The organism is Metabacillus niabensis, from assembly GCF_902829255.1.
In the GTDB taxonomy this organism is placed as follows: domain Bacteria; phylum Bacillota; class Bacilli; order Bacillales; family Bacillaceae; genus Metabacillus; species Metabacillus niabensis.
On record NZ_CADEPK010000300.1, the window covers coordinates 1 to 45,458 of the forward strand.

Annotated in this window: 37 protein-coding genes and 1 riboswitch; of the genes, 2 read left to right on the top strand and 35 right to left on the bottom strand. The window is 36.4% G+C overall.

Annotated features, from left to right (window positions below):
* Together HU235_RS17375 and HU235_RS17380 are read right to left on the bottom strand one after the other, a co-directional pair.
* Positions 1-235 (bottom strand): hypothetical protein (locus tag HU235_RS17375; RefSeq protein WP_217451455.1); only part of this gene is annotated, 235 nt, incomplete at its 3' end.
* A gap of 753 nt (positions 236-988) precedes the next feature.
* Positions 989-4,018: an efflux RND transporter permease subunit gene (locus HU235_RS17380; RefSeq protein WP_174881031.1), complete on the bottom strand. Its 3,030-nt coding sequence runs from the start codon at positions 4,016-4,018 to the stop codon at positions 989-991.
* Positions 4,019-4,260: 242 nt separating this feature from the next.
* Between HU235_RS17380 and HU235_RS17385 the strand changes: the two genes are divergently transcribed.
* The gene (locus tag HU235_RS17385) at positions 4,261-4,557 is read left to right on the top strand and encodes a hypothetical protein (protein ID WP_095297329.1); all 297 of its coding nucleotides are present in this window, start codon (positions 4,261-4,263) and stop codon (positions 4,555-4,557) included.
* A 17-nt stretch (positions 4,558-4,574) separates the two neighbouring features.
* Positions 4,575-4,904, top strand: coding sequence for a DUF2085 domain-containing protein (locus HU235_RS17390; RefSeq protein WP_174881032.1), 330 nt, complete (start codon positions 4,575-4,577; stop codon positions 4,902-4,904).
* A 150-nt stretch (positions 4,905-5,054) separates the two neighbouring features.
* Here the strand turns inward: HU235_RS17390 and HU235_RS17395 are convergent, their stop codons facing one another.
* The 33 genes from HU235_RS17395 to HU235_RS17555 all read right to left on the bottom strand — a co-directional run bounded on the left by HU235_RS17395 (position 5,055) and on the right by HU235_RS17555 (position 44,804).
* Complete coding sequence (locus tag HU235_RS17395) at positions 5,055-5,582, bottom strand: type 1 glutamine amidotransferase domain-containing protein (RefSeq protein ID WP_095297325.1); 528 nt, start codon at positions 5,580-5,582, stop codon at positions 5,055-5,057.
* 167 nt (positions 5,583-5,749) lie between these two features.
* Positions 5,750-6,694, bottom strand: a complete 945-nt coding sequence (locus HU235_RS17400) for a sugar-binding transcriptional regulator (RefSeq protein ID WP_095297323.1) — start codon at positions 6,692-6,694, stop codon at positions 5,750-5,752.
* A 333-nt stretch (positions 6,695-7,027) separates the two neighbouring features.
* The gene (tkt, locus tag HU235_RS17405; protein WP_174881033.1) at positions 7,028-9,040 is read right to left on the bottom strand and encodes a transketolase; all 2,013 of its coding nucleotides are present in this window, start codon (positions 9,038-9,040) and stop codon (positions 7,028-7,030) included.
* A gap of 43 nt (positions 9,041-9,083) precedes the next feature.
* Positions 9,084-9,959: a 6-phosphofructokinase gene (locus HU235_RS17410; RefSeq protein ID WP_174881034.1), complete on the bottom strand. Its 876-nt coding sequence runs from the start codon at positions 9,957-9,959 to the stop codon at positions 9,084-9,086.
* Positions 9,960-10,096: 137 nt separating this feature from the next.
* Complete coding sequence (locus tag HU235_RS17415; protein WP_095297317.1) at positions 10,097-11,221, bottom strand: histidine kinase N-terminal domain-containing protein; 1,125 nt, start codon at positions 11,219-11,221, stop codon at positions 10,097-10,099.
* Between the two features lie 200 nt (positions 11,222-11,421).
* Positions 11,422-12,105, bottom strand: a complete 684-nt coding sequence (locus tag HU235_RS17420) for an ECF transporter S component (RefSeq protein WP_145581362.1) — start codon at positions 12,103-12,105, stop codon at positions 11,422-11,424.
* Complete coding sequence (locus HU235_RS17425; protein WP_174881035.1) at positions 12,087-13,736, bottom strand: ABC transporter ATP-binding protein; 1,650 nt, start codon at positions 13,734-13,736, stop codon at positions 12,087-12,089. Before HU235_RS17425 ends, HU235_RS17420 begins: the two co-directional genes overlap by 19 nt.
* Complete coding sequence (locus tag HU235_RS17430; protein ID WP_174881036.1) at positions 13,709-14,596, bottom strand: energy-coupling factor transporter transmembrane component T; 888 nt, start codon at positions 14,594-14,596, stop codon at positions 13,709-13,711. The genes HU235_RS17425 and HU235_RS17430 overlap by 28 nt, the downstream gene beginning before the upstream one ends.
* Positions 14,596-15,486 (bottom strand): DUF4430 domain-containing protein, encoded by an 891-nt coding sequence (locus HU235_RS17435; protein ID WP_095297309.1) that lies wholly within the window; start codon positions 15,484-15,486, stop codon positions 14,596-14,598. The genes HU235_RS17430 and HU235_RS17435 overlap by 1 nt, the downstream gene beginning before the upstream one ends.
* A gap of 115 nt (positions 15,487-15,601) precedes the next feature.
* Complete coding sequence (locus HU235_RS17440; RefSeq protein ID WP_174881037.1) at positions 15,602-17,641, bottom strand: DUF4430 domain-containing protein; 2,040 nt, start codon at positions 17,639-17,641, stop codon at positions 15,602-15,604.
* A gap of 157 nt (positions 17,642-17,798) precedes the next feature.
* Positions 17,799-17,989, bottom strand: a riboswitch (cobalamin riboswitch).
* Between the two features lie 296 nt (positions 17,990-18,285).
* A complete protein-coding gene (locus HU235_RS17445; protein ID WP_174881038.1) occupies positions 18,286-19,629 on the bottom strand; it encodes a C40 family peptidase in 1,344 nt (447 codons plus the stop codon).
* Positions 19,630-20,245: 616 nt separating this feature from the next.
* Positions 20,246-21,595 (bottom strand): GH1 family beta-glucosidase, encoded by a 1,350-nt coding sequence (locus tag HU235_RS17450; RefSeq protein ID WP_174881039.1) that lies wholly within the window; start codon positions 21,593-21,595, stop codon positions 20,246-20,248.
* A gap of 24 nt (positions 21,596-21,619) precedes the next feature.
* Positions 21,620-22,234 carry an SGNH/GDSL hydrolase family protein gene (locus tag HU235_RS17455; RefSeq protein WP_174881040.1) on the bottom strand — a complete coding sequence of 205 codons (615 nt, stop codon included), beginning with the start codon at positions 22,232-22,234 and terminating at the stop codon, positions 21,620-21,622.
* Between the two features lie 19 nt (positions 22,235-22,253).
* Complete coding sequence (locus tag HU235_RS17460; protein ID WP_174881041.1) at positions 22,254-23,219, bottom strand: glycoside hydrolase family 113; 966 nt, start codon at positions 23,217-23,219, stop codon at positions 22,254-22,256.
* 245 nt (positions 23,220-23,464) lie between these two features.
* Positions 23,465-24,463, bottom strand: a complete 999-nt coding sequence (locus HU235_RS17465) for an aldo/keto reductase (RefSeq protein ID WP_307190628.1) — start codon at positions 24,461-24,463, stop codon at positions 23,465-23,467.
* Positions 24,464-24,493: 30 nt separating this feature from the next.
* Entirely contained in the window at positions 24,494-25,555 is a 1,062-nt protein-coding gene (locus tag HU235_RS17470) for a substrate-binding domain-containing protein (RefSeq protein WP_174881043.1), read from the bottom strand.
* A gap of 47 nt (positions 25,556-25,602) precedes the next feature.
* Positions 25,603-28,068 carry a beta-mannosidase gene (locus HU235_RS17475; protein ID WP_095297298.1) on the bottom strand — a complete coding sequence of 822 codons (2,466 nt, stop codon included), beginning with the start codon at positions 28,066-28,068 and terminating at the stop codon, positions 25,603-25,605.
* Between the two features lie 338 nt (positions 28,069-28,406).
* On the bottom strand, positions 28,407-29,336 hold the full coding sequence (locus HU235_RS17480) for a glycoside hydrolase family 113 (protein WP_095297296.1): 930 nt from the start codon (positions 29,334-29,336) through the stop codon (positions 28,407-28,409).
* 236 nt (positions 29,337-29,572) lie between these two features.
* A complete protein-coding gene (locus HU235_RS17485; protein WP_174881044.1) occupies positions 29,573-30,403 on the bottom strand; it encodes a carbohydrate ABC transporter permease in 831 nt (276 codons plus the stop codon).
* 1 nt (position 30,404) lies between these two features.
* Complete coding sequence (locus tag HU235_RS17490) at positions 30,405-31,283, bottom strand: carbohydrate ABC transporter permease (RefSeq protein WP_174881045.1); 879 nt, start codon at positions 31,281-31,283, stop codon at positions 30,405-30,407.
* 206 nt (positions 31,284-31,489) lie between these two features.
* Entirely contained in the window at positions 31,490-32,839 is a 1,350-nt protein-coding gene (locus HU235_RS17495; RefSeq protein WP_095297290.1) for an ABC transporter substrate-binding protein, read from the bottom strand.
* 555 nt (positions 32,840-33,394) lie between these two features.
* Positions 33,395-33,988, bottom strand: coding sequence for a DUF624 domain-containing protein (locus HU235_RS17500; protein ID WP_170944191.1), 594 nt, complete (start codon positions 33,986-33,988; stop codon positions 33,395-33,397).
* Positions 33,989-34,255: 267 nt separating this feature from the next.
* A complete protein-coding gene (locus HU235_RS17505) occupies positions 34,256-35,266 on the bottom strand; it encodes a substrate-binding domain-containing protein (RefSeq protein ID WP_174881046.1) in 1,011 nt (336 codons plus the stop codon).
* Positions 35,267-35,334: 68 nt separating this feature from the next.
* A complete protein-coding gene (locus tag HU235_RS17510; protein ID WP_145581345.1) occupies positions 35,335-36,519 on the bottom strand; it encodes a glycoside hydrolase family 130 protein in 1,185 nt (394 codons plus the stop codon).
* 1 nt (position 36,520) lies between these two features.
* Positions 36,521-37,693 (bottom strand): AGE family epimerase/isomerase, encoded by a 1,173-nt coding sequence (locus HU235_RS17515; protein WP_233452257.1) that lies wholly within the window; start codon positions 37,691-37,693, stop codon positions 36,521-36,523.
* A 344-nt stretch (positions 37,694-38,037) separates the two neighbouring features.
* Positions 38,038-38,991 carry an alpha/beta hydrolase gene (locus tag HU235_RS17520; protein ID WP_233452258.1) on the bottom strand — a complete coding sequence of 318 codons (954 nt, stop codon included), beginning with the start codon at positions 38,989-38,991 and terminating at the stop codon, positions 38,038-38,040.
* A gap of 43 nt (positions 38,992-39,034) precedes the next feature.
* Positions 39,035-39,571 carry a glycerol-3-phosphate responsive antiterminator gene (locus HU235_RS17525; RefSeq protein ID WP_174881048.1) on the bottom strand — a complete coding sequence of 179 codons (537 nt, stop codon included), beginning with the start codon at positions 39,569-39,571 and terminating at the stop codon, positions 39,035-39,037.
* 161 nt (positions 39,572-39,732) lie between these two features.
* Complete coding sequence (locus tag HU235_RS17530) at positions 39,733-40,032, bottom strand: iron-sulfur cluster assembly accessory protein (protein ID WP_095297269.1); 300 nt, start codon at positions 40,030-40,032, stop codon at positions 39,733-39,735.
* Positions 40,033-40,057: 25 nt separating this feature from the next.
* On the bottom strand, positions 40,058-41,053 hold the full coding sequence (locus HU235_RS17535; RefSeq protein ID WP_174881049.1) for an LLM class flavin-dependent oxidoreductase: 996 nt from the start codon (positions 41,051-41,053) through the stop codon (positions 40,058-40,060).
* A gap of 21 nt (positions 41,054-41,074) precedes the next feature.
* On the bottom strand, positions 41,075-42,067 hold the full coding sequence (locus tag HU235_RS17540; protein ID WP_174881050.1) for an LLM class flavin-dependent oxidoreductase: 993 nt from the start codon (positions 42,065-42,067) through the stop codon (positions 41,075-41,077).
* Between the two features lie 22 nt (positions 42,068-42,089).
* On the bottom strand, positions 42,090-43,493 hold the full coding sequence (locus HU235_RS17545) for an aldehyde dehydrogenase (protein ID WP_174881051.1): 1,404 nt from the start codon (positions 43,491-43,493) through the stop codon (positions 42,090-42,092).
* Positions 43,494-43,589: 96 nt separating this feature from the next.
* The gene (locus HU235_RS17550) at positions 43,590-44,069 is read right to left on the bottom strand and encodes an SRPBCC family protein (protein ID WP_145581339.1); all 480 of its coding nucleotides are present in this window, start codon (positions 44,067-44,069) and stop codon (positions 43,590-43,592) included.
* 120 nt (positions 44,070-44,189) lie between these two features.
* Complete coding sequence (locus tag HU235_RS17555) at positions 44,190-44,804, bottom strand: hypothetical protein (RefSeq protein WP_174881052.1); 615 nt, start codon at positions 44,802-44,804, stop codon at positions 44,190-44,192.
* Between the last annotated feature and the right edge of the window lie 654 nt (positions 44,805-45,458).

Consider the following 45,458-nt stretch of genomic DNA (forward strand, 5'->3'; position numbering starts at 1 on the left):
CTATTTCATCGTTCATATTTGATACTTTATTTTCAATCGTAGCTGATGAAACAAAATAAACAACATTACCAATAATCAAACTAGGAATAAGTGTAAATAATAGCAAAAACAAAATTATTCTTGATTTTAATGTCATCCCAACAAATAGTTGAGGAAGCTTAAATTGATTCTTTCGATCTTTTTGTCGTTTCTTACTTATTGCTGGTTTCTGTTTTGGTTGTTTTCTTGTACGCAAACCTATTTCCCCCTACCTGAATAAATTTCAATATCCCCATATTAAAATGAAACGATGTTTCTTAAACTTTGCTGCTTTATATATATTTCTTTGATTTACCTTTGCAAGTAAAACATAAGAGTCATACTCTCTTAATATTTTGAACTAGTTTTACGTCCTCCTTCATTGCAACTCTTCGAAGGAGTCTCTTAAATCCTCTACTAACAATCTATTCTTGAAAAAATCCAACACTAGTACAGGAGTTACATATGTATTCGCTTCCAATTATACTATAATTCTCCTATATTTTCTTTAAAATCCCGAAAAAAATAGTGATATTTTACTATTTTTTATAGTTAGTAATTGGAATGTATGTAGTCTATAACGAAGTAGGATATATAGATTATAAATTAATGTACTACATCTATCTTAATGGAGATGTTTTAATAAAGTAGTTTTTTTCTTAAACATTAATTTTAAGACATAAGTAAATTGCGGGGAAGTATTTTTATATGTTTCGGCTAAAATATAACTTACTTCCTATATATCATAATCACGTTCTCGTTCTTCAATGTCTAATAAAAACAAATATCAATACTAAAAAGGTGCAAGCTCCAACAAAACTTTTGCTCCAATTCCAGTTATAAAGGAAACGATTGCAAAAACGATAATAAAAGATGGATACGTAACGTAAGAACAAATTTACGGAAAGTAACTTTTTAATAGGAAAGGACCAGTATCCTTGATAATAGGCTACTGGTCCTTTTCCTATTGTTAACTTGCTATTGTTTCATTTACATTCTCTTTCGCTAATCTTTGCTTCTTCGCCTTTTTGAAATGTAACAGCTCATAAATGACCGGAATGACGACTAAGGTCAACACAGTTGCGACACTTAATCCTCCAATAACAACTACTGCTAAGCTTGAAGATACAAGGTTACCCGCTTCAGCTTCCTTGAAAAGTAACGGGAGCATTGCACTTATTGTCGCAACTGCTGTCATAATAATTGGACGCATTCTTACAGATGCTGCTTCTACAAGGGCATCACGGATAATCATTGTTTCTTCATTTTGTTTGACTCGATCAAGTAATACAATCGCATTTGTGACAACGATTCCGATTAACATTAATGCGCCTAATAATGTCGTAACGTCAACGGTAATGCCACTGATGATAATACCTAAAATTGCACCGATTGCCGCGAGTGGTAATGAGAAAAGAATCGCAATTGGGGCACGCATCGTTTTGAATGTAATAAGCATAATTAAGAACACAATCCCAATTGAAGCTAGCATCGTCATAAATAAATCATTAAAATCGCTTGCTTGGTCAACACTTGCTCCTCCGATTAAAACCTCAGTATTATCCGGGATTTCTATGCCATCCTTTTCCCCATCACCAAATATCTTTTGATTGACTTCACTTGAGATGGCTGAAAGTTTTTCTGGCTCAATGGTTGCTGTGACTCGAATATATTGTTCACCATCTTTATGGAATGAGCTTGTCGGCTCTTCATTCCTTTCAAGCTTCGCAACTTTCGAAATCGGTGTCATCCCTGTTTCGGTCATAATTGGTACATTTGACAAGTCCTTTTCAGTTTCAGGATTATATAATGGTTCAAGCATAACTGCTGTTTGGATGTTATTCATCTCAATCATTCCAAGTGGTGTTTGGTTCAGCATGACAGCTGCTTGACTAGAAATTTGGTCAGCCTTCGCAACACTCGGATTGACTGCAAATGAGTAAACAACCTTCGTTTCTTCTTGATTTGTGCTTACTTTTTCAATGCCATCAATATCCTTAATCTCAGCCCGAACCTTTTCAGAAACAGTAATTAGTTCGTCAAGATTATCACCGACAACATCGATTGTAATGGAGGTTGCTCCACCACCCATGAGAGAAGCCTCTGTAGCTTCTAGTGTTGCATTTTTATATTCATCCTTTTGGGAATTTATCTTTTTAACAACTTCTTTACTATCTACATCTTTTTCGAGGGTAGTCAAAATTTGTGCCTCTGTTGGATTACCTACACCACCATATTTAGCTGCATCTTGATCATTTCCTACTTGAAGGTAAACATTTTTTACCCCATCTTGCGCTAATACAAATTCCTCTAGTTTTTCAGCACCTGTTTTTACCGTTTCAATAGGTGTCTCATTTGGATAAGTTAAGCCAACATAAACATAATCTGGTTTCGTTTTATTTACAGATCCCTTAGGTAAGACTAAATAAGCACCGACTGAGCCAGCAAATACAATAAATGCAGTAAGCAATACAACCCATTTATGATTTAATGACCATGTTAACATTTTTGCAAATTTAACTGATGGCTGATGCTCTTTAATTTTTGCATGTTTAAGTAATCCAGCACTCATGACAGGCACGACTGTAATCGCAACAATTAACGAAGCTAATAATGAGTAGGTAATTGTTAACGCAAATGGTAATAGGAAATCTTGTAGACTACCATTTAACAGACCCATCGGTAAGAATACAGCAACTGTTGTTAAGGTAGAAGCAGTAATCGCTTTTCCAACCTCTTTTGTTGCATCAATTACCATTGCAACTGAAAATTTTTCTGTTTGGGAACGACGGAAAATATTTTCAATGACGACGATACTATCATCGACTAAACGGCCAACTGCGACGGCTACTCCACCGAGTGTTAAAATATTTAAGGTTACACCTGATTGTGACAATAAAAACAGAGTAAACCCTAAAGATAACGGAATTGATACGATTGTAATTAATGTTGAGCGTAGGTTACGTAGGAATATCATAATAACAATTGTTGCAAATAGAGCACCTAACAATACTTCCTTAATCATACTGTGGACAGAGGACTCAACAGAATCAGACGTTGCTAAAATCACATTTGCCTCAAGATTGTCATATTTTTCATTTATTTCATCAGATACTTTTTCAATTTCCTTACTAATGGATACAGCGTTTGAATGGCTATCTTTTGTTGCAATTAAAACAAATCCGTCCTTACCATTTAACTTTGTTAATGTCTTATCCTGCTTTTCGACAGACACGCCTGCTATATCCTTAAGTGGTACAGCTGGTATGACCTCAGTGTTTTGTAGCTTCTCTAATGTATTCACATCACCAATTACTTTTATATTTGCTGTTTTACCATCAATCTCTTTTTCTCCAACAGCTGTTGCAAGATTTTGTCCTTGAAGGAGAGTCATGACACTTTCCATTGTGACCTGCTTCTCAGCCATTTTCTTTTCATCTAACTTCACTGAAATGTACGATGGAATTTTTCCATTCATTTGAATGTCTGCTACACCAGCGATATCCTTATAATATGGAACGATTTCTTCCTCTGCATATTCTATTGTTTTTGGCGTCACTCCTTCATCAAAGGTTAAAGCAATATATGAGATCGGGATCATTGATGTATTAAGTTGAACAACATTTGGCTTTGAAACATTTGCTGGAAGGGTCACATTCGCAAGTGCTTCCTCAATTTCTCGCTTTGCTTCCTTCTTATCAATCGTTGATTCAAAATTAATATCAATTGAGGAATAGCCATCACCTGTTGTTGAAAAGACATTCGTTTTTCCATTTACACTATTTACTGCCTTCTCAATTGGCGTTGTTACTTGCTCCTCCATCATCTTTGTATCTAAGCCTTCACCAACTGTAACAACTGAGATGAATGGTTGATCTGCTGATGGCAAAAACTCCATCGGCAATCTGAAATAGCTTAATACCCCCATAACTAAAATAAGCATGGACAGTAAAGTTACAGCTGCTTTGTTCTTAAAAGACCATTTTGTAAACCAAGACATGTTCTTAAGCTCCTTCCAATTTTTCCATTTAATGTTTTCTTGCTAACCTGTCATTATTTTAATTGGAAAAACTGGAGGCTATAATTGCCTTAAGCTGTAAAAGCATCTACGACTTCAGACGTATTTCACTTTAGTCCTTTAAATTACTCAATATTTTTTCGTTAACAGTACTTAACTTTTGACTATTTATGTTTAAAATAGAACATAGCAGCATGAGATACTAGTGAGAGGAGAGAAGTCTGATGTTTTTTATGATGTTAACAACTTTAATGAGCTTGCTTTTAACTGGTATTGTCTTAATCTTTCATTCTTCCTATTTAATTGGCGGTGGAATGTTATTAGCTGGAGGAAATTTTTATTATTTCTTTAGCAACTATTATAAAAAAAGAAAAGCGAAACAAAAAAAGAAATCTAACGAAGGATATACGGATTGGACCTGTGATTGCGTCAGTATGGACTGTTCAAATGTTAAGACTTTCAAAAAAATGGATTGTGATCGCGGCCCTGATTGTGATTGTACTCCAGACTGCTCAAATTAATATAGAGGTGGATAGTAGTGAGAGAGCTTATTGAGATGATTCCATGTCATCGAATCCCTGAAAGATGTTTACATATAAACGGCAAACCGATGTCCTTGTGCACAAGGTGCTTCGCCATCTTACTCGGCTATATATTTACTCCAATTGCAGTTTTTGCTGCTCTATCAATCCCCATTTGGGTTTCTATCCTGATGGCTGTCCCAATGTTAATCGACGGTTTCACTCAACGTTGGAATTGGCGAAAAAGCTCAAATTCAATCCGTTTTCTTACAGGCTTCACATTTGGCATTGGGCAGGCACTCTTTATTTCAACTGTAGTATGGAAAACAGTTGAATGGCTGAATTGACGATGAGGTAATCCTTTTAAATTTCAGGGCTAATCTAGAAAACTAAGAATATAGAAGAGGCATCGCTACCGAGCTCACTGCACAATAGCCTTCATACAAAACGCTTGGAATTGAATCTAAATATTCACTCCAAGCGTCCGCTTTAATTGTTTATTTTCTATCTTCTAATACACGGATGAATTCCCTCATATAATCTGGCAAATCTGGTGGACGTCTGCTTGAAACAAGATGACCATCAACTACAACTGCTTCATCATGCCAAATCGCCCCGGCATTTTCCATATCATCTTTAATACCTGGTGTACTTGTGACGTTCCGACCTGATAACATTTTTGCCGAAATTAGTACCCATCCAGCATGGCAAATTTGACCAATCGGCTTTTTCTGTTCATCCATCTGTTGCACAAATTCAAGCACCTCTTCGAAGCGACGAATCTTATCTGGTGCCCAACCCCCAGGCACAAGCAAAGCGTCATAATCATTTGCAGAAACATCTGAAAAGGCATAGTCTGATGTAGCTGGAACACCATATTTACCGATATACTTTACATTTGCATCTTCACCGGCTAAATGCACAATTGCACCTTCCTCACGTAAACGATGAATCGGATACCATAACTCTAAATCCTCAAACTCATCATGAACAAAGCTTAACACCTTTTTACCTGTTAATCTCATAATGTTTGTCCTCCTTTTTTTCCGAATAGTGGATCGGTTTTCTTAGTTCAATTAAAAGTTTCCTAACTTCTAGGCGCATTTAAAATGCACAAATACTAAGTATAACTGTTTATACTTTTATTAACAAAAAAAGTCATATAGGTGTATATATACCCTTTATGACTTTTTTAATAATCCATTTCAATTAGTAAGCTAGCTGTTTGTTCATCTGTTATTAATACATTCGCATACTTTCCCTTTAACGCTCCGTAAATCGCCTTTACCTTTTTAGAACCGCCTGCGACAAGAATTGATTTTTCCTTTTTAGAAAGCTCATCAAGTTCAATTCCAATTGTGCGGTTATTTAAATTCTCTACACAAATTTCCCCATTTTTATCAAAAAACCTTGAACAAATTTCTCCAACCGCCTTTGATTGAATTAAATGCTGCTCTTCCTTTGAAAAATATTCTGCCTGTAATAGAACCGAATCAACAACAGGTGTCCCTACGCTGAAAACCGCTATATTTGCCTGTTTACCCAATTTTAGTATTTTATGAATATGGCGGTCAGCCTCTATAGCCTGCTTGACAACAATATGATCAACAATTGCTGGTAACGGTAACAAAAACGTTTGGGTATTAAATGCTTCTCCAAATAAATGAATGATTTCTGAAGCATATGTTTTTGTTTCAGAATGACTTACTCCACCATTTAATTGGACAACCTTAGTATTTTTAACTGGCTTCGGCTTAAGTTTTGTAGCTAATTCATACACTGTTGTTCCCCATGAAGTAGCGATTAAATCGTCATCTTTTACAACTTTATTTAAATAGCTAGCAGCAACCTCACCTAGATGTCGTTTAATTAATGTATGGTCATATTCTGAAACTGAGGCAATAATGACTTCCTTAAGTCCGAACTTTTCTTTAAGCCGTTCAGTCAGAACCTCACCTGCTTCAACAGGATTATGAATTTTCACTTCAACGATGCCTGTATCTTTAGCTTGTTTTAATAACCTGGAAACAGTTGGTCTAGATACATCTAGTTTTTTAGCTATCTCCTGCTGACTGTAATCTAATTGGTAATAGAGTCTAGCAACTTCAATGATTTTTGTAAGCTTTTCTTTTTCCATTTATACAGCACCTATTTTATTTGTTTTTGCTGTTTTCGCATCCCTTGTTGCTTGCAAGTTTATTTACAGTAACCTAGGTTGATTTCTCGTTGCAGGCATTCTCTTTCCACGGACGAACATGGGGAGCATCCTTGTCATTATAGCTCCTATTGGTTCCCCTTGTACCGCTTCTCCCACAGGAGACTCATGCCTTTCACTCTAACCAACAATTATTTAAACTAAGCACTTGCTATAAACAATAATCTTTACGAAAAAAGCCTTGCTTCATGATGCATTATCATGTGAAAAGAAGAGGCTGACTACATTTAAATAAAGTCAGCCTCGATATTTTGCTTATCCTTGAATAAGTTTTTTCACACGAGCAACAACGTTCTCAACTGTGAAGCCATATTCAGCTAAAATACGTTTTTCTGGAGCAGATGCACCAAATGTATTGATTGCTAAAATGTCTCCTTCATCACCAGTATAGCGATCCCATCCTAGTGGAGAAGCCATTTCAATTGCTAAACGTTTCTTCACTTCTTTTGGTAATACAGAACGTTTGTATTCTTCTGATTGTGCCTCGAAGCGATCCCATGCAGGCATACTTACTACTGCTGCATCGATTCCTTCACCAGCTAAAACTTCTTGCGCTTCAATCGCTAAGCCAACTTCTGAACCAGAAGCAAGAAGGAGAACATCTGCTGTTTCCTTTTTAGCAGGTGATACAACGTAAGCACCCTTTTGAACGCCTTCATACGCAGTTTCTTTTGTACCTTTAATTGTTTTTAAGTTTTGACGAGTTAATACTAATGCAGTTGGAGTTGATGTTGATTCAATTGCTGATTTCCAAGCTGCAGCAGTTTCATTACCATCTGCCGGACGAACAACAGAAAGATTTGGCATTGCACGTAATGAAGCAAGCTGTTCGATTGGCTCATGTGTAGGACCATCCTCACCAACCGCAATACTATCATGTGTAAATACATATGTTACTGGTAGATTCATTAATGCTGCCAGGCGAATAGCTGGACGTAAGTAATCAGAGAAAACAAAGAAGGTTCCACCGAATACATGTAAGCCACCGTGTAAAGCCATACCATTTAATGCTGCACCCATCGCAAATTCACGTACGCCGAACCAGATATTACGTCCGCCATAGTTGTCTCTTGCATAATCTCCAGCACCGTTAATTGTCGTTTTATTTGATCCTGCTAAGTCAGCTGAACCACCAAAGAATGATGGAAGATTTTTTGCAATTCCGTTTAATACTTCACCTGAAGAAGCACGTGATGCAAGACTTGAACCTTCCTCATAAACTGGAATGTCCTTATCCCAGCCTTCTGGAAGCTCACCGCTAATTGCTGTTTGGAATTGTTTTCCTAGTTCAGGATATTCTTTGCTATATGCAGCAACTAATTCATTCCATTCATTTTCTTTTGCTTGTCCTGCTTCTTTAACTGTTTTCTTGAAGTGCTCATATACTTCTTCTGGTACATAGAAATCCTCTTCAAAGGTCCAGTTGTAAGCTTCTTTAGTTAATTTAATTTCCTCTGCACCAAGTGGAGAACCGTGAGAAGCAGATTTACCAGCTTTGTTTGGAGAACCATAACCGATAGTTGTTCTTACTTCAATTAAAGTTGGTTTGTCTAATTCTTGTTGAGCTTGTTCAATTGCTTTTGAAATTTCGTTCAAGTCGTTTCCATCTTCAACGCGAATTACTTGCCATCCTTGTGCTGTGAAACGTTGTTCAACATTTTCAGAGAAGGATTTATGTAAATCTCCATCTAGAGAAATATCATTTGAATCGTAAAGAACAACGAGACGACCAAGCTTTAAATGCCCTGCTAAAGATGCTGCTTCAGATGAAATACCTTCCATCAAATCACCATCTCCGCAAATTGCATATGTAAAGTGGTCAACAACATTATAAGAAGGCTTGTTGTAAGTTTCAGCTAAATGACGTTCTGCCATTGCCATACCGACTGCCATTGCAATCCCTTGTCCAAGTGGACCAGTTGTTGCATCAACACCAGCAGTGTGACCGAATTCTGGGTGTCCAGGAGTTTTACTTCCCCATTGTCTAAATGATTTTAAATCATCCATAGATACGTCATAACCAGTTAAATGCAATAGGCTATATAGAAGCATAGAACCATGGCCTGCAGAAAGGACAAAGCGATCACGGTTAAACCAGCTTGGATTTGATGGATTAACGTTCATAAATTTTGTCCATAAAGTATACGCCATTGGTGCTGCACCCATCGGCATACCTGGGTGACCAGAGTTTGCTTTTTCAATTGCATCAATTGACAATGTACGAATTGTTTCAATTGATAATTTTTCTGTTTGTGTTAATTCACTCATTTTCATTTCCCTCCGTTAATTACATTTTTTTGACTAGCAGTAATTAGTTTACCTTAACTGCCTCATCAAATAAGACGCGACCTTCCTGAATTAGCAATTGTCCTGATGGCTGATTTGATAAAGTCCATTCTAAGACTGCCTTTTTTAATTGATTTGCTAAAAGACGATCAATAGCAGTTGGATATGGTCCACCACATTGTGACTCTTCAATTTCAACCACCTTCCAGTCTAGGTCAAAATCCTGAAAATGTACAGCCAATGCATTCGGATCGACTGATTCATTCATTAGGAAAAACGTATATGTCTCATCATTTGCTTCTTTGTTGCGAATATGCTCTTTTAATTGTGCAATTTTTTCCTCACTAACGTTGTCAACAACCTCTGCCTCAACAGCTAGCGCTGAATTCGTTAATAATGCTGATATACCTTGACCTGGGATTTGGATATTAAATAATCGAACCTTCCCGTATAATAAAGAGCTCGCTGTATCTCTAACACTTTCAATACATTCGACAATTGAATTTAACGCTGTATCATATCCAAGCGTAAATTGGTTGCCCTTAATATTATTAAAAATACTGACCGGAACATACAAGTGATTTGCTGTAAAGGAAATATTTTTCGCTTCATTTCCACCTAATACGATAATTTTATCTAAGGCAGATAGCTCCTCGGAAATTTCCTTCGTATGTTCATTCCAAGCCTCGATTGGGAAGCTAGTCAATACATTTCGATGCGAACTTAACTGACTAGTCGAATTCTTTACCGTCAAATCATTAAGTTCAATTCTTTTTGAAAATTTATTATATTCAAGCCCAAAAACCGTTTCCCCTTGTTTAGCCAATCCGTCAATAAGAGGACGAACGATTAGACTTGTACCTGCTGAAGCCAAACCTAAATGAACTAAACCTATTTTCATTCGACGTAACCTCCCTTACACAGAAATTCCGTTCAACACAAAGTGAACAATTGTTACCATAGTTAGTATACATGAAAGGAGGAAAAAGATAAATAATAAAAAACGGTAATTTTCAAAAAATATCGACTTTATCTGTTCTAGCTTTTTCTATCAGCTATTGGGAGGCGAATGATAAAGGATGTAAACTTATCATTTGATTCACATAAAATCGTTCCATTATGTTTTTCGATTATCGTCTTACAAACGTAGAGCCCGATCCCTGTTCCAATCCTTTTCGTCGTGTAAAAAGGTTCAAAGATCGCCTCTCTCCTCTCATCTGGAATTTTTGGTCCATTGTTTGTAATCGAAAAGATGATTACATCATCCTTTTTGTCACTTTTTATCGATATAACCCCTTTTGCTGATCGTTCCTTTATTGCATCTATTGAATTTAGAATGATATTTACTAGCACTTGTTTAATTTCGTCTTTAACAGCAAAAATCATACAGGCTGGATCAATTTCCGTATTTATCTCAACATCAGCATCTACAATGCTTGGGTATAAAAAGGATAAAATTTCGTTAAGAAGCTCCTCTATTCGAATTTCTTCTGGATGGTTCACAACATTTTCTAACCTTGAAACATGAAGAAATTGTGTGATCCGAAAATTTAATTGATCTAATTCATGTTCGATGGTTTCCATATATTTCAACGAGGGGTTTTCTAGCTTCAACAGCTTCATAAAGCCCATGACCGCAGTAAGTGGATTTCGAAACTCGTGTACAAAGCTTGAGGACATTTGACCAAGAAGTGTTAACCGATCCTGATGAGATTGATTGACAAAGACCATTTTCTTTTTTAGTTCACGATCTTTTATTTCGGCGTATCTCGTTACAGCATGGTAACAAAATTGATCAAAGTGAAGATTTACTTTTTCAATTACTCTATGTAACTCATTATGAGATAGTCCAGACTTCATAAAAGCTGATAATACTAGACGTCTCCCCACGTTTACATTATAGACAAGTTCTCCAATGTTCCTGCTGATTAACACGCGATCCTCCGCTACCCTATACGCAAGCTCCTTCATTGCTTCTTCGGAAACAGATTCAAGTAATACCTTTTTTAGCAAGCTATACATAGCCAGTCCATTTCGTTTGACGATTTCATTCTTGTTTATATCTTCATCCTCTAATATAATCGTTTCCTGCCAAATTTTAATAAATTCGTGTTCATACTGCTCTAGATATCGAACTAACTTTTCCTCTGTTGTTAAATTCATGCTCCCCCACCGCTTTCGTTGTTTGAAATACCTATATAAAATTTTGACAAAATCCGATAAAAACCTTTTTTTGCTTAAGATTTTTTTCTTCAATGCTTACTTTACGTTTCCGTTCCTATTAACATGGCTTAAAAAATAACACTGTTCATACACATCACCAAAATGAAAAAAGTGTTCGTCACACATAAAGTGACAAACACTTATTCAAGCAAACCGTATTTTTTTCTAAACCGCTGCAATATTTTTATCCAGCTATTTGCAAAAACAATGATAAAAAACGCATTAGAGACAGCATGAGCTAAATCAAAATAAATGCTTGCCGCATAATACTTAATGACTTCCTCTAAACGAAAATTATCGCCGAGACTTACGACATACCATAAATTCATAATCCAACCATATACTATTCCAGAGGTAAATCCATAAATAACTCTTCCATATGTCCTTTGCATAAACGATGTATTCCGTAAAAATCCCGCAACCAAACCGAGCATTCCCCATGAATACATTTGCCAAGGTGTCCAAGGACCTTGCCCTAAAAACAAATTAGATACTAATGCAGCAAGCGCCCCAACAACAAAGCCACTTTCTGCTCCAAAGACAAGTCCCGTCATGATGATGACAAATGATGTAGGCTGCACACTGGGGATCGCGGCAAATGGTACACGGCTTACTGCAGCAATTGCAGCTAATACCGCTAGCATGACAAGCTCTCTCCCAGTGACACGCCTTTTCTCAAAGCGAATAACAAAAGGGAGAAACGTTAATAAAGTGATGATTCCACTTACTAGCAAAAAATGCCTGTTAACAAGAAGTGGTGTCAAAATAAGAAGGCAGCCAATAATGACAATGCTCGAAATAAGGATTACTCGTGTACGCGCCAATATTCCTTTGCCTCCTCTACCGTTAATACACTCGGTACATCGCTTCCTCTCGTCATCCGATTGAGTACAGTTGTATAAAATGCATTTCCCTGAAAAAAGTCCTTTGCTGCCGCTGCAGTTGTAATGGACCCTTGGAACATCATTGCACATCTTGTTGCATATTTTGCGGCGAATTCAATATCATGTGTTACCATGACAATTGTTAAGCCCTCATTCTGTAATGACTTTAATAAATCGCCAAATCTTAACTTTGCCTCTGGATCAAGACCTTTTGTCGGCTCATCAACAAGGAGAAGCTTTGGTTTTGCTAAAAGCACCCCTGCAAGTGCGGCTTTCTGCATTTCTCCTCCACTTACATCGTATGGATGGTGATGCTTAATATGGTGAAGCTGAAAAACATCAGCTAACCGTTCAATTTCCGCTTTTCCCTTTTCAAGTTGCTGAAGCTTTATAATCTCTAGCCATTCGGACTCAATTGTATCCTGTACAAAAAACAGCTTTGGGTTTTGTGGGAGATAGCCAATTTCAGTTGGTAACTGTCTTTTTCTCTTTTTCCCTTGATAATAGACTGAGCCACACTGCGCCTTTTCAAGACCTGCCATAATTTTTAATAATGTTGATTTTCCAGTCCCATTTGCCCCAACAATTGAAAGCCATTCTCCTTGATAGACTGTTAACGATAACCGATCAAGAATTTTCGCAGTATCCTTATCATATTGAAAATCAATATCCTTTAATTTCAACAGTTCCTCTGAAAACCTTTTTGCTATGTTAGGCACTGTTACTGCTTCAACCTTGTGCTTCTTAAGCCAGCTCTTACCTTCCTTTACCGACAATGGAATCAGTTCATTCTGGATCACCTTTGAATGCTCAATATATAATCTTGCTGGACTTGGTAAATAAGGATATAACGGATGATTTCTGTTTTGAGCAAGGCTGCTGATTACCTCTCTCGGGTGATCAAATGCAGCAATTTCACCCTCAACTAAGACTATCGTTCGATCGGCAATCCCGAAAAGCTCCTCCAACCGATGCTCTGCAATTATGACAGTTATCCCAAACTCTTCATTCATCGTTTGCAGCATGCCGATAAATTCTCTTGCTGCTACCGGATCTAATTGTGATGTCGGCTCATCAAGCAATAACAATTTAGGCTCTAGCAATAAGACAGAGGCTAAGTTAACCAATTGCTTCTGTCCACCTGATAACTCATGTGTTTTGCGATTTAGCAAGCCTTCTAGCCCGAAGAAATGAACAATTTCTGCAACACGCTTTCTCATTTCCTCCGTCGATGCTCCCATATTCTCCAGGCCAAAAATCAGCTCCTGTAACACATTATCCATGACAATTTGATTTTCCGGATCTTGAAAAACCATTCCAATATTTTGTGCCATCTGCTCTGCCGATGCCGTCGATAAAGCTTGTCCTTCAAGGAAAAACTCTCCTTCTATCGTACCGTGTGGAGCAATTTCTCGTTTGATTAGCCTTAGTAAGGTAGATTTTCCGCTTCCAGATGGCCCACATAATACAATAAACTCACCTTGTTGAATCGTAAACGAAAGATCATTTACAACACGCTTCTTTTCATCAGGATATGTAAAGCTTACATGCTTCGCTTCCAAAAATGCCATCGTATCCCCTCCCTTCCTTCAATTAAAAGCGGTGAACTTAAATATATGAAATAAAGAAACAGATAAAACCATTCTCTTCCTTGAATCGACATCGTTTCTAGTATTGGATAAATACTTAACACTCCATCACCTAGCCACCAACCAAATAACGCTATCGTAAACAGTGCAAGGATGTAAATGATCGCTAGCAAATCCTTCCCCTTCAGCTTATAAGGCGTATACTTACTTCGTTTTTTCACTCCATACCCTCTGGCCGCCATTGAATCTGCTGTTTGAATCGCATCCTCCAATGACCATGTAAGCAATATTTGCACGAGCAAGATGCCGTTTTTCGCTCGTTCCTTTAGCTTTCCTTCAATTACTGAAAGGCCTTTCCCTTTTTGGACAACCTCAATTTCCTTCAATCGTCTTCGTAATAGAGGGACAAACCTCATCGAAAGCATTGTCAGCAATGCCCATTGTGGTAACCATTTTGCAAATAAAAATAAAAATTTATCTGCGGTTATCACATGATTATACGAGGCAAACAAAACGATAAGAGTAAAAATGGACAATGCCAAAATAAGACCCTGGATTACCGCCTCAAGCATAATCGGGTTATGATGGAAATAAAACAAAATATGTGTTCCGCGATGATTAATAAGTGGATTTATAAGTAAAAAAAAGCCGGTCAGGATGATTAGCATCTTAAACCAATTTTTTAACGCTTTCCCTTTATCTAATTGATAATTAAATAAAATAAAAATAATTGCGCCAACAAGCAAAAACACCGGATGCTTATAAAGCATAACCAGTGCTGCTGCCCCAACATAATATAAAAAAAGTACAAAAGGGTGGAAAGCATGAACCCCTCTAGACATTACTTTTCATCCTCTACATAATTCGTCGTATAAATCCATTGTACTGTATCCCCATTTTTCACTTGGACTGCACCTGAACTTCTCGTTAATTTCACACCATTCTTTTTAACCATCCAGCCACTTAAAGGTCCTTTATCAAATTCATATAGGTTATTTATCCCTTCCACATAAGCTGAAGAACCACTCCCAGTAACACTAACTTGAATTCCTCTTTGCTTAAGAATGGCTAGCGTTACATCTATTACTGTTTGCCCTTCTTTTATTTCAACCTTTGTAGGTGACAAAATTGTCCCAGTATCACTAACTACTGATACAGTTACCGTCTGTTTTGGTTCTGCCTTCTGAGTTGGTGTTGTTTGCTGCTTATTAGGTGTAGCTGCAGGCTTAGTCGGTTGTTTAGTCGGTTGTTTCTCTTCAGTTGGTTTAGTCGTTGGCGTCTTCTTTGTTGATTGATCCGCGCTATTTGTCGTTGTATTATTTGAAGCTGTGTTATTTGTTGTTGATTTATTTGGTGTCGCTGTATTTTCCTTACCTGTTGTCTCGTTCGTGTTTGTTGAAGTTTTTGGTGCTGTATTTATCGTTTCGTTCTTTTTCGTATTTGATGATGGTTCTGTATTTTCCACAGACTTTTGAGTGCCGGCTGAATCATCTTTTGCTTCCCCATCAGTCTCCTGCTTTTCTTCTATATTATTCGCCGCATCCGTTTGCTTTGATTCAGCTTTTTTATCGGCCTGCTCCTCTTTATCCTGAGTATCGGCTACATTTTCCTCTGAAGCCTTTTCTCCAGCTGCGGATTGGTCTGTCATTGGAACAACTTCATCCTTTGCACAACCGGACATAAAAACAAAAAAAGATAGAAGAGCAATCAACATTATTTTCCCCATCTTCATTTCAAAAACCTCCTATCTCCATTACAGTACAAATTGTCTTTTCTAAGAATTTCATAAACAAGCTGTGGCATAAAAAATAGGAAAACGCCCTCTAAGGATTAAGAGGGCATTTCTATTAAGCGTTTTGCGAGCGACGTCTAGTATAAATAAGTACAGCAGTTCCTATAACCGCAATAACAACACCGATGACAATTAAGTTATAAAGTGGTGTTGCTGTATTTGGAAGCTGATGTCCTTCCGCTTTTTGTGACAGTTCTACATTGCTATTTCCTTCATTCTGATTTACTTTCGAATTATCGGTGTTTGAAGCTTCATTATCAGTTGCTGGAACAGGCTTGTTATTCTCAACTGGAGCCTCTGGTGCTGGTGTCTCAACTTTATTATCGCTATCCTCTTCAGGTACTACTACTTCTGTATCTGGTTGAGAAAATTGATAGATTGAGCTTTTTCCTTCATTTAGATAATCCTGATATGCTAATAACGCTAAAAGCGCTTGTGTGCTTGCCATATAATCGGATTCATTATCAGCAAGTAAATGAGCAAACCCTCCATCTTCTTGCTTAAATGTTAAAAGGTGCTGAATTAGGTTTATATGATTAGAAGCTGATTCTACAGTCGATTGCTTCGTAAACTGTTCCCCTGTTGGATCAACACCAACAGCTGTTAATCCAATAATGACTTGTGCAGTTGTTTCACTGGCGTCTCCACCGTTATATTCGTCACTAAATCCTCCATCATTATCCTGCTCATTAGCAATCCACTCAACTGCCTTATTAATTGCAGACTTAACATTTTCTTGGTCTTGATATGGAGCTAATGCTGTAAGGATCATAGCTGTAATATCGATACTTTCCTTACTGTTAGGTGCTAATGACCAGCCACCAGATTCAAGTTGTTCATTTAATAAATACTTAACAAGAGCTTCTCTTGTCCATTTTGCATTACTTGGAATTTCATAATTCCCACTGTCAAGAGCAATTAATGCATAAGCAACTCCGTTATTTCCTTGAATAGTCATCCGCTCATTATTATAAATTTTTTCTACTAAATCATAGCCAACAAAACTTTTGGCATCTACATTAGCAGAAGTTAAGCTTAAAACAATTTTCTCATAATCTGTAACATTTCTATAGACACCATCTCGATCAATTATTTCTTTTTTAAGCTCTTCTATATATGATTTTGGTAATTCATCGCCAACAATATTTAAAGCAACTGCTGTCATATGGTCTTGAATACCATTTGTTGTAAAATATTTGTCAGCTAAATGATTGATAGTAGCATTTACTGTTTCTTTTGTGACAGGGTCAGCTTCAGGTTGTGGTTCTGGATTTGGTTCTGGGGTTGGGGTTGGATTTGGACTTTCCTCTTCAGGTAGCCCATTACCTGTATCTGGCTCCTCTTCCTCTCCTGAACCTTCATCATCTACCTTTGGTAATCTTAATTCAATATGATCACCACTTTTAGGAATATATGAAGAAAGGCCTTCCATCATTGAAATACCATTTAAATTAACACTCCAATAATCTGTCTCACCTAGCTCTGTGTTCCCTATATTATTTATAAAGGCAAACCAAGTTGAATCGATTGATGCATCTACTTCGACATTAGCTAATTTCCCTGCTAGCTTTACTGCATCATAGCCACTTGAACCTTTAAAAACGGATACCGTTTCATCAAGTATTTTATTTCCCTTTTGATCGATTGCTGATACTGTCACATCAACCTGTTCATATGGATAGCCTGACACTTTAAAGAGAAGGCTATCACCATTTTTTACAGAATAGCCATCAGCTCCTACTGTAGCAGGTTCACCATTAATACTGAGCGTCCAATATTGCCCTGCAGGTAATGTAACATTCCCTATATTATTTATAAATGGTCCGTATGTCGGATCTATTGGTGCATCTAATGGAATATCTTTCGCTTCTGTTATTTCCTTAAGTACATCATATGCAGTTTGTCCTTCCTTTATATTTACAGCTGTTAAAGGTAAAACTGCCTCTCCATTGTGGTCAACAGCTGAAATTGTTGCTCCGTTTTCTAACGATGCTGCTTCAACGTTTTGTGGAGTAAACGAAACAACTTGAAAGATTGCAAGTAACATAATCATAAAAATAGCAATAAACCGTTGTGACAAGTATTGTTTGTTCAAAGAATAACTCCTCCTTTATATGTTTTCCCTTTCTTAACTTAAAGAAAGCAATGCAACAAAAAAACACCCCTATGCAGAGATGTGTTTGTTACAACGATATATAGATAAGAGCTATCTACTTCTTTGTTCTCAAACATCATCCCTATCCGCGTAGGTTATTGATGACAAAAAATAGGCAGGTCTCCTGGCTTATGATCAACACTCACTTTACAACCTTCCCATTAAACAACAGTGGTATATCTGTAAAAGAGCTCCCATTTACAGTGGCGGGACCGCGCCGGATTCACACCGGTCTTCCCTTTTCATGATAGACAGCTAAATCTATCAACCTATTTTTATTCTATTAATTTTTAAAATCATTATATGACTTTTTTATCATAGTCTAGGATAAATCACCTGTCAACGTTTGTCATAGAGTTGTTTCATTTTGTTAAAGAATAAAAAATAAATTTTTTATTTAAAACTTGCAACCTTTTTATATGTTTATTCGTATTATAAGTAGGGAATAAAAATTACAACTATAAATGAGGCTGGCAAATAGTCATAAAATGGTCATCTTTGAGGATTTATTAAGATGGTAAACAGTTAGTCTGGAATCATATAAAAAGGACTAGGTTTACACCTAGCCCTTAATAGACTTCATATTATAAATTCACACGCATAACGCGACCGTTGAATTTTTGTGCCCAGTATCCACTTTTCATATTTGCAATAGCTACACCAGTTGAGCTTTGTGATCCGATAAACTTACCGCCACCAACATAGATACCAACATGTCCATCTTTTTTATACGTATCGAAGAAGACCATATCTCCTGGTTGCATTTGGCTTGCTGGAACGCGAGTACCTGTGTTTTTAAGAGAATCTGTGCTTGCACCAACATTAACACCTACAGTTGAGAATGCCCAAGCTACGAATCCTGAACAGTCAAAACGTCCATTTGCAATATCAGATGCAGATCTTCCGCCACCGAATACATAAACAGAATTGCCGATATATTTATAGCCTGCAGAAATTAAGTCCTGAACAGTTCCATTTGGATTGACAGGTGTTGATGCTACAGTCGTTTCTTTCTTACTAGACTTTGAATCTGATTCTGTAGAATTAGATTCTGTGCTAGATTTTGAAGAGCTAGCATCGGAATTATCACTAGAATTACTGCTTGAATTTGAATTAGTAGCCTGTGAATCTTGTGAAGCCTGTGCAGCTTTTGCTGCTTCTTCTGCAGCTTTTAAAGTAGATTCTTGTAATGCTAATGATTGATCCTTTTGCTCTAAGCTTTGTTTTGCAAGTACCTTAGCAGACTCTTCATCTTTAAGTTTAGCTTTTAATTCGTCATTTTGCTTCTTTTGGTCTTTAACTGTTTCTTGAATACCTTCAATTTCAGCTTTCATGTCTGTTAGCTCTTCTAACTTTTTCACTTTAGCTGCTTGTTTTTCTTTTACAGATTTTTGGTCAGCTTCATGCTGTTGTAATAATTCGTTATCAGCTTCAACAATTTTGCCAACTGCAATTGCACGATTAACGAAATCACCGAAACTAGAAGAACCAACTAATACTTCTAAGTAATCGACATTTCCTCCACTATGTTGGTAGGAGATAGCACGTTGCTTTAAGATCTCAGTGCGATTTTTAATTGTCTCTTCTAAATCTGCGATTTCTGTTTCAAGCTTACTAATTTCAGCATTTGCAGCTGTAATTTGTGCTTCAATTTCTTTCATCTTTTTATTGTTCTCGCTAATTGCTTGGTCAACAGATTTTGCTTGCTCATTTAGTCTAGCAAGTTCCTCTTGAACCTTTTTTAGTTCCTGTTCAGCGTTTTGTATATTTGCTTGAACTTGTGAACGCTCTTGCTGGATTTCAGACGCCGTTTCAGCTTTTGCTGAAGGAATAGCAAATGAACTACCTAATCCAATCATGACAGCCAAATTCATGACAACTAGTTTCTTATTCGACATTCTCTTCCCTACTTTCCAATTCTTATCCATAATCTGCTCCTATGTATCTATAAAATGATTTTTTATTAAAATATCCAATACTATTTTCTTATTTATGTCACAATTAGAAGTATATCATCAAAAAGTGACAAAAATATGTTTTTAATATTACAATTATATTTCAAATATAACAGAAGCCCCTAAAATTTTACTTATTTAGCCACTATAAAACTCTAACATATATTTATAGTGATTACTAGTGTAAAAAAATAGCAGGTATTTGTTACTATAAACTTTTCATGATAACGGTATCATACTACATAATGTCATCATTAGTATAGTTTTTTTGTTAAAATCTATCGAAATTCCCGATTGCTAATGAAATAGATTCTGTTTTTAGTATGACCAATTTAATGAAGGTTTAAACATTGACTAGTTATAAGGAAAATTATCTTTTTAGGTTTTTATTTTTCATCGTTACTATCAAATACAGCTATTTTTCTAAGTCACTCTCTTTTTTGTTTATATGTCGGTTACTACAAAAAAAGAGGGTGTCCTGAAACCCAAAGGTTCAGACCCCTCGAACATAATATTTAGACTGATGATTAAGTTAGTTTACTATATACCTGAGGCTGCCCCTATTAAGTCACCCTCCTCCTAAACTATATTAATATTCGTTTTCGAAAAATCCATTCGCAATTGTGTGCTTAAACCAGTAAAAGCTGTCTTTTTTTGTCCGCTCTAAAGTTCTATAGTTGACGTGAACGATACCAAAGCGCTTGCTATAGCCCTCTGCCCATTCGAAATTGTCCATAAGTGACCATGTTAAGTAGCCTTTAATATTAACGCCGGATTCGATGCTGCGGCTTAAAGCTGTTAAGTGTTGTTTTAAATATTTAATGCGACGCTCATCTTTTACGCGTCCGTTTTCAGGCTCGTCATTGTAGCATGAGCCATTTTCCGTGATGTAGATCGGCACTTGACCATAGCGTTCTGTAATATATGTTAACACCTTATAGAAGCCTTCAGGGAATACAGGCCAGCCGATATCTGTACGTTCGTAGCCCATGTCGATTCCTTCTGAATCAAATAAGCCGCTGTTTTCTTTGTAGCGTGCCACCTGGCCGTTGTAATAGTTGATACCTAGGAAATCGATCGGTTGGTGAATTGTTTCTAAGTCACCCTCTTCAATATGAAGTTCAGCACCTTTTGCCTTAAACCAGTCAACCATGAATTGCGGATATTCTCCTTTGAATACAGGGTCCATAAACCACTCCACAAAGTATGCAATTTCACGGCGACAAGCATCGATATCTTCCTGTTTATTGCTATATGGCTCCATCCAAGTTGTGTTTGGTGCAAAGCCGATTTCACCTTCAATATTTAACGCTCTAAATGCTTTAACTGTTTTACCATGCGCTACAAGGAGGTTATGTGAAATATCAACCGCTAATTGAAGATCTCTGTTTCCAGGCGCATGCTCTCCTAAGTAGTTTGATAGAAATGAAATACACCATGGTTCATTTAGCGTAATCCAATGTTTGATTTTTCCCGCGAATTCTTTGAACATTGTTTCAGAATATGCAACAAATGCGTCAATCGTTTCGCGATTAGCCCAACCACCTTTGTCCTGTAATGCTTGTGGAAGATCCCAATGGTATAGAGTACACATTGGTTCAATTCCTGCTTCTAGTAATTTATCAACAAACTTATGATAGAATTCTAAGCCCTTTTGATTGATTTCACCTGTTCCATGTGGGAAAATACGTGGCCATGCAACGGAGAATCGGTAAACATCTACACCTAAGTCCTTTAAAATTTCAATATCTTCTTCATAACGGTGATAGCTATCACATGCAACATCACCGTTATCCCCATTTTTTACTTTTCCAGGTGTATGTGAAAACGTATCCCAAATAGACAAGCCTCTTCCATCTTCAAAAGCTGCACCTTCAATTTGATAGGATGCAGTTGCTGCTCCCCATTTCATATCTTTAGAAAATTGTACAATTGCCATTTTTCTAGCCTCCTATGTTGATGATTATTTTAATCGTTCGCCTGCTGCTTGAATCCATGTTGTTGCCATTAGCATATTGCCAGTAGAATTCATATGAACTCCGTCTGTTGTTAATTTGTATCCATTGTTTGCTTTTAAATAATCAATAAAAGCTCTATGTGTAGGAACTAAAGTTGCGTCAAATTGTTGAGCAACCTTACGAATGACCGCAACATAGTTAGGTAGTAATTGATTACCACGGGATTCTACATCCTCATCAATAACGGTCGGCTCCATAAGAATGATCTTCGCATTTGTTTTTTCTTTTACTTGTGTTAACAGGTCAACATATAGATGTTCAAATTGCTTCACACTTACTTGTTCCATTTCTGGGTGATCGATTTGTCGCCAAACATCGTTAATGCCAATTGAAATCGAAATAACATCTGGATTAGGAGCAATTGCATCCTGCTGCCATCTTTCCGCTAAATCTGTTATGCGATTTCCCCCAACACCTCGATTTAGAAATGTAAATTGCTTATTTGGATATAAAGTAACGAAGTAATCATGAATAAGACGAACATAGCCAGTACCGATATCCTCAGGGTCTCCATGTCTTCCCCATTCCGTAATACTATCACCGATAAATAACACTTTCATTTTATCTATCACCCCTTGATTATCTTTGTTTTGCATACCACTCTTTGACTACCTTTTCTGCCTTTTTGCCATAAATGTCAAAGTAAGTATTTGTTTTTGCTTCCTCAATCGGGTAAAGCTTCGTGCTCCAATCCCACCAGAAAAAACCTGCAAACCAAGGCTCATCCCAGAATACCTTCATAACAGAGCTATAGAAATTGGCTTGTTCCTCCTCACTAAACGGAAGCTCAATATGTTCAAAGTCCCACGGCATTGTTGCACAGCCTTCTGCACTTCGACAGCCAATTTCCATAAACAGAATTGGCTTATTAAATTTCTCATGAAGCTTGAGTAAATTCCCTTTGACCTTTTCCCAATTTTTCATCATCGTTTCTTCACTGTCCCCAGGCTTTTCAGCAACTGGATAATATGCGCTTGTACCAATAATGTCGACTTTATCGAACCACTCGACACCTTCTTCTTTTCCATGATTTGCATTATAAATAATAGGACCATGATAAACTTCTCTTACCTTCTCAATCACCGTTTCCCATTGCTTTGTTCGTGATTCTGTTCCGATCATCTCACACCCAATACAGAACATTTCACAGCCGAGCTCCTCAGCAAGCTCAGCATAGTGTACGAGAAAATTCGTATAGGAAGTAAACCATTTATTCCAATATTCTGTTGCATCCTCAGGAAAAGTAATTCTCGCTCTCCATAGCCCATCCTTCGAATTGACGACAGGCTTTAAACAAACCTTCATTCCGAGCTCCTTCGCCTTTTTCACAGCAAATTCAATGTCTCGATCCGTCATTGTATAGCCATAATCAAAGGTAATGTCTGTTGACGAAAAGGTATTTTGGTACGTGAAAAATGATAATGCGATCCATTCAGTACCTGTTTCCTTTAATTTCTCTAATGATTCGACTGCTTCAGGAGTTCGATAGGCACCACGCGACGTATTCCAGCCATACGTCATTCCTTTCACAAATATTTCCTTCATTTTGTTCCCTCCTTGATACCTCATGCTTTCTTATGCAACAGATGTATCTGTTTTCGATGCTAACGAGACATTTCCATATCTTTTAGAAAATCTTTGTAATGGTTTATCAGCAAGATGTAGCAAAAATTCTTGATTTAATGCTTAGTACTAATAAATAAACAAAATCAACGAGTTTGAAGCTTAAGCACATATATGTTTTAGATCCGTTAAAAGCATATCGATATTCATGCTTTATCTCCCAACCTTTAACCGAATGTTCCTAAAATATTATCAATCGCTTGAAGCTCTTCGAATGTAAACGAGAGGTTGTCCAATGCACCTACGTTTTCAATAACTTGTTCTGTTTTACTTGCTCCAATTAATGCTGAGGCAACAACTTGATGTCTCAATGTCCAGGCAATTGCCATTTGAGCAACAGATTGATTTCTTTCTGCTGCAATCGCTTTTAATTTTTGGACCTTTTCGATCCGTTCTTTTGTCACCTGCTCTGCTGATATCGAATCAACACCCTTTGCTACGCGTGAATCATTTGGAATACCTTGAACGTATTTTGTTGAAAGGAGTCCTTGATATAAAGGCTGGAATACGATTGCTCCAATGCCTCCTTCATCTAACACGTTGAATAGCTCATTCTCAGCATCTCTTAGAAACATCGAGTAATTTGGCTGATGTGAAACAAACGGTGTTTTTAATTCCTTAAAAAGCTTAATTACCTTACGCGTAACGTCAGCAGGATAATTCGAAACACCTACATATAAAGCTTTCCCTTGTCTAACAGCGGTATCTAATGCCCCAACTGTTTCCTCCAATGGAGTTTGTGGGTCATAGCGATGTGAATAATAAATGTCTACATAATCAAGCTTTAATCGTTTAAGACTTTGGTCTAAGCTTGAAAGCATGTACTTCCTTGAGCCCCATTCCCCATATGGACCAGGCCACATATCATATCCCGCTTTAGTTGCGATTAATAATTCATCACGATAGTTAGATAGCTCCTCATTTAGAATTCTCCCAAAATTTATTTCCGCACTTCCTGAAGGCTCACCATAATTATTTGCGAGGTCAAAATGAGTGATTCCGAGATCAAAAGCAGTCGTAATCATTTTCTTAGCAGCAGCAAAATCATCCGTATCTCCGAAATTTCGATAAAGACCTAAGGAAATAGCTGGAACTTTCAAACCATTTTTTCCTAGGTAATTATATCGCATCTGTTCATAACGATTTTCTTTTGGTATGTATGACAATGTTCTTCTCTCCATTCAGCATGAGATAAGTTATGATTTTTCTATAGATGCAGTTGATTCACGTAATAAAATCGAACCGCTTAATAATACCTTTTCAAATGGTGTGTCTTTTTCCCTTACTCGTCGCATCAACATGTCAACCGCTCGCATGCCAAGCCCTTTTTTCGCAATATCAACCGTTGTTATCGTTGGTGAGATCGCATAAGAAAACTCCATATTATCGAAGCCTGTGACCGATATGTCCTTTGGGACGTTCAAACCACATTCCTGTAAAACGGTAATCATTTGCATTGCCATATTATCATTGCTACAAACAATTGCTGTTGGCATGGATGTTTTACTTAGGTTGTTAATCCATTTTTTGATTTTTTCTTTCGATAAAATCTCATCTTCCTCATAATCAATCGTGTTATTTAATACAGGTAGCCCGTTTTTTTCAAGTGCACTCCGATACCCAAGCCATCGATCGTAAAAGCTACGTGAATAGTTGATATTTCCAATAAATTGAATCCGTCTATGTCCTAAGCCAATTAAATGAGTCGTTAATTGATAGCTGCTATCAAAGCTATTATTGAAAACGGTATCACTTGGAATTAACGGCTCCTCATAATCAACCATAATTAATGGAATCCCCAAATGGTGTACTTCGAGTAATAAAGTAGTAGAAACAACACCGATGCTGATGACACCAAAAAGCCCCTTAGGATTTACGACATTTTCTAGGCTTTCAACATTGTTTTCTGTTAAAACAACCATTCCTGTACCGATACCTTCAAGGCTTTCACTAATTCCATCTAGTATTCGCCCCCAATATCTAGATTCCTTATTTTGAAAACGAATATTTGGCATTAGAACTAAAACAACCTTATTTTTCTGTTGAGCAGATTCTAATGACTGGTTGAGAGCAATTGCTTGAGGTTCATCCAGCTTTTGATTTTTTTGAGAAAAGTATCCAAGCTTTGCAGCAGCCTGGAATACTTTTTCTCTTGTAGCAGAATTTACCCCTTCCTTTCCAGATAAGGCTCTGGAAACAACAAACTTTGATACACCTAAGTAATCTGCTATTTGTTGCATTGTTACTTTCTTAGCCATGCTTTTAACTCACTCCACCTAGGGGCCATATTTGAATTAGCTTTCACTTATGCGATATCATATACACTGCGAATTGAAAGCTCTTGTTTAAACTGTGCAAGATCAAGCGCTTTACTTAAGCTCTCTTTTTTAACCGTAATTGTTTTCGTAGTACCTTTGGAAAGATCGAAATAATTATCATTGAACTTGCAATCTGCTGATTTCAAATCCAACTCAATGTATTTTGCAAATGCATGTGCGTTTATCGAAATCTCAAATGTCTCACTAGTTTCATTTACTGCAAATGTGAGTTCTGGGTTTAAAAAGTTAAAATGCTTTGGTTTCACAAATAATAACGTCGTGCTGGAAATTTCCTCATCATTAACGAATAATGTACATTCAACATATGTGTTTCTTCGATTTTCCTTCGTTAATAGCTTCTCAAAGGAAAGTGTTTCACATAGATTTGCTTTTAATCCATTAATCTCCGCTATAACTGTACCTTCCTGTAAAACATCGGATGTGTTTTTCCGCAATTTCCACTCTATTCGCGCATTGACGGTTTCTTTTGTTTCATTTGTTACATGTATTTCTACATTCGAACCATCTTCTCTTAAAGAAAGAAGAATTGGTGAATAGAATTTTTTCGCAAAATAGTGTAATGCCTTCCAGCGTCCAAAGTAGTCCACACTTGACCAAGAAGCTACCGGCCAGCAGTCATTTAGCTGCCAATAGAGGGAACCCATGCAGCGTCCACGGTTTCTTCGCCAATGCTCTACACCATATTTAATTGCTTCTGCCTGCAATAATTGTGAAGCATAAAGGAGTGAATCGAAATCCTTTGGATAAAGGAAGTTTTCTGATAAATAGAAGAGAATTTTCCCATTAGCTGCTCCATTTTTTTGATGCTTCTCCATCACATAAGAAAAAATATTGCGATCTTCAGGCTCTGTGAATGTTTCGATCGTTTTCATCGCTGGGAAGGATTGAAAGCCAAATTCTGAACAAAATCTAAAATGGAATTTTTCATATTCTGAAAAAGGCTTTAAGCCATGCCACACTTCCCAATAATGCATATCCCCTTCATTCGGATTACGCGGTTCATTAAAGCCGCCACCAGAAGAAGGTGATGAAGACCAATAGAATGTTTGTGGGTCATATTTTTTTGCAAGCTCAGGAATAATAAATTCAAAAAGCTTAATATAATCCGCTTTATGCTTATAATCATCATCAGGCATATCTCCCCAATGAACCCAAGCTTCTTCAACCTCATTATTGCCACACCAAATTCCAAGACTTGCGTGGTGTCGAATTCGTTTCATATTATCGATTACTTCTTGTTCTACCGTTTCCCTAAACTCATCATTTAAATCATACATACTGCATGCAAACATAAAATCTTGCCATACAATTAGTCCTTTTCGGTCACATATATCAAAGAAATAATCCTCTGGGTAAATTCCACCACCCCATACACGGATCATATTAAAGTTTGCTTCAACACAGTCGTTAATTAATGTCTCAGTTCGTTCAGCAGAATTTCTCGGTAATAGATTATCCTCAGGAATATAATTTGCTCCCATTGCAAAAATAGGAAGTCCGTTCACTACAAATTCAAATGATTTTCCCCATTGGTCTGGCTCATGCTTAACAGTAATGGTACGAAGTCCGATCGTAAATGTTTTTTCATCAATGATACCTTCTTCATCTAAGGTAGTAACCTCAACTAGATATAAAGGCTGATCTCCATAACCGTTTGGCCACCATAACTGTGGATTCTTTACATCTATCGCTATGTTCTCCTCAGATCCATTCATTGCTTGTTCACGAATTTCGATAATTTCACCTGTCGGATCTGTTACCTTTACTCTTGCTGTAAGCTTATCCTGTTCCTTCTTCTCAGCTTGAATTCGGACATTTAAACCTACTTCATTTTCCCGATGGTCTTGAGTAATGTATACGTCCTCAATTCTTCCTGTGTTCCATGCAAGAATTGAGACGTTTCTCCATATTCCTAAATCCGGAATTTGTGGACCCCAATCCCAGCCAAACATACTATGTCCCTTCCGAATATGCGGGAAACCTTCGATTGCATCCGTTACTCCCCATAACTTTATTTCCTTTTGTTTCTCAGTAATATATTGAATTGGTGAATGAAGGGTAACCTCTATTTGATTTTTTCCTACTATTATATATGGCTTCACGTCAAACTCATACGTACGGTGCATATTGTTTGTATTCGCTATCAAATGTCCGTTTACTTTAATTGTGGAAATTGTATCAAGACCATCAAAACGGATTATTATATGTTCGTAGGTTAATAGCTTATTATCCGCTTCAAAGGTACGCGTGTATTGATAATCCTTTGATGCAATGTCATACGCATAACCCTCATTATCACGGTAAAACGGATCATCAATTTTTCCATGTGAAAGCAGATCATTCATAACAGACCCTGGAACAGTTACTTCTAACCATTCTGTATCATTTACACTCTTCATTTTCCACGAGCCATTTAAATCTAATTTTTTCATACCCATTTCACCCCTAAGTTATATTTGTTATTTTGTTAGATTATCTCTATTGCTAAATTCAAATCTAACATCGGCATTTTCTTTGGCTATTTCCGTAAATTTCGTTGCTTTTTGAGCTGTTTATGGTTGATAGATCTAATAATTACGATTTAACTCCTTTTGTTATTTCTGTTATTATTTTTGTTATCATAACTCAACTTTATTACAATAACAAAAATAAGTAAATAGCTAACAAAAATAATTTTAAAAAAGGGTAGTACCTTGTCACGGTCCATACCCTTTTTATCTTGCAAATCCCTTTTAATACTAACAATTAGTTAATTCTCGTAAACTTCTACTTATTTAGCGGCATAAAATTCTTTAATAACCTTTTCTGCCGGTTTTCCGTATACAGCATAATCATCATTTTGCTCCGCCTCTTCTTCCTTATGAAGCAGCGCTTTCCAATCCCATAAACCAAAGCCACGAACCCATTCTTTCTGACCCGCTTTTTCAAACATGACTTTATAGTACGCTTCTTGCGCTTTCATATCCGTTTCTCCTTCTAGCCCCCAATCATTAGGTACATAAGGAGAATTCGAACGACTCGGACATCCCGCCTCAGCAAAGAAAAATGGTTTATTATATGGTTTAATAATGTTTTCAATTCGTTCTAATTGGTTTTCCCAATCATCAATAGGATAGTATCCACTTGATGAAATGACATCAACCGCATCCCACCACTTCACATTTCCTTCCTGATATTTATCCGTATTGTACGTGATCGGGCCAGCATAAACTGTTCGAACCTCTTCAATTAAAGCTCGCCATTCTTTTTCTCTACGTTCTGTTTGAACCATTTCACAACCTACAATAAACATTTCACATTTTGTATCTTGAGCGATCTTTGCATAATGCATTTGGTACTCAGTGTAGCTTTTAAACCAATCCTTCCATTTCGGCTCACAAGGAACATCCAAATCAAAAAAGTTAATATGTGCTCTCCACGTACCATCCTTACAATTGACAGTCGGCTTTAAAATCACCTTTAATCCAAGCTCTCTTGCATAATTAATCATATCTATTAATTCTTCGTCAGCTACCATATGGTCACCCGTATAATCGACGACTGTCGTATGAGCACCATCTTGCAATGCAGCTAATGAAATAATTACGTAATCTGTATTCGTTCTTTCTTTTAAGAGCCTTAAAGATTCCTTAGCTTCAGGCTTCTTAAAATCTCCTTTTCTACTCATCCAACCAAAAGTAAACCCTTTAATAAATTCCATTTTACACAGCTCCTTATTCCTAAAGATGCACAAGCGTTCTATCTGTCTTAACGCTGGAGCTAATCATTTTTATTTTTAGCGTTTCCGCAATCTTTGTTATTTAAAATTTCATTCATACCAAAGTTCTGAGGTGATTTCCGGTACTATCAAGCAAGTGTAAATGGACTTCCCGAAAAACCCTCTCAAAAAAAGGACTGACCTTGTAATCAAATCAGTCCCCCATCAAGCATCATTATTTACTTAACTGATCCAGCCATACCATTGTAAATATGCTTCTGCAATGTTAGAAATGCAATTAATGTCGGAATGATTGCAATCATAATTCCCGCACAAATAACTTCCCATTGTGAACCATAGGGTCCTTTAAATTTAAATAGCGCAGTTGATATAACCTGCAGTTCTGTTTTCGGCATATACAGAAAGGCTGTATAAAAGTCGTTATAGACATTAACACCTTTAACGATGATAACCGTCACAATTGCTGGTTTAAGTAACGGAAGAATAATTTTACGGAAAATCGTAAAGTAAGACGCCCCATCTAGCATGGCAGATTCATCAAGAGAAACTGAAATCGAATCCATAAATTGCAGGAAAATATAAACAGCGATAATATCTGTGCTCATATACAAAATAATTGCTGCCCATCTAGTATTAAATAAGCCCATATCATTAATAATTTGGAAGGTTGCAACCTGTGTTGTAACCGCAGGAATTAATGTCGCAAGCAAAAATGCTCCCATCAATAATTTGCTTCCTCTAAATTTGAAACGATGTAAAACAAAAGCAATCATCGAACCAGTTAATGTAGCACCTATAATAGAAAGAACTAATATAAACGCCGTGTTCGCAAATCCCATTAACATATTCCCTTCAGTAAAAGCACGTGTGTAGTTTTCAAAGTTTAACCAATTTTCAGGCGGTGTAAGAGGACCTGTACTTGTGTATTCATCACTCGTTTTAAAGGAGGCGAAAAATACGACAACAATCGGAAGCAACGCTACAAAAGCCCCCAAAAGCAATGAAGCGTATTTCCCTATACTACCTAGTGTATATTTTAGTTTATACATTTTAGTCACTCTCCTTTGAAAACTTTTTCTGGATGACAGTTACAATAATAACAATAATCATTAGAACAACCGCCATTGCAGAACCTAAACCGATCTTTCCATATTTAAAAGCAATATCAACAGTTTGGATTACAAACGTTTTACTTCCGTTTGATCCACCAGTCATAATATACGGAATTTCGAAAGCCGATAAAGCACCACTAATCGCTAGAATTAAGTTTAATTCTATGATTCTTCTAATACTTGGTAAGATAATATATCTAAACTGATGCCATCTATTTGCACCGTCAATTTCTGCAGCTTCATAGACTTCCTTAGGAATAGAGGAAATTGCTCCAAGGAAAATAATAAAGTTAAAGCCCATATATCTCCATACAGATGTTCCTGCAAGGGAAATGTTAATGACGTCAGGATTACCTAACCATTGTGTTATTATCCCTCCGAGACCAATTGCATTTAACACTGTATCCAACGTACCCTCTGGTCTGAAGAAAAATAAGAACATAAACCCAATTGCTACACCATTTAATAAATAAGGGAAAAAAATAACACCCTTGAAAAAGTTTTTGAATCGAACATTAAACGTTAAAATCGTCGCAAAGTATAACGCTAATCCCATTTGCACGAATGTAGCGGCAAAATAATATAAACTCACTTTAAACACGACAAAGTATTCAGGATCTGTAAAAATGTCAATATAGTTTTGGAAGCCGATGAATTCTTTTTCACTGAATCCATTCCACTCAGTGAAACTATAGTAGAACATATTTACAACTGGTACATACGCAAACGTAATAAGCAACGCTACCGGCACAAGCGAGAATAGAAAAATTAAGATCCGTCGTTGCGCATCATATGATAGGTTTGAAAATTTAAACACGGACTACACCTCCCGGTAGAAATAAAAAATAATCTTAATTAAGTAGTTTATTAAAAAAAGGTAGAAATTTTTGGCGGTGATCAACACCATAGTAGAGTTAACAAACGCAGCAATGAACATTCATCCATAACGCTTTTTATTCTTTCTTGTTATGAAAGACAAGAAAAGTGCTAAGCGCACTTTTCTTGCAATCAATGACATATTGATTATTCAGCAGTTACTTTATCGTATGCCTCATTCCAATCAGCATTAAGCTCTTTCATGATATCGTCAAATGACTCATCACGGTTACCGATTGCAGCTTCTACGATACGTTTTGGTGTATCCTCAAGCCATAAACCAACTTCTGCTTCTTTGTCAATCTTATCAAGCAATCCTTCTTGACCTTCTTTAGCAGGTGTAAGAAGTTCGAAAGTAACACCTTGTTCTTCATATTGTTTTAATTCTTCTGGAAGTGGAACATCTTTCGCTGCACTGATACCACCAGCTTGTTCAACTGAGTATCCTGATTCATGAATAAACCAATCAACCCATGCTAAAGCAGCTTCTTTGTTTTCACTGTTTTTGTTAACCCCAATTTGGAAGTCAGCACCAAGTGGGAAGATAACTTTGTCGGCATTTGTCGGGAATGGCATATAACCGATATCATCTGGGTTTTCAGAAACACTTTTGATTTGGTCGATTGCCCATGAACCTAATACCATTGTTCCGATTTCACCTTTACCTATCATAGCCTTAGAAGTTTCCCAGTCAGTCGTTAACGGATCTTCTTCAATTAAATCTTTGTTAGCAACATCATACATAAGCTTCCATAATTCATATTGCGGTTTTCCTTTAACGAACGGATCTTTTTCATTAACCATTGTTTGGTTGTAGTATGCAGCATCTCCAGCTACAGTTGTGAAAGCACCTTCCCATTGAGTTAACGGCCAACCAGCAGCATAGTTTGTATATAAAGGAATAGCGTCTGTGTTATCTTTAATTTTTTGTAAAGCAGCTAAGAAATCATCCATTGTTTTTGGCGTTTCTGTAATGCCAGCTTCTTCAAATACTTTTTTGTTGTAAACAACACCAGTATAAGTTACTGCAATTGGAATACCATAAACTGTTCCATCAACAGCTCTTTCCTCAACACCCATATAATCCTTTTCCATATCTTCTAATTTACCTAGTGGCTCGAAGAAGTTAGGAATATCTTTAATTGGAACTTGTGTTGGGATAAGTAATACATCACCGTAATCTTGCGTATTCATACGCGGAGTAATTTGACCGCCGTAATCAGTTAATGCTTCAAAGTTCACTTCAACATTTGGATATTTCTTTTGGAATTCTTTTTCATACTCAGGAAAAACAGTATCAATAATATCTGTTCTTTGGTTAATAACTGTGATTTCCCCTTTAATATCTTTCGGATCTTTGTCCTTCCAGCTAGTATCTGCCTCTTGTGTTCCACCCTCACTATTAGAGCCTTCTTTATTATTGCCACACCCTGAAAGAGCTGCAAGAACAACTAACATCATGACCATAAGTAAACTTAATAATTTACCTTTTTTCATGCTTTTGACCCCTCTCTTTATTTCGTTAATTTTAAGTTACCGTATAGGTTACAAATTAATTGTATGATGGTAACGCTTTCTTGTCAACAACTTTTCGACGAATTTTTTAAAAAAGTTACAGGTATGAAAATTAAGGTAATTAAATACATTATATATGCTATATAAACCTTTAATTTCACTGAAATTCCAAAACATCTCCCATAATTATTAAAAGAAAAAATAACTCAAGAAAGAGGGGAAAGAAAAATGACTTTCTCAGTAAAAAAACACAATATTAACAATCATACTTTCGACTTTTTTAAGTTAACGTTAAGTTTCATTATTACTAAACTCTACAAAGCATTCATCCTATTTACCTAAACATTAGCTCCAGCACCAACATCAGTAAAAGACTGAATAATAAATGAAAAATTTGATTATCATATCTTCTTAATCGGTAGTTTAGATACATCCTTTATTTTTTCTAAAGCAAATTGGAATATTCAGCTTATAAAAAATCCAAAAGGGTAACTCATACGGAAATACAACATCCCATGAGTTACCCTTAAATAAAATTTATTCCTCGATTAATTTATATAGCGAAAAAATAACCCCTAATCCGTAAATAAACGGTCCAAAAATAATAAACGCTAGGAAATTATAATCAGCTATAAAGTACACAACGCCAACGACAACTAAAATAGCTACTGTCCCTACAATATTTTTAATAATCGTTACAAACGCAAACATATTGGCGTCTTTTATTTTCATATTCTTAAACGATAGAAAGACTGATGAATAAGTTAACATCAGTAAAGCCATCGCTAAAAAATAGATAAACAAAATCGTCAGCATAAGCGAAAATTGACTTTGTTGTTTATTGAAAAAGAAAAGCCCCGTATAAAGAATAATCAGGATAAATGTATAAATAAAGGATGTAAGCTTACTTTCTTTATATTTGTCGAAAGTCTGCTTATAAAGCTGTTTTACCGTCTTGCCTGTTTCATCGTCAACTCCCATATTAATATCGCGCAATACGCTAAATAACGAGGAAATCGCAGGTACTAAGCTATAGACAACAAGCCCTTTCAATAAATAAATCCAAAAATAAAAACTTACGAGGAAATATTTATATAGATATTGAAAAAATATAACGATTTTACTATTCATTCTTTTCTCTACCTTTTTCATTAATGTCTTATACTAAGTTTCACTTCATTATATCAAGGAAGGAACGAATGATAAAACGAAGGCAAGTATATTTTTATACGAGACTGTTTTCCAAATAAGCAGCGGCTCCGTTCAAAATTAGTACTTACAAAAAAGAAGGTGGCTCAAAACAAAAGACTAATGGCCCCGCAAACGATATATATAGACTAATGATGAGGTTAGCTTTCTATATACCTGTGTCTATCGGATGGCCAGCCCCTTCCTGAGTCACCCTATTTTTTTTACTGAATTTCGATATACTATTTTTCCTTTTACTAATACTCTTCCAAATGATTTTGTTTCATCTTTAATTTTAGCAAGAATGAAATTCACTGCATGTGAGGCCATTTCTTCAATATCTACTTCGACAGTTGTTAATCCTGGAGAAGTAATCGTTGCATACACATCATTATCAAAGCTGACAACTGAGCAGTCATCTGGAACATTAATTCCTAATTTCGTTAACTTTTGAATGAGATTATGTGCAACTTGGTCACAGTTACACACGAAGGCTGTAGGCATTTGATCCGGGATTTTGATATCAATATATGAACCATGCTCATCACGATCATCTAAAATATACGTTTCATTCAGCTTCAAATTATGCTCTAGTAATGATTTATAATAGCCCAAAAAGCGGTCCTGTATACTGCTCGTTGAATATAAATTCCCTACATAGCCTATCTCACGGTGTCCGTTTTGAATGAGGTAATTCGTCATTTCATAGGCACCATTAAAATTGTCTGTTACAACAGAATCAATGTCTGCATGTTCATCGTAGAAATCTAAAAATACCTTTGGCAATTCGATGCTTTCAATCTTTTCTATATACTCTTTACTTATCTGTCCGAGGATAATAAAGCCATCTACCTTTTTTTCATGGTAAATTCGCGGCAATTGCAGCTGTTTTTCATCCTTACTATTTAAAATATGAAGAATTCCATAATATTCATGTGATTCTAATACCCTCGTAATGCTTTGGTATACATTTAAATAAAAAGATTGATGGTCCATACCTGCAAAGCGTTCTGGAATGATAACACCAATGTTATACGATAGTCCTTCTTTCATCGACTTTGCTAAAGCATTATAACGGTAGCCCATTTCTTCAGCAAGGACCTTTATTTTCTGTTTTAGTTCATCACTAACACCGTCTTTATCATTAAGCGCCTTTGAGACTGTTACACTACTGACACCTAATTTGTCGGCAATATCTCTCATTGTTATATTATTTTTCATTGTCTTTTCCCCCGAGTTAACCGACGTAATAAGAAGAGGCAAATCTGCCTCTTTTAGCCAATCATCTCTTATTGATTCACTTTGTTAAGCAATTGTAAGTTTTGTTCGATTAAACCTTTACGCTGCTTCGCACAATCTAATGAGCGGAATGGATCTTCCGGAGTATTGAAGGTATAATCGACTAGCTTTTCAATCGTTGTTGTTGCAACATGAATGCGGGTATCACTTGATGCATAATAAATAAACACTTCATTGTTTTCATTGACAACTGCACCATTACAGAAAATAACGTTTGACACATCTCCTACGCGTTCTTCATCATACGGAGCAATAAAATGCCCACCTGGAGTTGCAATCACTTTTGTAGGATCCTCTAAGCTTGTAGCAATTGTATAAAGAACATACCGAAGACCAGCAGCTGTATTTCTTACACCATGGGCAATATGAATCCAGCCTTTATCAGTTTTAATCGGCGCAGGTCCTTGGCCATTTTTTACTTCATAAATGGTATGGTAGCGCTTTTCATGCATTACTTTTTCATCATGGATGACAGGGTTTAAAATATCATCACATAAAGCAAATGCAATTCCACCACCTGATCCTGTTGAAATAAATCCATCCTGCGGACGAGTATAGAACGCATATTTCCCTTCAACAAATTCAGGATGTAACACTACATTACGCTGTTGCGGTGATGGTGTTTGTATATTAGGCAGACGTTCCCACTTCTTCAAATCCTTTGTTCGAACTAAGCCTGCTTGAGCAACAGCACTTGACGTATCAAATTCAGGCGCATCCTGATCCTTGCTTTCTGAACAGTAGATACCATAAATCCAACCATCCTCATGTTGAACTAAGCGCATATCGTAAATATTTGTTTCCTTTTCATCAATGTCGTCCCAAACAAGCGGTGTGTCGATGAAACGAAAATTATCGATTCCATTATCACTTTCAGCAAGAGCGAAAATTGATTTACGATCTAAGCCTTCTGTTCGCACGACTAAATAGTATTTATTATTTAAATAAATTGCCCCTGGATTAAATGCCGCATTAACTCCAAGCCTTTCCATAAAATGAGGGTTTGTTTCCTTATTTAAATCAAACCGCCAATGTAGTGGTACATGGTGACGTGTAATAACTGGATTTTCATAGCGGTCATATACACCGTTATAAAAATCTTCCTTTTTCTTATTCTTTTTACTTAATAATTCATTTTGTTTTTCTAGTAATTCAAAGTATTTTTCATGTATCATCTTAGTTCATCCTTTCGATCATTTCTAAACAGAATCTAGAATTATGGTACGGAGTTTTCCACGGTTCCCCTACAGCTCGTTCCGTCGGCTTGCCATCAGGTTCAACAGACCAATACCATTCCCCACCTTCACGATGGTCAACGATATTCTCTTTTATATAAGCCCATAGATGTTCAACTAATTGTAAAAACTTCTCATCCTTCGTTCTTTCATAAGCATTTTGAAACCCGACAATTGCTTCAGCCTGTACCCACCACACTCGGGTATAATCTACTTTATCGCCAAGCTGTTCGTTTGCTAACGAACCATCCTTAAGAATGGCGTGTGAGTTTCCAATGTTATACGCAATATCAATCACCATTTGTACATACCGATCATCCTCAAGCCCTATCGCTTTAATGGCGTCATCAATTAGCCAGCTCGCTTCAATATCATGTCCAAATGATTTTAAATCGAGCAAGGAATTCCATTGCTTATCAAAAAATACTTTGAGGAATTTCGTTTCTTTATTAAAGATTTTTTCATAGAAAACCTCAACTAAATTTGTTATCCGTTCTTTGACTATTTTTGTTGGATTAGCTTTATATAAATTTGTATAAGCTTCCAGCACATGGAGATGTGTATTTGTTGTAATATCAGCAATAACACCGTTCTCGCTTAATTTATCGTTAGGAAGCTCATTCCAGCTACGGTCAAATTCCTCTTTGTAAGCATTATTTTCTTTATCAAAGCCTAAAGTTTCCACTAAATCGAAAATGGTATTAGCATATTTTAAAGCTTCTTCATTCTTCGTTACACGATAATACTCACTTAAAGCATAAATACCAAATGATTGTGTATAAATATGTTTTTGTGTTTCTTTAGGATTCCCTTGATAATCAAGTAGCCAAAAAAGTCCTTGATGCTCGTGGTCGAACATTTTCTCTACTAAAAATTGATATGCGTGATGAGCTATTTCTAAATACTCAGGTTTTTTCGTAATCCGATAGGCTGCAGAAAACGACCATAAAAATCGGGAAATTTGTATTCCACCTTTATCTCCTTGCTTATCAACTGTTAAATCGTAATTAACGGTTCCATAAAATCCACCATTTTGTTCATCCTTTAACTTCATCCAAAAAGGTAAAATATGAGTTAATAAATGGTTTTCAAGTTCATTTTTTAGTTTACTCAAAATGTTGTAACCCCCAAATCATTAGTTTACCGATAACTTAATTATTATGTTACTTTCCTATTTGTTATTTGTCAATTATAAATAAAACGTTTTCAGTTTATTTATCTACTAGGTTGATAGCATCATCGTATATCGAAGAGGAATTAAAGCAATAGTTTAGTTAATAGTCCAGCAATGTTTTCTTAAAAATACAAAAAAGGGGACTAACTGTTTATAAGTAACAACAGTTAATCCCCTTTTAAATAATTGTTAACACTTTGCAACTTTCCATCAATTGACAAACCACAAAAGCAATCGTACTTGTTCAAGAATCGAAGGTTAAGGAAAGCCACACGTTCAGATGATTATTTGCTAAAGGATGGTCTTAATTGATTTAATTGATTGTCTAACCAGTTGATGATATCTGCTTTAACTTCCTCATGATTTAATTCATTTAGCACTTCATGGCGTCCTTGATGATAAAACTTGTAATCTAATTGATTGATTCCGTTTCTTTTTAATTGATTTATAACGCTAATCACACCTTTTGTTGCTTGACCAACAGGATCCTCTGTACCACTTATAAAGAAGTATGGGATGTCCTTCTCCATTTTGGCCACCTCTTTATTTTGATGGATGACATCAATTCCTCTTAGTAAATCGTAATAAAAGCCTGCTGTAGCGATAAAGCCGCAATACGGGTCGTTTATATACTTATCGACTTCCTTTTTATTACGGGTTAACCAATCAAAATCAGTCTCAGGATTCGAAACCTTTTTATTATAGCCTCCAAAAATCAGTTTATTCATCAGAGGACTTTTAGCTTGCTTTCCAAGTTTTTTCATTTGTGATTTAGCTATTCTTTTTCCGACTTTCCCCATAAGCCCAGGATTCCCACCAGTTCCTGAAATAATCGCACCAACTACTGCTCCTTTATATCGCTGTAGGAAGCGGCGAACGATGAATGAACCCATGCTATGCCCCATAATAAAAACAGGAAGATCGGGATGTATAGTATGAATATAATCATTAATTTCTTTAACATCTTCCACAACACGCTCAAAACCATCTTCATTTGCAAAAAATCCTAGACTTGCACTTTTTTCTCCTGTTTTTCCATGTCCACGGTGATCATGACCATAAATAAGATAGCCGCTTGAGGACAGGAATTCTGCTAAAGGCTGATACCGATGAATATGCTCTGCCATTCCATGTGCAAGCTGAATGACCGCTTTCTTTGTTTCTATTGCTTGATCTTCCCCCCAGCTTTTCACATACACATGGTGCCCATCTGACATCGTTAACCATCTCTCTATCATAACCATCCCCTTATATTTTTCAGCACGTACATTTCCTTATTTATTATAGCTCCCAAAGCTCCTGCTTAGATGTTGTAATTGCATCAGCACCTGCATGTAGCGCTTCTTCAACTTCATTCTTCGTCCGAATAAGTCCACCTGCAAAGATTTTTATATTTGTTTTCTCTTTTACTTCCTTAATCATCCACGGCATTGCGCCTGGTAATACTTCTATATAATCTGGCTTTGTCTTTTCGATAAGTCGATAGCTTCTATCTAATGCATGTGAATCAATTAAAAACATTCGTTGAATCGCGATAACACCCTTTTGCTTCGCCTTTAAAATAACGCTTGATTTTGTTGAAATTAAGCCATATGGATCGAATTGCTGACAAATATATTCTGTTGCATAATCATCATTTTTTAAGCCGTGAATGAGATCAACGTGGTAAATCATCTTCTTCTTATGCTTTGAAGCAAGCTTATGAATATTTGCAAGTTGAGAAATATGAATTTCTAAATAGACACCTATTTCGTATTTACTTTGTAAGAATACTTCAAATTGTTTAAGAGATGAAATAGCTGGGAGAATTTTTTGCATAGATGCTCGACACCTTACCCTATAAAGTTATTTACGTTGTATTTATCTTTAACTGTATGATAACTAACGGGAACTAGATATTCAAAGAAAAAAGCAGATTGAATATTGGGGACAGTCCCCACCTGTTCTCATGGGGACTGTTTTTGGAGGATGCTATGAAATTAGTGTGTAGGGCTCCCCTTTGATGGATTTGTGATAACGAATTCTTCTCTTGGGACATAGAAGTATTGAACCCAAACACCATCAAGAAATTCCTCACGTTTGTCTAGCAATACATCGATCCCTTTATCAGTGCTTACAATTTCGTCGTGCTCTGTTGGAGTATCAAGAGAAATGTCATAGTGAGCATGGTCTCCGTGTTGATGTGTGACATATACACGAATCATTTCGCCTTCCTTCGCTTCATTATCTAACATCTTTTGTAAAACCTTTGCTGCATTTCGATTAATTTTACATTTCATTCTGCTTACCTCTTCTCTCGTTTTATTAACATAATAGTTCCTTGGCAATAAGCTCATACGATCGCCATTTGTCTTTCGGTTCATGAGTTATCGTAAGTAGCATTAATTCTGTAGCTCGGTACATCGTTTTTATCTCAATGAGTTTCTGCCTTACTTCCTGTGGATTGCCGATAATCATGTTTTTCTTCATATTCATTATCAACTCTTTGTCCTTAGTTGTAAAAGGATATGACTCCGCCTCTTCAACTGAAGGAATCCCTTCTCTAGCCTCTCCTTTTGCCATTAAAACATTCCAAAGCAGGCTACTCAATGCTAGCTTTTCTGCTTTTTCTGTTGTTTCTGCACAAATAACGGATACTGCAACAATCGTTTCTGGCTTTGCATTATGCTCTGAAGTAAAGTTATCATAATATAGCTTTACGATTTCAGTACCATTCGTCTCACTCATAAAGTCAGCATACGCATAGGGTAATCCGTTCTCCGCTGCAAGTAACGCACTTTTCTTACTCATTCCGAGAAGCCAAAGCTCTGGTGCTGTTTGTGGAAGTGGTGCAGCTGTTATTTTTGCATACATATGATCCGAAGCAAAGTCATTAGCTAGAAATCCTTTAAGCTCTTTAACTGCTTGAGGAAATTCCCTCACAGCCTCTAAAAAGTTTTTCGATAGGGCCATTGACACTTCTGCAGAACCACCAGGGGAACGCCCAATTCCTAAATCAATCCGATTCGGGAAAAGAGTTGCTAATAAATGATGAGTTTCAGCTACTTTATAAGGCCGGTAATTCGGTAGTAAAATCGCACCTGAACCAATCCGTATCTGATTTGTTCTTGCACCGATATAACCTAGCATTACCTCTGGTGCAGAGCATGCTAAGCCTGGTAAATCATGATGCTCTGCAATCCAATATCTTGTATATTTATATTCTTCACCAATTTGTGCTAGTTTAACAGATGCTTCTAGTGCAGCCTTTGCTGTTTGACCAGATGAAATCGGTGATTGGTCTAAAATACTTAATTTCATTTTTCCACCTTCTCGCAATGTTTAAAGAAACATTTCTGCTAGAGCACGATATGTATAAAGTTTATCTTCAAAATCATATACATTATTTATGATCATAAATTCATCTACTCCATATGTTTCACTTAATAAAAGGAGTTGCTCCCTTACATATTCAGGATCTCCAACAATCATTCGTTTTCGATTTTGCTTCATTTTCACCAACTCAGCCTTTGAAGCCTGGTAATTTCTTGCTTCGTCATTTGAAACAATTCTCGTATCTCCACCTCTTTCAACTGCTAATAGCCAAAGGTCTTGAGCTAATGCGATTTCCTCTGCCTTTTCCTTTGTCGGTGCACAAACGACAAAAATACAAACATTCACTTTAGGTGTTTTTAGAAATGCTGATGGTTGAAAATGGTCTTTATACTGGTTGATTGCCTGTCTTCCATTTACAGGTGTTATAAAATGACCGTATGTAAAGGATGTCCCATACTCAGCGGCAAGCATTGCTCCAGTCTGTCTTACACCTAGCATCCACATCTCTGGCATTGTATAACTTTGTGGATAAGCCTTCACTTGGTGAAATGGATGGTCGTTCGATATTTCATTTGTTAAAAAGCTTTGTAAATCACGAACTTGCCGAGGAAATTCATTAAGACTTTTTCTTATTCCATCTGTTAATGCCAATCTAGTTACCGGTGAACCTCCTGGGGATCGTCCGACACCTAAATCAATCCGACCTGGATAAAGGGCTTCTAATACTTTAAAATTTTCTGCAACTTTAAACGGACTATATTGTGGGAGCAGTACACCACCAGATCCAACGCGTATTCGCTTCGTATGTGCAGCAAGATGCGCTAAGAGAACCTCTGGTGAAGTACCGGCTAGCCCATTCGTATTATGATGCTCAGCAACCCAAAATCTCGTATAGCCTAATTCATCTGTTAGCATAGCTAATTTTGTTGTTTTTTCGAATGCTTGATTCGCAGTCTCCCCCATTCGAATAACAGATTGGTCGAGCACACTTAATTTCATGCCTTCCCCAGCTTTCTTTTATTTATTTCATTAATTTTTTCATGAGTTTTAAGCTATTTTTTGCGTTTGGATAACGAATGCTTAAATCAAAACGATTCGTTTGCTTTAGGATGCTTTTATAATGTGAAAATGCAACAAAACTCGACTCACCATGATAGGTGCCGATACCACTTTCACCAACACCACCAAATGGAAGATATGGTGTCGCAATATGCATCAATGTATCGTTAACACACCCGCCACCAAACGATATTTTTTCAAGAATTTGTTTTTCAGTTTGGGTATTCGTTGTAAATAAATAGAGCGCCAATGGCTTTGGGCGATTTGTGACAAACTCAATCACCTCTTCCACCTTTTCATATTCAAGAATCGGAAGAATTGGTCCAAAGATTTCTTCTGTCATGACAGGTACTGACCTATCCTTCGGTCTCATCAAGGTTGGGGTAATTTTAAGTTGTTCTTCATCCACTTGACCACCGTACAGAAGCTCTCCATCAGACAAATAGCCTTTTACCCGTTGGAAATGCTTGCTATTAATGATTTTCGGATAATTTTCATTTTTAGAAGCATCCAATCCGTAAAAATCTTTTACAACTTTTTTAATTTCTTCAATCAATCTGTCCCGTACAGAGTGATGTACATAAAGATAATCCGGAGCAATGCAAGTTTGTCCTGCATTTGTCCATTTACCGAAAGCGATTCGTTTAGCAGCTAGCGGAATATTCGCCGTTTCATCAACAATGCAAGGGCTTTTCCCACCAAGCTCAAGAGTGACCGGAATTAATTGTTTCGCAGCAGCCTTCATTACAATCTTTCCGACAGGAACACTTCCGGTAAAGAAGATATAATCAAAGGGCTGCTTAAGTAAATGGTTTGTCGTTTCAATTCCACCTTCAAGAACAGCAATATAGTTTGCGTCAAAGCTTGCTTTCATCAGTTTTGCAATAAGCCTTGATGTATGAGGTGCTAGCTCTGATGGCTTTAAAATTGCCGTGTTACCTGCAGCAATTGCCCCAATTAATGGCGCCAATTGTAACTGAAATGGATAGTTCCACGGTGCTATAATTAATGTCACACCATATGGTTCTGCTACTTTATATCCCTTTGAGCCAATATGAGTCTTTGCTGTTTTTACCTTCACAGGCTTCATCCACGAATTCAATCTTTTAATCGTAAACCTGATTTCCTCAAGTAAAAAACCAACCTCAGTCATATATGCTTCTGTTTCAGACTTGTTTAAATCCTGCTTTAATGCAGTACAAATATCACGCTCATTTGCCCTAATGATATCTGCTAGCGTTTGGAGCATCTTCATCCTAAATTCCTTAGAAAATGTTTGCCCGCTTTTAAAAAACTCTTTTTGCTGTTGGACCGTTTCTTCAACTGTTGCAAAAGAGTGTTCTGCGATTATCGGCATATCTGTCATAAAATTTGCACCTCAATCTGATTGCTCTTTTTTAGCAATAAACAGTTATCACTCTATATGTATTAATCAAATTATTAAGAGAGAGGAACTAGCTAGTTACTCTTGATAGTCCGCTAATGCTTGCTTATATTTTTCATACCAACCTTCCCAAAGCTGTTTGCGATTATGGACCGTTCTGCCATCTAAAAGCTCTCCGATTACATCTAAACAAACATGCCATCCTGCAAGATCCTTTGGTGTATGTGGTGTAACATTTGTTAGCTTTTCTACAAATGTTAGTCTGCATTTATCTTTTTCTTCCTTTAAATAAAAATAAACACGATCTTCCCCCCACATAAACGCTAGTTCTTCATACGGAGTGACAGCGATAATTTCCATCTCTTCAAATGTTCCGTCCCCCATATCAAATTTCATCACTCCGCCTTTTTTCAGTTCAGCAACACTTAATTCAGAGAACCACTTTGCTAATTTTTCATTATTTGTTAGCCAAGACCATACGGAAGCAACTGAATGATGATACTCTCTTTCAAAAATTGCAGCATATTCATTTTCGCGTTTTTCAATTTTCGCTATCATATTATTCCTCCAATTATTCCTTTCTTATTATCTTATCCTAATCATCATTTAAATGAAAACGCTAGGCTTTTAAGGCATAATAAAAAGGAGTTCACATAAACTCCTTTTATAAATAAAAATTTAGTTAGCAATTGTCCTCGCTAATTTTGTATAAATGCTATTTAAATAATATAATCGCCTATTTCTTTTTTCTGCTTGTTTTTCAATTTCCTTACCATGTTTGAGGAGATAGCCTCTTAAATCCCCCTGATAAACTAGCTCAAAACGACCACATTCAGTGATATCATTTGGTTTCACTAAACAAGCAGGTTTATCCTTAATTGATATCCCACCATTCGATAAAATGGTGGCAACAAATTGTGAACAAAAGTAGGCTTTCTCTCGATTCATTTTTTTATTTAGCAATACTGCAAATAACCCAATAAAATTGTATTTATAAAGCTCTTGTTGCTCCTCAATTTGTTTAATTCTTTGGATCATTTCTCTATACTCACTTTCAGACACTGTGCACTTATAAATAGCACATGACGCTTGCCTAAATAACTGTCCTTCCATATCTTCCTTTACGAAGCCACCAATGAAAGGATTGTTAGGCTTTTTTCGGCCAAAGCTATATGCAACATCTAATTGCTGATCAAAGGATATAGACGCATGATTAAATGGATATCTAGTAAACACCTTAATGATTCTTGTAAATAATGTTCCAGTGTTTGTTAGAATAATATAAACCTGCAATTTAATACCTCCTATCCACAATCAAATTTATCCTTGTTTTTTAGTGATTTTCATCAATAGAACGTTTTTCAGCGTTTATAGCTGCGTTAACGATTAACCCTTAACTCCCATTTTTGTTAAGCTGAAGTCGAGTACTCTGTTCGTCTTAAACGGATACGTACATGTTTAATAGAACTGTCTTACAATTCGTTTCTTATTTTCTTATACTTTCATCTATTGTTTAACGCTCTTAAGCTTTAAATCGTTCTAGGTCTTAAGCAGTAATTTTCACATTTCCCCTTAATTGCCTTTTCGATACATTACTAGGAAAATATTACTTTATTGTTATTGTTCTCAGTATAACAATGATTTGAATAAAAAGTCGTAAAAAATATATAAAAAATGTATAAAATTTTTCTAGAATAAAAAAAGGATAACACATCGTCACCCTTATATAAGCTTGTTATTAAAATAACTAGTTCAGTTTAAATCTTTCCTTACTAGTTTTCAACAGGTAGAAATTTCTTTATGCTTTCCTCATTTCCCTTAAATCCCTAAACAAGTAGTTAATCTCATGAGAAATATAATCTTAAAGGGAGCGATTAATTCTAAAAGCTCTTCGGATTATAAATAAATATCATTGCATAAAGATTCATAAAGTTGTATATTTATAAT

Coding starts and splice junctions, on each gene's coding strand:
- HU235_RS17380 (WP_174881031.1), bottom strand. CDS start 4,018: ATGTCTTGGTTTACAAAATGGTCTTTTAAGAACAAAGCAGCTGTAACT.
- HU235_RS17385 (WP_095297329.1), top strand. CDS start 4,261: ATGTTTTTTATGATGTTAACAACTTTAATGAGCTTGCTTTTAACTGGT.
- HU235_RS17395 (WP_095297325.1), bottom strand. CDS start 5,582: ATGAGATTAACAGGTAAAAAGGTGTTAAGCTTTGTTCATGATGAGTTT.
- HU235_RS17400 (WP_095297323.1), bottom strand. CDS start 6,694: ATGGAAAAAGAAAAGCTTACAAAAATCATTGAAGTTGCTAGACTCTAT.
- tkt (WP_174881033.1), bottom strand. CDS start 9,040: ATGAGTGAATTAACACAAACAGAAAAATTATCAATTGAAACAATTCGT.
- HU235_RS17410 (WP_174881034.1), bottom strand. CDS start 9,959: ATGAAAATAGGTTTAGTTCATTTAGGTTTGGCTTCAGCAGGTACAAGT.
- HU235_RS17415 (WP_095297317.1), bottom strand. CDS start 11,221: ATGAATTTAACAACAGAGGAAAAGTTAGTTCGATATCTAGAGCAGTAT.
- HU235_RS17425 (WP_174881035.1), bottom strand. CDS start 13,736: ATGGCATTTTTGGAAGCGAAGCATGTAAGCTTTACATATCCTGATGAA.
- HU235_RS17430 (WP_174881036.1), bottom strand. CDS start 14,596: ATGTCTAGAGGGGTTCATGCTTTCCACCCTTTTGTACTTTTTTTATAT.
- HU235_RS17435 (WP_095297309.1), bottom strand. CDS start 15,486: ATGAAGATGGGGAAAATAATGTTGATTGCTCTTCTATCTTTTTTTGTT.
- HU235_RS17445 (WP_174881038.1), bottom strand. CDS start 19,629: ATGGATAAGAATTGGAAAGTAGGGAAGAGAATGTCGAATAAGAAACTA.
- HU235_RS17450 (WP_174881039.1), bottom strand. CDS start 21,595: ATGGCAATTGTACAATTTTCTAAAGATATGAAATGGGGAGCAGCAACT.
- HU235_RS17455 (WP_174881040.1), bottom strand. CDS start 22,234: ATGAAAGTGTTATTTATCGGTGATAGTATTACGGAATGGGGAAGACAT.
- HU235_RS17460 (WP_174881041.1), bottom strand. CDS start 23,219: ATGAAGGAAATATTTGTGAAAGGAATGACGTATGGCTGGAATACGTCG.
- HU235_RS17470 (WP_174881043.1), bottom strand. CDS start 25,555: ATGGCTAAGAAAGTAACAATGCAACAAATAGCAGATTACTTAGGTGTA.
- HU235_RS17475 (WP_095297298.1), bottom strand. CDS start 28,068: ATGAAAAAATTAGATTTAAATGGCTCGTGGAAAATGAAGAGTGTAAAT.
- HU235_RS17480 (WP_095297296.1), bottom strand. CDS start 29,336: ATGGAATTTATTAAAGGGTTTACTTTTGGTTGGATGAGTAGAAAAGGA.
- HU235_RS17485 (WP_174881044.1), bottom strand. CDS start 30,403: ATGTATAAACTAAAATATACACTAGGTAGTATAGGGAAATACGCTTCA.
- HU235_RS17495 (WP_095297290.1), bottom strand. CDS start 32,839: ATGAAAAAAGGTAAATTATTAAGTTTACTTATGGTCATGATGTTAGTT.
- HU235_RS17500 (WP_170944191.1), bottom strand. CDS start 33,988: ATGAATAGTAAAATCGTTATATTTTTTCAATATCTATATAAATATTTC.
- HU235_RS17505 (WP_174881046.1), bottom strand. CDS start 35,266: ATGAAAAATAATATAACAATGAGAGATATTGCCGACAAATTAGGTGTC.
- HU235_RS17510 (WP_145581345.1), bottom strand. CDS start 36,519: ATGATACATGAAAAATACTTTGAATTACTAGAAAAACAAAATGAATTA.
- HU235_RS17520 (WP_233452258.1), bottom strand. CDS start 38,991: ATGATAGAGAGATGGTTAACGATGTCAGATGGGCACCATGTGTATGTG.
- HU235_RS17525 (WP_174881048.1), bottom strand. CDS start 39,571: ATGCAAAAAATTCTCCCAGCTATTTCATCTCTTAAACAATTTGAAGTA.
- HU235_RS17530 (WP_095297269.1), bottom strand. CDS start 40,032: ATGAAATGTAAAATTAATCGAAATGCAGCAAAGGTTTTACAAAAGATG.
- HU235_RS17535 (WP_174881049.1), bottom strand. CDS start 41,053: ATGAAATTAAGTATTTTAGACCAATCACCGATTTCATCTGGTCAAACA.
- HU235_RS17540 (WP_174881050.1), bottom strand. CDS start 42,067: ATGAAATTAAGTGTGCTCGACCAATCTGTTATTCGAATGGGGGAGACT.
- HU235_RS17545 (WP_174881051.1), bottom strand. CDS start 43,493: ATGACAGATATGCCGATAATCGCAGAACACTCTTTTGCAACAGTTGAA.
- HU235_RS17550 (WP_145581339.1), bottom strand. CDS start 44,069: ATGATAGCGAAAATTGAAAAACGCGAAAATGAATATGCTGCAATTTTT.